The sequence below is a fragment of the Pseudomonas sp. E315 genome (assembly GCF_055406205.1).
Genome location: NZ_JBUZPJ010000002.1, coordinates 401,636 through 449,185 on the forward strand (window position 1 = coordinate 401,636; position 47,550 = coordinate 449,185).

General features: G+C 53.8%; 54 protein-coding genes and 4 tRNA genes (1 of these 58 running past the window's edge). 3 read left to right on the forward strand and 55 right to left on the reverse strand.

Annotated features, from left to right (window positions below):
* Positions 1-167: the 3' end of an OmpW/AlkL family protein gene (locus ACZRJQ_RS05130; RefSeq protein WP_463977320.1), read on the forward strand. The gene continues 532 nt to the left of window position 1, outside the view; the window shows 167 of its 699 coding nt (coding positions 533-699); its start codon lies off the left edge, out of view; it ends in the stop codon at positions 165-167.
* A 63-nt stretch (positions 168-230) separates the two neighbouring features.
* Here the strand turns inward: ACZRJQ_RS05130 and ACZRJQ_RS05135 are convergent, their stop codons facing one another.
* The 4 genes from ACZRJQ_RS05135 to ACZRJQ_RS05150 form a co-directional block, all read right to left on the reverse strand.
* Positions 231-1,160, reverse strand: coding sequence for an NAD-dependent epimerase/dehydratase family protein (locus ACZRJQ_RS05135; RefSeq protein WP_463977321.1), 930 nt, complete (start codon positions 1,158-1,160; stop codon positions 231-233).
* Positions 1,153-2,037 (reverse strand): sugar nucleotide-binding protein, encoded by an 885-nt coding sequence (locus ACZRJQ_RS05140; RefSeq protein WP_463977322.1) that lies wholly within the window; start codon positions 2,035-2,037, stop codon positions 1,153-1,155. The genes ACZRJQ_RS05135 and ACZRJQ_RS05140 overlap by 8 nt, the downstream gene beginning before the upstream one ends.
* 147 nt (positions 2,038-2,184) lie before the next feature.
* Positions 2,185-4,296 carry a mechanosensitive ion channel family protein gene (locus tag ACZRJQ_RS05145; protein WP_463977323.1) on the reverse strand — a complete coding sequence of 704 codons (2,112 nt, stop codon included), beginning with the start codon at positions 4,294-4,296 and terminating at the stop codon, positions 2,185-2,187.
* Positions 4,297-4,473: 177 nt separating this feature from the next.
* The gene (locus ACZRJQ_RS05150; RefSeq protein ID WP_463977324.1) at positions 4,474-5,379 is read right to left on the reverse strand and encodes a LysR family transcriptional regulator; all 906 of its coding nucleotides are present in this window, start codon (positions 5,377-5,379) and stop codon (positions 4,474-4,476) included.
* A gap of 111 nt (positions 5,380-5,490) precedes the next feature.
* On the opposite strand from ACZRJQ_RS05150, the gene ACZRJQ_RS05155 reads away from it, so the two are divergent.
* Positions 5,491-6,681 (forward strand): MFS transporter, encoded by a 1,191-nt coding sequence (locus ACZRJQ_RS05155; RefSeq protein ID WP_463977325.1) that lies wholly within the window; start codon positions 5,491-5,493, stop codon positions 6,679-6,681.
* Positions 6,682-6,776: 95 nt separating this feature from the next.
* Here ACZRJQ_RS05155 and ACZRJQ_RS05160 read toward each other — a convergent pair whose 3' ends face one another.
* The gene (locus ACZRJQ_RS05160) at positions 6,777-7,310 is read right to left on the reverse strand and encodes a single-stranded DNA-binding protein (RefSeq protein ID WP_463977326.1); all 534 of its coding nucleotides are present in this window, start codon (positions 7,308-7,310) and stop codon (positions 6,777-6,779) included.
* A 9-nt stretch (positions 7,311-7,319) separates the two neighbouring features.
* The gene (locus tag ACZRJQ_RS05165; protein WP_463977327.1) at positions 7,320-8,711 is read right to left on the reverse strand and encodes an MFS transporter; all 1,392 of its coding nucleotides are present in this window, start codon (positions 8,709-8,711) and stop codon (positions 7,320-7,322) included.
* Positions 8,712-8,908: 197 nt separating this feature from the next.
* Here ACZRJQ_RS05165 and uvrA point away from each other — a divergent pair, with 197 nt between their 5' ends.
* A complete protein-coding gene (uvrA, locus tag ACZRJQ_RS05170; RefSeq protein ID WP_463977328.1) occupies positions 8,909-11,743 on the forward strand; it encodes an excinuclease ABC subunit UvrA in 2,835 nt (944 codons plus the stop codon).
* Positions 11,744-11,839: 96 nt separating this feature from the next.
* Here uvrA and bfr read toward each other — a convergent pair whose 3' ends face one another.
* The 49 genes from bfr to birA all read right to left on the reverse strand — a co-directional run bounded on the left by bfr (position 11,840) and on the right by birA (position 47,258).
* Positions 11,840-12,304 (reverse strand): bacterioferritin, encoded by a 465-nt coding sequence (gene bfr, locus ACZRJQ_RS05175; RefSeq protein ID WP_463977329.1) that lies wholly within the window; start codon positions 12,302-12,304, stop codon positions 11,840-11,842.
* Between the two features lie 155 nt (positions 12,305-12,459).
* A complete protein-coding gene (locus ACZRJQ_RS05180; RefSeq protein ID WP_463977330.1) occupies positions 12,460-13,908 on the reverse strand; it encodes a catalase in 1,449 nt (482 codons plus the stop codon).
* Between the two features lie 173 nt (positions 13,909-14,081).
* Positions 14,082-14,468, reverse strand: a complete 387-nt coding sequence (gene rplQ, locus ACZRJQ_RS05185; protein WP_016779185.1) for a 50S ribosomal protein L17 — start codon at positions 14,466-14,468, stop codon at positions 14,082-14,084.
* 42 nt (positions 14,469-14,510) lie between these two features.
* Positions 14,511-15,512 (reverse strand): DNA-directed RNA polymerase subunit alpha, encoded by a 1,002-nt coding sequence (locus ACZRJQ_RS05190; RefSeq protein WP_003176403.1) that lies wholly within the window; start codon positions 15,510-15,512, stop codon positions 14,511-14,513.
* Positions 15,513-15,534: 22 nt separating this feature from the next.
* The gene (gene rpsD / locus ACZRJQ_RS05195; RefSeq protein ID WP_003444359.1) at positions 15,535-16,155 is read right to left on the reverse strand and encodes a 30S ribosomal protein S4; all 621 of its coding nucleotides are present in this window, start codon (positions 16,153-16,155) and stop codon (positions 15,535-15,537) included.
* Positions 16,156-16,173: 18 nt separating this feature from the next.
* The gene (gene rpsK, locus ACZRJQ_RS05200) at positions 16,174-16,563 is read right to left on the reverse strand and encodes a 30S ribosomal protein S11 (protein WP_007924177.1); all 390 of its coding nucleotides are present in this window, start codon (positions 16,561-16,563) and stop codon (positions 16,174-16,176) included.
* 30 nt (positions 16,564-16,593) lie between these two features.
* Complete coding sequence (rpsM, locus tag ACZRJQ_RS05205; protein WP_016779184.1) at positions 16,594-16,950, reverse strand: 30S ribosomal protein S13; 357 nt, start codon at positions 16,948-16,950, stop codon at positions 16,594-16,596.
* Between the two features lie 129 nt (positions 16,951-17,079).
* The gene (gene rpmJ / locus ACZRJQ_RS05210) at positions 17,080-17,196 is read right to left on the reverse strand and encodes a 50S ribosomal protein L36 (RefSeq protein ID WP_002555468.1); all 117 of its coding nucleotides are present in this window, start codon (positions 17,194-17,196) and stop codon (positions 17,080-17,082) included.
* A 28-nt stretch (positions 17,197-17,224) separates the two neighbouring features.
* Complete coding sequence (secY, locus tag ACZRJQ_RS05215; protein ID WP_003444361.1) at positions 17,225-18,553, reverse strand: preprotein translocase subunit SecY; 1,329 nt, start codon at positions 18,551-18,553, stop codon at positions 17,225-17,227.
* Positions 18,554-18,991 carry a 50S ribosomal protein L15 gene (rplO, locus tag ACZRJQ_RS05220; protein WP_016779182.1) on the reverse strand — a complete coding sequence of 146 codons (438 nt, stop codon included), beginning with the start codon at positions 18,989-18,991 and terminating at the stop codon, positions 18,554-18,556. It lies immediately after the preceding gene.
* Positions 18,992-18,994: 3 nt separating this feature from the next.
* A complete protein-coding gene (gene rpmD, locus ACZRJQ_RS05225; protein WP_003444363.1) occupies positions 18,995-19,171 on the reverse strand; it encodes a 50S ribosomal protein L30 in 177 nt (58 codons plus the stop codon).
* A 2-nt stretch (positions 19,172-19,173) separates the two neighbouring features.
* Positions 19,174-19,674 (reverse strand): 30S ribosomal protein S5, encoded by a 501-nt coding sequence (gene rpsE, locus ACZRJQ_RS05230; protein WP_003186035.1) that lies wholly within the window; start codon positions 19,672-19,674, stop codon positions 19,174-19,176.
* Positions 19,675-19,677: 3 nt separating this feature from the next.
* Positions 19,678-20,028, reverse strand: a complete 351-nt coding sequence (rplR, locus tag ACZRJQ_RS05235) for a 50S ribosomal protein L18 (RefSeq protein ID WP_463977331.1) — start codon at positions 20,026-20,028, stop codon at positions 19,678-19,680.
* A 10-nt stretch (positions 20,029-20,038) separates the two neighbouring features.
* Positions 20,039-20,572, reverse strand: a complete 534-nt coding sequence (gene rplF / locus ACZRJQ_RS05240; protein ID WP_003444365.1) for a 50S ribosomal protein L6 — start codon at positions 20,570-20,572, stop codon at positions 20,039-20,041.
* A 12-nt stretch (positions 20,573-20,584) separates the two neighbouring features.
* Positions 20,585-20,977, reverse strand: coding sequence for a 30S ribosomal protein S8 (gene rpsH / locus ACZRJQ_RS05245; protein WP_463977332.1), 393 nt, complete (start codon positions 20,975-20,977; stop codon positions 20,585-20,587).
* 212 nt (positions 20,978-21,189) lie between these two features.
* Entirely contained in the window at positions 21,190-21,495 is a 306-nt protein-coding gene (rpsN, locus tag ACZRJQ_RS05250; protein WP_019409906.1) for a 30S ribosomal protein S14, read from the reverse strand.
* Positions 21,496-21,508: 13 nt separating this feature from the next.
* Positions 21,509-22,048, reverse strand: coding sequence for a 50S ribosomal protein L5 (rplE, locus tag ACZRJQ_RS05255; protein ID WP_153379984.1), 540 nt, complete (start codon positions 22,046-22,048; stop codon positions 21,509-21,511).
* 22 nt (positions 22,049-22,070) lie between these two features.
* A complete protein-coding gene (rplX, locus tag ACZRJQ_RS05260; RefSeq protein WP_003444369.1) occupies positions 22,071-22,385 on the reverse strand; it encodes a 50S ribosomal protein L24 in 315 nt (104 codons plus the stop codon).
* Positions 22,386-22,396: 11 nt separating this feature from the next.
* Positions 22,397-22,765, reverse strand: a complete 369-nt coding sequence (gene rplN / locus ACZRJQ_RS05265) for a 50S ribosomal protein L14 (protein WP_002555479.1) — start codon at positions 22,763-22,765, stop codon at positions 22,397-22,399.
* Positions 22,766-22,788: 23 nt separating this feature from the next.
* Entirely contained in the window at positions 22,789-23,055 is a 267-nt protein-coding gene (gene rpsQ, locus ACZRJQ_RS05270) for a 30S ribosomal protein S17 (RefSeq protein WP_003194644.1), read from the reverse strand.
* Between the two features lie 2 nt (positions 23,056-23,057).
* Positions 23,058-23,249, reverse strand: coding sequence for a 50S ribosomal protein L29 (gene rpmC / locus ACZRJQ_RS05275; RefSeq protein ID WP_003444371.1), 192 nt, complete (start codon positions 23,247-23,249; stop codon positions 23,058-23,060).
* The gene (gene rplP, locus ACZRJQ_RS05280) at positions 23,249-23,662 is read right to left on the reverse strand and encodes a 50S ribosomal protein L16 (RefSeq protein ID WP_019409905.1); all 414 of its coding nucleotides are present in this window, start codon (positions 23,660-23,662) and stop codon (positions 23,249-23,251) included. Before rplP ends, rpmC begins: the two co-directional genes overlap by 1 nt.
* 12 nt (positions 23,663-23,674) lie before the next feature.
* The gene (gene rpsC / locus ACZRJQ_RS05285) at positions 23,675-24,361 is read right to left on the reverse strand and encodes a 30S ribosomal protein S3 (protein ID WP_003176422.1); all 687 of its coding nucleotides are present in this window, start codon (positions 24,359-24,361) and stop codon (positions 23,675-23,677) included.
* A gap of 13 nt (positions 24,362-24,374) precedes the next feature.
* Positions 24,375-24,707 (reverse strand): 50S ribosomal protein L22, encoded by a 333-nt coding sequence (gene rplV, locus ACZRJQ_RS05290; RefSeq protein ID WP_003444373.1) that lies wholly within the window; start codon positions 24,705-24,707, stop codon positions 24,375-24,377.
* Between the two features lie 13 nt (positions 24,708-24,720).
* Positions 24,721-24,996: a 30S ribosomal protein S19 gene (gene rpsS, locus ACZRJQ_RS05295; protein ID WP_003232420.1), complete on the reverse strand. Its 276-nt coding sequence runs from the start codon at positions 24,994-24,996 to the stop codon at positions 24,721-24,723.
* A 16-nt stretch (positions 24,997-25,012) separates the two neighbouring features.
* Entirely contained in the window at positions 25,013-25,837 is an 825-nt protein-coding gene (rplB, locus tag ACZRJQ_RS05300; protein WP_463977333.1) for a 50S ribosomal protein L2, read from the reverse strand.
* Between the two features lie 14 nt (positions 25,838-25,851).
* The gene (rplW, locus tag ACZRJQ_RS05305) at positions 25,852-26,151 is read right to left on the reverse strand and encodes a 50S ribosomal protein L23 (RefSeq protein ID WP_003444375.1); all 300 of its coding nucleotides are present in this window, start codon (positions 26,149-26,151) and stop codon (positions 25,852-25,854) included.
* Positions 26,148-26,750, reverse strand: coding sequence for a 50S ribosomal protein L4 (rplD, locus tag ACZRJQ_RS05310; protein WP_047277894.1), 603 nt, complete (start codon positions 26,748-26,750; stop codon positions 26,148-26,150). The genes rplW and rplD overlap by 4 nt, the downstream gene beginning before the upstream one ends.
* A gap of 12 nt (positions 26,751-26,762) precedes the next feature.
* On the reverse strand, positions 26,763-27,398 hold the full coding sequence (rplC, locus tag ACZRJQ_RS05315) for a 50S ribosomal protein L3 (RefSeq protein ID WP_003444377.1): 636 nt from the start codon (positions 27,396-27,398) through the stop codon (positions 26,763-26,765).
* An 81-nt stretch (positions 27,399-27,479) separates the two neighbouring features.
* Complete coding sequence (gene rpsJ / locus ACZRJQ_RS05320; RefSeq protein ID WP_003186070.1) at positions 27,480-27,791, reverse strand: 30S ribosomal protein S10; 312 nt, start codon at positions 27,789-27,791, stop codon at positions 27,480-27,482.
* A 143-nt stretch (positions 27,792-27,934) separates the two neighbouring features.
* Complete coding sequence (gene tuf, locus ACZRJQ_RS05325) at positions 27,935-29,128, reverse strand: elongation factor Tu (protein WP_042561351.1); 1,194 nt, start codon at positions 29,126-29,128, stop codon at positions 27,935-27,937.
* A gap of 35 nt (positions 29,129-29,163) precedes the next feature.
* Complete coding sequence (gene fusA / locus ACZRJQ_RS05330; protein ID WP_463977334.1) at positions 29,164-31,266, reverse strand: elongation factor G; 2,103 nt, start codon at positions 31,264-31,266, stop codon at positions 29,164-29,166.
* Between the two features lie 30 nt (positions 31,267-31,296).
* The gene (gene rpsG, locus ACZRJQ_RS05335) at positions 31,297-31,767 is read right to left on the reverse strand and encodes a 30S ribosomal protein S7 (RefSeq protein WP_019824369.1); all 471 of its coding nucleotides are present in this window, start codon (positions 31,765-31,767) and stop codon (positions 31,297-31,299) included.
* A gap of 123 nt (positions 31,768-31,890) precedes the next feature.
* Complete coding sequence (rpsL, locus tag ACZRJQ_RS05340; protein ID WP_002555494.1) at positions 31,891-32,262, reverse strand: 30S ribosomal protein S12; 372 nt, start codon at positions 32,260-32,262, stop codon at positions 31,891-31,893.
* 216 nt (positions 32,263-32,478) lie between these two features.
* Positions 32,479-36,678, reverse strand: coding sequence for a DNA-directed RNA polymerase subunit beta' (gene rpoC, locus ACZRJQ_RS05345; protein WP_463977335.1), 4,200 nt, complete (start codon positions 36,676-36,678; stop codon positions 32,479-32,481).
* Positions 36,679-36,742: 64 nt separating this feature from the next.
* Complete coding sequence (gene rpoB / locus ACZRJQ_RS05350; RefSeq protein ID WP_463977336.1) at positions 36,743-40,816, reverse strand: DNA-directed RNA polymerase subunit beta; 4,074 nt, start codon at positions 40,814-40,816, stop codon at positions 36,743-36,745.
* Positions 40,817-41,035: 219 nt separating this feature from the next.
* The gene (gene rplL, locus ACZRJQ_RS05355; RefSeq protein ID WP_463977337.1) at positions 41,036-41,401 is read right to left on the reverse strand and encodes a 50S ribosomal protein L7/L12; all 366 of its coding nucleotides are present in this window, start codon (positions 41,399-41,401) and stop codon (positions 41,036-41,038) included.
* Between the two features lie 80 nt (positions 41,402-41,481).
* A complete protein-coding gene (rplJ, locus tag ACZRJQ_RS05360) occupies positions 41,482-41,982 on the reverse strand; it encodes a 50S ribosomal protein L10 (protein WP_048373856.1) in 501 nt (166 codons plus the stop codon).
* A 194-nt stretch (positions 41,983-42,176) separates the two neighbouring features.
* The gene (gene rplA, locus ACZRJQ_RS05365) at positions 42,177-42,872 is read right to left on the reverse strand and encodes a 50S ribosomal protein L1 (protein WP_003444394.1); all 696 of its coding nucleotides are present in this window, start codon (positions 42,870-42,872) and stop codon (positions 42,177-42,179) included.
* Positions 42,872-43,303, reverse strand: coding sequence for a 50S ribosomal protein L11 (rplK, locus tag ACZRJQ_RS05370; protein WP_463977338.1), 432 nt, complete (start codon positions 43,301-43,303; stop codon positions 42,872-42,874). The genes rplA and rplK overlap by 1 nt, the downstream gene beginning before the upstream one ends.
* A gap of 120 nt (positions 43,304-43,423) precedes the next feature.
* Positions 43,424-43,957 carry a transcription termination/antitermination protein NusG gene (nusG, locus tag ACZRJQ_RS05375; protein WP_026014126.1) on the reverse strand — a complete coding sequence of 178 codons (534 nt, stop codon included), beginning with the start codon at positions 43,955-43,957 and terminating at the stop codon, positions 43,424-43,426.
* Positions 43,958-43,966: 9 nt separating this feature from the next.
* On the reverse strand, positions 43,967-44,335 hold the full coding sequence (gene secE, locus ACZRJQ_RS05380) for a preprotein translocase subunit SecE (RefSeq protein WP_463977339.1): 369 nt from the start codon (positions 44,333-44,335) through the stop codon (positions 43,967-43,969).
* Positions 44,336-44,381: 46 nt separating this feature from the next.
* A tRNA-Trp gene (locus ACZRJQ_RS05385) sits at positions 44,382-44,457 on the reverse strand.
* Between the two features lie 242 nt (positions 44,458-44,699).
* Positions 44,700-44,775: transfer RNA gene (locus ACZRJQ_RS05390), tRNA-Thr, on the reverse strand.
* A 26-nt stretch (positions 44,776-44,801) separates the two neighbouring features.
* Positions 44,802-44,875 (reverse strand) — tRNA-Gly (locus tag ACZRJQ_RS05395).
* 23 nt (positions 44,876-44,898) lie between these two features.
* Positions 44,899-44,983: transfer RNA gene (locus ACZRJQ_RS05400), tRNA-Tyr, on the reverse strand.
* A 110-nt stretch (positions 44,984-45,093) separates the two neighbouring features.
* The gene (locus ACZRJQ_RS05405; protein ID WP_463977340.1) at positions 45,094-45,570 is read right to left on the reverse strand and encodes a hypothetical protein; all 477 of its coding nucleotides are present in this window, start codon (positions 45,568-45,570) and stop codon (positions 45,094-45,096) included.
* Between the two features lie 7 nt (positions 45,571-45,577).
* A complete protein-coding gene (locus ACZRJQ_RS05410) occupies positions 45,578-46,321 on the reverse strand; it encodes a pantothenate kinase (protein ID WP_463977341.1) in 744 nt (247 codons plus the stop codon).
* The gene (gene birA / locus ACZRJQ_RS05415) at positions 46,311-47,258 is read right to left on the reverse strand and encodes a bifunctional biotin--[acetyl-CoA-carboxylase] ligase/biotin operon repressor BirA (RefSeq protein WP_463977342.1); all 948 of its coding nucleotides are present in this window, start codon (positions 47,256-47,258) and stop codon (positions 46,311-46,313) included. The genes ACZRJQ_RS05410 and birA overlap by 11 nt, the downstream gene beginning before the upstream one ends.
* Between the last annotated feature and the right edge of the window lie 292 nt (positions 47,259-47,550).

Consider the following 47,550-nt stretch of genomic DNA (forward strand, 5'->3'; position numbering starts at 1 on the left):
ACTACATGCTGACTGACAACATCATGATCAACGCCCAAGCGCGTTACATCGACATCGATACCCGCGCGACCGTGAATAACAATCTGGTCGGCACTGGCACCCGCGCCAAGGTTAACGTTGATGTAGACCCGTGGGTTTACATGGTAGGTCTGGGTTACAAGTTCTAAGTCACCCGCCCTAAAAGAAAAGGCGCCTTTCGAGGCGCCTTTCTTCGTTTTGAGCCTGCGGCTTTAGCGCCCCAACAGTTGGGCAAGCCCCACATTCATGGGCGTGGTTTCACCCAAGCTAAAGCGCTGCAACAAGCGCGTATTGTCAGCACGAGAATGGCGAATGTCGCCCGAGCGAGCCGGGCCATAGCTGATGGGTGGCAGTTCGCCTACCACGTCGCTCAATGCTTCGAGCATTTGCTTGAGGGTCGTGGCTTTGTTCAAACCCACATTTACCGCCCCCTCTTCAACCTGCTTGGCTTCAACGGCTTGAAGCAAAATGTTCACCAGATCACCGACGTATACGAAGTCTCGGGTCTGTTCGCCATCACCAAAAATGGTAATCGGCAGGCCCTTGAGTGCTCGCTCACAGAAGATGCTGATCACACCGGAGTACGGCGAGGACGGATCCTGGCGTGGGCCAAAGATATTGAAAAAGCGGAACACCACAGGTTCAAGACCATGCTGGCGACGGTAGAAGTCCAGGTAATACTCACTGGACAACTTGTCTGAGGCATAAGGCGTCAAAGGCGCTTTAGGGGTGTCTTCGACAATCGACTCGCCTTCACCGTTATTGCCATACACCGCAGCGCTTGAGGCGAAGACAACGCGCTTAACGCCTGTTAAGCGCATCGCTTCACAGACGTTGAGCGTGCCCACGAAGTTGCTTTGGTGAGTACGCACCGGGTCGTCTACCGATGCTTGAACCGAGGCCACAGCAGCCAAATGCACAACGGCGTGGCAACCGGCCATGACGTGGGCAACCAATGCCGCATCCGCGACATCGCCTTGAACCAGTTCGACCTTGGGATTATCCAAAGGCAGATTGCTGCGCTTGCCCGTCGACAGGTCGTCCAGCACTCGCACGGCGTACCCTTTTGCCAACAAGGCGTCCACCAGATTGGAGCCAATAAAACCTGCACCTCCGGTCACTAAAATGGGGGCATCAACCATGACGATAAAACCTGTCCAATAAGATCGGGAGCCCTGCACGCCAAGCGCGAGGTTTGATCCCGAAGGTGTGTAGAATTTTTTTGCACGCCAGCACCGCGTGCTGAGGCTCTTCTGCCGCATCAGGCCGCGCAGCATGGGCTTGCGGGGTGGGCGCTTCGATTGCCAGCGGATGCAATTGACGCGCTTCGGTGAGGATCGCTTGCCCCAGCGCCAGCGGCGTCGTGGCCTCATGCCCGGCGTAGTGATAAGTGCCCCACAGCGGGGCCGCGCAATCGAGTTGTTTAAGCACCGAAATGATTACCCGTGCGGCGTCATCTACCGGCGTCGGGTTGCCCCGTCGATCATCGGCCATCAGCAATTGGCCGGGCTTTTCAGCCTGAGCCAAAAACCGCCCAAGGGCACCATCGGGGCTGTCATCGAGCAGCCAGCCAAAACGCAGTAGCACGTGTTGTGGACAAATCGCCCGCACACTTTGCTCCATTCGCCACAACGCCTGACCACGTAACCCAAGCGGGATGGGCTCGTCTTTTTCGCTGTAGGCCGTTGCACGCGAGCCATCAAAAACGCGATAGCTGGAAGGTTGTAACAACGTAATGCTGTGGTGCTGGCACAGTTCGGCCAGACGCTCGACCGCGCGCTCTTGACCAGCCAAGCGGGTCTCGCTCACTGACAGCGCCTGAAACCAGTCGAAGTAGTACGCAAGGTTGATGACGGCATCCGGGCGGGTGTCGTCGAGCAGTTGCGTCAAGCTCGCAGCGTCCCAACCGTCTTGCGGTGGACGTGGGGCGAGGAAGTTAATGTCTTCCTCGGCACCCAGGCGAATCAGCGCCTGCCCGAGAGCATTTCCGCCGCCCAATAACATAAGGCGCATTCGCATAGAGTGTGCAGACTCAGTCTATTCAGAACGGTGATGTATACCAGAAACCAACTCTGGAAGCTGTTGGTCGTGATCAAGACTCCCGCATTTTGCGGGTTTCCAAGGCTGTCGTCACTGACAAACTGTGCGCCGGACATACCGGGCGCCTCAAGAACGCAGCGGCGCATCGGTCAGTACGACACTTGGACGTTGCGCGACAGCAGGCTGCTCGCCCGTTTCATTCGGCTCACGGGCGGGCATCATGACGAGCTGTGGATAATGTTGCGCGAAATGTACGTCCTCAGACTTATCCACAAGCTTTTTAAGTCGATCGTTAAATGCACGACTGATGGTGTTTTGCACACCGGACATGGTGCGGAACTGTGCTGTCACCGTTACGCCATCCAGGTTCATGCTGTCGACGCCAAAAATGGTCAGCGCGCCTTGCAGGTTGAGGCTGAGCAAAGGGTCGTCACTTATCTGGTTTCCGGCCTCGCGAATCAACGCAATCGCCTTGTCCATGTCGGTGTTGTAGGTGAACTGTACCGAGAAGTACGCGTACGCAAACTGACGTGAATGGTTGATCACCGCCTTGATTTGCCCGAACGGCACCGAGTGTACAAACCCACGGCTGTCGCGCAGGCGCAAGGTGCGGATGGTTAACCCTTCGACAGTGCCCGCGTGATTGGCGTCAACCACCACCCAGTCACCGACTGAAATGGTGTCTTCAATAATGATGAATAGCCCGGTAATGACGTCTTGCACCAACTGCTGTGAACCAAAGCCAATGGCCAAACCCACCACCCCGGCCCCTGCCAGAAACGGTGCGACGTTGACCCCCAAATTCGCCATGGTGGTAATGGTGCAGACCACGACCAAGATCACTTTTATGGCATTACGCATCAGCGGCAGGATGGTTTTGATTCGTGTGCTGGGTTCGCGAGTACCGCGCCGATTGGGGGCGGGCGTCAAGGCTTGTTCAATGGCGGTGTCGAGCACTACCCACGCCAGCCAGGTCACCAACAGGATCAGCAGAATGTGCCCCAGCGAATCACTGATGACTTGACCGGTGCGGCTATCAGAGGCGAACGCCAACAACGAAAAGCCCCAAATTTGCGCCAGTAACTCAATAAAAGTCACCGCCAGGGCAATGCGCAGCAGTGCATAAACAACACTGAGCAAGCGCTCTTTATAAGCACCCGAAGTGCGAAGCCGCGTGCGAAACGAATGGTGCAAAATGGTGCTCAAAAAAACCGTACCTATCAGCAACCCCGACGTCAGCAACGCACTGCGTAGGGCTCGCTCACTGCCCTCGCCCACGCCGACCAGGTTGAGCGCCGAAACCATCAGCATCAGCAAAATGGGCCAATACCAAAGCGCCGAGAAGATCCGCAGCGACTCTTGCAACGCAGGCTGCCCCAAACGTTGCGCCAAGGCCCGGTTACGAATCAAATGCGCCACGGGGCGACGCAAGCGCACAGATAGATAAGCGAACACGCTGCACGCCACCAGCCCAGCCAGCACCGACACACAGCTGGCAATATTGCCGCCAATAGTCTGAGCAATGAACGGGCTGCTCATGGCATCACTCAGGGCTGCAGAAAAGCCAATAACAAATAACGAATGCACGCAATGTTGGCGAATAATTTGCACCGCACGGCGCTTGTGCCCGGTCTCAAACATCGCATTCAGCGATAGCACCAAGGCTGCGCAAAATACCCCACCGCTGCTGGCATACGCCAGACTGAGCGCCAGCGAGCGGCCAATCGAATCTTGCATAAAACGGCTGGCATACAACGCCAGCGGCAAGGCCACCAAAGCCGGAAGCAGGTACGGCACTGCATAACCAATCAGCGCTTGCACACGCGGCCGTGCCCGAACGATACGGTTGGCCCCCGCATACCGCGCTATCAGTTGGCCAATCAGCATCAGCCCGGCAAACGCACCCGCCCAGACAACCGACAGCAACAAAAAGTCGCCCATTCCACTACGCGAGGGCTCAGTCGCCACCTGCTCAGCCAACACCCCGGCCTCATCGGCAGCCCGCTCAGTGCGCAAGCGCCAGCTATCGAGCAGATGCACACTCAGGCCGAGTTTGCCTTGCACCTCGTCCATACTGGCGCCCAAAGCGCCGAGCAACCCTCCGTCAACCAACACTGGCGGTTTGCCGTTGGACTCTTCGGCTTTAATAACGGAAGCCAGAGTCGGTGCCGCCTGAAGGATGCCATTGCCAGAGAGCAACAGGATGATGAGCATGATGGTGGTTTTGAAATTAAACAAAATCAGGGGTTCCTTCTGGGCATCTGTTCTGTGCTGACCAAAAAAGAACAACCGGGTTCGATTTTTAGCACTCACCTCAGTTTGGCTGAGGTACAGCGTAGCCAACTGTCAGAAGACGTCGACTTCATTGCTCATAAACCCTGTGATCCACCCTACAAGCTGAACCTGACTGATTCGCTAAGGCGCTAATGCTGCCCCGAGCGCCTCAAGTAATACGCTGACTTTAGGCTGTGACTGCCGACGCTTGAGCCAAACCAGATTCATCGGCAAGCCATCGGTAGCCAAATGCGGCAACACCTCCACCAATGCCCCGGTTTCAAGGGTTTGTGTGATCAACCATGTGGGCAGCTGCGCGATCCCATGACCGGCCAAAACAGCGGCGGTCTGACCTTCGCCATCTCCTACCGCAATGCGGGCAGGCATGACACGACGCTCGGTGCCACCGTCCGCTCCGGCAAAGTGCCACGGGTTGACCCCGCCATCACTGCGGCCATACACCACACAACTGTGATGTTCGAGGTCGCGTTCGGTCTTGGGTTCGCCGTGTTTCATCAAGTACTGAGCAGAAGCGCAAAAAATCAAGCGCTCGGCCCCCAGATAGCGGCGCCCCAAAGCTTGGGACCATATATCCGAGCCGCCAATGCGCACCACAATGTCGATGTCCTCTTCGACCGGGTCTACGAACCGATCAGAAAAAGAAATATGCGGCATCAGTAACGCGTGCTCTTCAACGCACCGAAGAATGACCCCCAACGCATGCAAACGCCCGTAGGCGGCAGGCAAATCGATACGCACTTGACCAACGGGCTCAACGCTTTGGGCATGGAGTGCTATTTCCGCTTCTTCCAACTCGCCCAGCACGTTGGTGCATGTTCGATAAAACTTAACCCCGGCATCCGTGAGCGCCAGCCGCCGGGTCGTACGGTTGAACAGCTGGGTGTTGAGTCGAGCTTCTAGCCGGGCAATCCCTTTGCTGATTGCGGAGCGGGTCACGTTCAAACGCTCGGCAGCGGCCGTGAAGCTGCCGGTCTGCGCAACGCACACAAATACATCCAGGCCTTTCAAGCGCTCAGAAGAAAACATCCTGCCCACCATTGGTGATTTAAATTCATAACATTGCGTAATTTATAGCCTCAATATGAATTTAATTCTCCAATAAGCTTGCCCGCTGTTTTTTTAAATTGAGCCACGTACATGCCCTCCTCCTTATCAACCGCACCAAGCATCCATAGCGACGACCATTCTCGGTCTGGTTTACAAATCACTCTCATGGCGATTGCCGCGTTTGTGATTGTGACAACTGAGTTTTTGATCATTGGGTTGCTGCCAGCGCTGGCCAGAGAATTGAACATTTCCATCGCAATTGCTGGCCAGTTGGTGACGTTGTTTGCTTTTACCGTAATGCTTTTTGGGCCTGTGCTGACAGCGCGACTGGCCCACATTGAGCGCCGAAAACTGTTCACCTTCATCTTGCTGGTGTTTGCAGCGTCTAATGTGCTCGCAGCGCTGACACCTAATGTATGGGTGCTGGCAGTCGCGCGGTTTATTCCTGCGCTGCTGCTGCCCGTGTTCTGGGGTACCGCCAGCGAAACCGCAGGGCAACTGGCCGGGCCGCAAAAAGCAGGCAAAGCGGTCGCCAACGTCTACATGGGTATTTCGGCAGCATTAGTCTTTGGGATTCCGCTGGGCACGCTTGCTGCAGACAGCATGGGCTGGCGCGGCAGTTTCTGGATGCTGGCAGCATTGTGCTTGCTGACCGGCCTTTTGATGCGAACCTATATGCCAACCTTGCCCAGCGCACCAAAGCGCACCACCGCAGAAAAGCAAACCCAGATATTCAAAGACCCGCGCTTTTTAGCTCACATTGCCTTGTCGACGCTGGCCTTTACCGCGATGTTTACCGCCTACACCTATTTGGCTGACACCTTAGAGCGCTTGGCAGGCATTGATGCCGGCCATGTCGGATGGTGGCTTATGGGCTTTGGTGCGATCGGAATGCTAGGCAACCATTTTGCAGGTGGCTTGGTTGACCGCAGCCCGCTGGGCGCGACAGTGCTGTTTTTGTTGCTCTTGTCTGCCGGTATGCTCGCGGCCACGCCACTTGCAACCCACCATAGCGGGTTAATCGTGGCTCTGATGGTATGGGGCATCGCTTACACCGCGCTGTTCCCGGTGTGTCAGGTTCGAGTGATGCGCGCCGGTGCCAAAGCCCAAGCACTGGCGGCCACTATGAACATCTCAGCTGCCAATGCGGGGATCGGACTGGGCGCCATTGTCGGCGGCTTGGGTGTACGCCATTTCGGACTGGAATCGCTCGGCGTTATTTCGGCTGTGATTGCCGCACTTGCCATCTTGATCGCACTGTTACTGATGCGCCGTCAGTAAATCTGCGTCAAACAAAAGGCCCGGCGCTGAATCAGCGCCGGGCCTTTGTTGGTCTTGAGTAAGCGGGCCCTAGGGCTGCTCTAGCCAAGGGCTCCTCAGAACGGGATATCGTCATCAAAGCTGTCGAAATCCGGAGCAGGTTGTGGTGCCTGCTGTTGCGGCGCTGGACGCGACTCGCGTTGTGGCTGCTGTTGTTGCTGTTGCGGCGCAGGGCGTTGAGCCTGCTGACGCGGAGCGGACTGCTGGTAGTTGTTACCGCCACCCTGGTTTTGTTGGTCGCCCTGTGGACGGCCACCCAGCAACTGCATGGTGCCTTGCATGTCGACCACGATTTCTGTGGTGTAACGCTTGATGCCGTCTTTTTCCCACTCACGGGTTTGCAGCTTGCCTTCGATGTAAACCTGCGAGCCTTTACGCAGGTATTCACCCGCGATTTCAGCCACTTTGCCGAACATCGAAACACGGTGCCATTCGGTCTTCTCGACTTTTTGGCCCGTTTGCTTGTCAGTCCACTGTTCGCTGGTTGCCAGACTCAGGTTGGTCACAGCATTACCGTTAGGCAAGTAGCGAACTTCGGGATCCTGGCCGCACGTGCCGACCAATATAACTTTGTTAACCCCACGGGCCATAACGTTCTCCTAGGCTTCGCACGTCGGCGCTGGGTTAACCAACTGCTCGAGTGTCGCGCGATCCAATAGTTCGGTGTCCAATTTGATATAAATGGCGGCCTCTTCAGCCACCACCACTGCATCAGTTACTCCAGCGACAGCCATCAATCGCTCGGTCAGGCCAGCTTCGCGAAGCGCCTCAGGCGATAACGGCAAGCGCAGGCTTGTCACATACGGAGGTTCGCGCATGGTAACAGCAAAGACTAGCCAGAGTGCAGCCAGACCTGCGCATCCAAGGAACACAACCGACAAACCGCCATGCTGAAATAACCAGCCGCCGAGTATGCCGCCCAGTGCTGAACCAAGGAATTGGCTCGTGGAGTAAACCCCCATCGCCGTGCCTTTACCGCCCGCCGGTGACACCTTGCTGATCAATGAAGGCAGTGACGCCTCCAACAAGTTGAACGCAGTAAAGAACACCACCGTGCCGATGACCAAAGCCCGCAAGCTGTCGCCGAACTGCCAGAAGAATAGCTCAGTGAGCATCAACGTCACGACGGCACCGAGTAAAACTCGTTTCATTTTGCGTTTTTTCTCGCCATAGATGATGAACGGGATCATGGCGAAAAATGAAATCAGCAAGGCGGTGAGGTACACCCACCAGTGTTGTTCCTTGGGCAAACCGGCCTTTTCGACCAGCGCCAGCGGCAACGCAATAAAGCTCGACATCAACATGGCGTGCAACACAAAAATGCCGAGGTCGAGTCGCAACAGATCGGGATGGCGCAGGGTCGGCAGCAACGCCTGCTTGGCAACGCCCGACTCGCGATGCTGCAAGGTGCCCGTTGAGCGCGGCACCATGAACATGACGATCACGATGCCCACCAGCGCCATTGCGCCGGTGGCTAAAAACAGGCCTGACAAGCCAAACGCACGGGTCAGCAACGGCCCGACCACCATTGCAACCGCAAATGACAAACCAATGGTCATACCAATCATGGCCATAGCTTTGGTGCGGTGCTGTTCGCGGGTAAGGTCAGAGAGCAGCGCCATAACAGCAGCAGAAATCGCGCCAGCACCTTGTAAGACTCGCCCTGCAATCACGCCCCAAATCGAATCCGAGTTAGCCGCCAATACGCTACCCAAGGCGAAGACAATCAGCCCGAGGTAGATAACCGGACGCCGACCAATACGGTCAGAAATAACCCCAAAAGGGATCTGAAAAATGGCCTGAGTCAGGCCATAAGCGCCTATCGCCAAGCCAATCAAGGCCGGGGTAGCGCCTGCCAGGTCCATGCCATAGGTCGCCAAAACCGGCAACACCATGAACATGCCAAGCATACGGAAGGCAAACACAAGGGCCAGACCGCTTGCTGCGCGGGTCTCGCTACCACTCATGCGTTCGCTATGGGGATCGTGCATGGAAAAACCTCGTGTGAACCGGCGGCGATTCTACCAGTCCCATCGAGTAACAGCACACACACGAGAGAGACGCGACGCTTTGTCACGTAAAAGTTATAAAGGCTGCTTAATGACATCGTGCCATTAAGGGCCTGCACAGCTTTCACGCAGATCCGTATACTCATTCGTTTACGTTATGCCCGCCAAGCGAGGCCGCAGTGGACAAGATCCTGATACGTGGGGCACGAACCCACAACCTGAAGAACATCGACCTGACCCTGCCACGGGACAAACTGATCGTCATCACCGGACTGTCTGGCTCCGGCAAATCATCTCTGGCGTTTGACACTCTATATGCCGAAGGCCAGCGCCGTTATGTCGAGTCGTTGTCGGCTTATGCGCGCCAGTTCCTGTCGATGATGGAAAAGCCTGACGTCGATACCATCGAAGGTCTGTCGCCTGCCATTTCTATCGAGCAGAAATCGACGTCGCATAACCCGCGATCCACCGTCGGCACCATTACTGAAATTTACGACTACCTGCGCCTGCTTTACGCCCGCGTGGGTATCCCTCGTTGCCCGGATCACGACATCCCACTGGAAGCCCAAACCGTCAGCCAAATGGTTGACCTGGTGCTGGCACAGCCCGAAGGCAGCAAGTTGATGTTGCTGGCCCCAGTGATTCGCGAACGCAAGGGCGAGCACCTTTCGGTATTCGAGGAATTGCGCGCTCAGGGCTTCGTGCGGGCCAGAGTCGACGGCAAGCTCTGCGAGCTGGACGAGTTGCCCAAGCTCGATAAACAGAAGAAACACACCATCGACGTGGTGGTAGATCGGTTTAAAGTGCGTGCCGACTTGCAGCAACGCTTGGCTGAATCTTTCGAGACGGCACTGAAGCTGGCCGATGGCATTGCATTAGTTGCCCCGATGGATGATGAGCCCGGCGAAGAGATGATCTTCTCGGCACGTTTTGCCTGCCCTATTTGCGGCCATGCAATTAGCGAACTTGAGCCCAAGCTCTTTTCCTTCAATAACCCGGCGGGCGCCTGCCCTACGTGTGATGGTTTGGGGGTTAAGCAGTTTTTCGATATCAAACGTCTGGTCAATGGCGAACTGACGCTAGCGGAGGGCGCCATTCGTGGTTGGGACAGGCGTAACGTCTATTACTTCCAGATGCTCGGGGCGCTGGCCAAACATTACGACTTCAGCCTTGAAGTGCCGTTTGCAGAACTGCCGGCAGACAAGCAAAAAGTCATTTTGTATGGCAGTGGCGCGCAAAACGTAGACTTCCGCTACCTCAATGACCGCGGTGACATCGTTAAACGTGCGCACCCGTTTGAAGGCATCGTGCCGAACCTTGAGCGTCGCTACCGCGAAACCGAATCGGCCACTGTGCGCGAAGAGCTGGCCAAGTTCCTCAGCACTCAGGCTTGCCCTGATTGCCGCGGCACTCGCTTGCGCCGTGAAGCTCGTCACGTTTGGGTCGGCGAGAAAACCTTGCCCGCCGTGACCAATATGCCGATTGGCGATGCCACGGAATATTTCAGCACACTCAGCCTGACCGGCCGCCGTGGTGAAATCGCAGACAAAATCCTTAAGGAAATCCGCGAGCGGCTGCAGTTTTTGGTGAACGTGGGCCTGGACTATCTATCGCTGGACCGCAGCGCCGATACGCTGTCTGGCGGTGAAGCTCAACGTATCCGTCTGGCCAGCCAAATCGGCGCCGGTTTGGTCGGTGTGTTGTACATCCTCGACGAGCCCTCTATTGGCTTGCATCAGCGCGATAACGATCGTCTGCTCGGAACGCTCAAACACCTGCGCGATATTGGCAATACTGTGATCGTGGTTGAACACGATGAGGACGCTATTCGCTTGGCCGACTATGTCGTGGACATTGGCCCTGGGGCTGGCGTTCATGGTGGCCATATTGTGGCTGAAGGCACACCCGCGCAGGTGATGGCTCACCCAGACTCGCTGACGGGCAAGTACTTGTCGGGCCGGGTGAAAATCGCTGTGCCCGCCCAGCGCACGCCGCGCAACAAAAAACTGACGTTGTCGCTCAAGGGCGCACGCGGCAACAATCTGCGCAATGTGGATCTGGAAATCCCGATTGGTCTGCTGACCTGCGTGACAGGTGTTTCGGGGTCAGGCAAATCAACGCTCATCAACAACACGCTCTATCCGCTCAGTGCCACGGCCTTGAATGGCGCAACCACCCTCGAAGCGTCGGCACACGACAGCATCAAAGGGCTGGAGCACCTAGACAAGGTTGTGGACATTGACCAAAGCCCGATTGGTCGAACCCCGCGCTCTAACCCAGCCACTTACACCGGTTTGTTTACGCCTATCCGCGAACTGTTTTCCGGTGTGCCAGAGTCCCGTTCACGGGGTTATGGGCCTGGGCGTTTTTCCTTCAACGTGAAGGGCGGACGCTGCGAGGCGTGTCAGGGCGATGGTTTGATCAAGGTGGAAATGCACTTTTTGCCAGACATCTATGTGCCTTGTGATGTGTGCAAGAGCAAGCGCTATAACCGCGAAACCCTTGAGATCAAATACAAGGGCAAGAGCATCCATGAAGTGCTCGAGATGACCATCGAAGAAGCCCGAGTGTTCTTCGATGCAGTCCCTGCCTTGGCGCGTAAGCTCCAAACGCTGATGGACGTAGGCTTGTCGTACATCAAGCTCGGACAGTCTGCCACCACGCTGTCAGGCGGTGAGGCACAACGGGTGAAGCTGTCCCGCGAGCTGTCCAAACGCGACACCGGCAAAACCTTGTATATCCTCGATGAGCCTACAACCGGTTTGCACTTTGCCGATATCCAGCAATTGCTGGATGTGCTGCATCGACTGCGCGACCACGGTAATACCGTGGTCGTGATCGAGCACAACCTGGACGTGATCAAGACCGCAGACTGGCTGGTGGATCTTGGGCCGGAAGGCGGTTCCAAGGGTGGGCAGATCATTGCTACCGGCACACCAGAGGATGTGGCCGAGATGAAGCAATCACATACTGGCTTCTACCTGAAGCCACTGTTGATTCGCGACAAGGCTTAAATCGCGGCACGAAAAAGCCCCTGCCATCGTGAGATGGCAGGGGCTTTTTACGAGCGCAAATCGAGCTCTTGTGGGAGCTGGCTTGCCTGCCTGAAATCAGAATTGCGACTGCAGGTAGTTTTGCAAGCCAATCGATTTGATCAGACCGAGCTGTTTTTCGAGCCAGTAGGTGTGATCTTCTTCGGTATCAGCTAACTGGATACGCAGCATGTCGCGGCTGACGTAGTCCTTGTGCAGCTCACAAAGCTCGATGCCTTTGCACAGCGCCGCTCGTACTTTGTACTCAAGACGCAAATCGGCGGCGAACATCTCTGGCACGGTTGTACCCACATCCAGATCATCCGGGCGCATGCGCGGCGTGCCTTCGAGCATAAGAATCCGGCGCATCAACGCATCAGCGTGTTGTGCCTCTTCTTCCATTTCGTGATTGATGCGCTCGTATAGTTTGGTAAAACCCCAGTCCTCGTACATACGAGAATGGACAAAATATTGGTCACGTGCAGCCAGCTCGCCGGTCAGCAACGTGTTGAGGTAATCGATTACGTCCGGGTGCCCTAGCATCGGCCCACATCTCCCTGCTTGAAAGGCTGTAGTTTGAACCAAGCGGACTGAGAGGTCACGGCGAAATCGCAAGAAAAACCTGATTTTGCGTAGAAAACAGCGCTAAAAGACGCAAAAACCGCCCATTTGCGGGCGGTTCTGCTTCTCACTTAGAGTTAGTTAATCTGTACACCCAGTGCTTTGGCAACGCCCTCTCCATAAGCAGGGTCTGCTTTATAGAAATGTGGCAACTGACGCTGCACAACATCTTGCGATACGTCTTTCATCGTGCCGGCAATGTTATCGATCAGCAGAGCTTTCTGCTCATCGCTCATCAGACGGAACAAAGCGCCCGCATGGCTGTAGTAGTCAGTGTCTTCACGATGATCGTAACGATCAGCAGCGCCACTTAGAGCCAAAGGGGGCTCAGCGTATTGAGGCGCCTGTTTCGGTGCGTCTGCGTAGCTGTTGGGCTCGTAGTTGGGCGCAGCACCGCCATTGTTGCCATAAGCCATTGAGCCATCACGCTGATAGGTATGAACTGGAACCCGTGGCGAGTTAATAGGCAAATGCTGGTGGTTGGTGCCCACACGATAGCGGTGCGCATCGGCGTAGGCGAATACACGACCTTGCAGCATCCGATCAGGGGACAGCCCAACACCCGGAATCATGTTGCTTGGACCAAAGGCTGCCTGTTCCACTTCCGCAAAGTAGTTAAGCGGGTTGCGATTAAGTTCCAGCTCGCCGATTTCAATCAGCGGAAACTCTTTTTGCGACCACGTTTTGGTCACATCAAACGGGTTTTCGTAATGGGCGGCAGCTTGCGCTTCGGTCATGACCTGCATGCAGACACGCCATTTCGGGAAATCGCCGCGCTCGATAGCACCAAACAGATCACGTTGTGCGTAGTCCGGATCAGTACCCGCTAGACGCGCAGCCTCAGCAGGCGGCAGGTTCTTGATGCCTTGTTTGGTCTTGTAGTGCCACTTGACCCAATGACGCTCCCCCTTGGCATTGATCAGGCTATAAGTATGGCTACCGAAGCCGTGCATGTGACGGTAGCCATCCGGAATACCGCGATCAGAAAACAGGATGGTGACCTGATGCAACGCTTCGGGCGAATGCGACCAGAAGTCCCACATCATCTGTGCGCTTTTAAGGTTGCTTTGCGGCAGACGTTTTTGGGTGTGGATAAAGTCTGGGAACTTCAGCGGGTCGCGGATAAAGAAGACTGGGGTGTTGTTACCCACGATGTCCCAGTTGCCTTCCTCGGTATAGAACTTGATTGCAAAACCACGAGGGTCACGCTCAGTGTCCGCTGAACCGCGCTCACCGCCCACCGTGGAGAAACGCATGAAGGTTGGGGTTTGCTTTCCAATGGTGTCAAACAGCTTGGCGCTGCTGTACTCAGAGATATCGCGGGTTACGGTAAAAGTACCGTGCGCCCCCGAACCTTTGGCATGAACACGACGCTCAGGAATATTTTCACGATTGAAGTGGGCAAGCTTCTCGATCAGATGAAAATCGTCGAGTAACAGTGGGCCCCGAGGGCCGGCAGAACGAGAATTCTGGTTATCAGCAACTGGAGCGCCGCTGGCGGTGGTAAGCGTTTTGGTCTGGCTCATCTGTGTGCTTCCTCAGTCAATCTATGTACTGCCGGCTAATCGGCTGAGGAGGAGTATTGACCACGTACTTAATATGGGCAAATTCATTAATTAATCAGTAGCCATAGAAAAGCACAATCGAATGGACACAAAAAACCGGGCACTAGGCCCGGTTCTTTGTAGAGACTGACGTCTTACTCAGCGGATACAGCTTCACCGCCAACTGGACGATCAACCAACTCGACGTACGCCATAGGCGCGTTGTCGCCAGCGCGGAAACCGCACTTGAGGATGCGCAGGTAGCCACCCTCACGAGTTGCATAACGCTTGCCCAGATCGTTGAACAGCTTACCAACCATAGCTTTCGAACGAGTACGGTCGAAAGCCAGACGGCGGTTAGCAACAGAATCAATCTTGGCCAGAGTAATCAGCGGCTCAGCAACGCGACGCAATTCTTTGGCTTTCGGCAGAGTCGTTTTGATCAGCTCGTGCTCGAACAACGACACTGCCATGTTTTGAAACATAGCCTTGCGGTGCGAGCTAGTGCGGCTCAGGTGACGACCACTTTTACGATGACGCATGGTTCATTCCTTACCAAACACAACGTTCGGTGATTACGACGATCAGGCAGTCGCCTTGTCGTCCTTCTTAAGACTTGCAGGCGGCCAGTTGTCGAGGCGCATGCCGAGGGACAGACCACGGGAGGCCAGAACGTCCTTGATTTCAGTCAAGGATTTCTTGCCCAGGTTCGGAGTCTTCAACAGTTCTACTTCGGTGCGCTGAATCAGGTCACCGATGTAGTAAATGTTCTCCGCCTTAAGGCAGTTGGCCGAACGCACGGTCAGTTCCAGATCGTCAACCGGACGAAGCAGGATCGGATCGATCTCGTCTTCCTGTTCGATAACCACTGGCTCGCTGTCACCTTTGAGGTCGACGAATGCAGCCAACTGCTGTTGCAGGATGGTTGCAGCACGACGAATTGCCTCTTCAGGATCCAGGGTACCGTTGGTCTCCAGATCAATAACCAGCTTGTCCAGGTTAGTACGCTGCTCGACACGGGCGTTTTCCACCACGTATGCAATACGGCGAACCGGGCTGAACGAAGAGTCAAGCTGCAAGCGACCAATGCTGCGGCTTTCGTCTTCATCGCTCTGACGCGAGTCTGCTGGTTCATAACCACGACCACGAGCTACGGTGAGCTTCATGTTCAAGGCGCCGTTAGACGCCAGGTTGGCGATTACGTGATCGGGATTAACGATCTCGACATCATGATCCAGCTGAATATCGGCAGCGGTAACCACCCCCGAACCCTTCTTCGACAAGGTCAGCGTAACTTCGTCACGGCCGTGCAGCTTGATAGCCAGACCTTTAAGGTTCAACAGGATTTCAATTACGTCTTCCTGTACACCTTCGATGGCGCTGTACTCGTGGAGCACACCATCAATCTCGGCCTCGACTACTGCACAGCCTGGCATTGAGGACAACAGGATGCGTCGCAGCGCGTTGCCCAGGGTGTGGCCAAAACCACGCTCGAGAGGCTCGAGAGTGATTTTAGCGCGGGTTGGACTGACAACTTGCACATCAATATGGCGAGGTGTCAGGAACTCATTTACCGAAATCTGCATGGATGCACCTATTTTCTAGCCCTTACTTGGAGTAGAGCTCGACAATCAGGCTTTCGTTGATGTCGGCGGACAGATCACTGCGAGCAGGAACGTTCTTGAAAACGCCCGACTTCTTCTCAGTGTCTACTTCTACCCATTCTACGCGGCCACGTTGGGCACACAGATCGAGAGCTTGGACAATGCGAAGCTGGTTCTTTGCTTTCTCGCGGATAGCGACCACGTCACCAGCACGAACCTGGTAGGACGGAACGTTAACGGTTTGACCGTTTACGCTGATCGACTTGTGCGATACCAACTGACGAGATTCGGCACGAGTAGAACCGAAACCCATACGGTATACGACGTTATCCAGGCGGCATTCGAGCAGTTGCAGCAGGTTTTCACCGGTTGCACCTTTTTTGCCAGCAGCTTGTTTGTAGTAGCCGCTGAACTGACGCTCGAGAACGCCGTAGATACGACGGACCTTCTGCTTTTCACGCAGTTGGGTGCCGTAGTCGGATTGGCGACCGCGGCGTTGGCCGTGGATGCCTGGAGCAGCTTCAATATTGCACTTCGATTCGATAGCGCGCACACCACTCTTCAGGAAGAGATCGGTGCCTTCACGACGTGCCAGTTTGCATTTTGGACCAATGTAACGAGCCATTCTTTACAGTCTCCTGGATTACACGCGGCGCTTCTTCGGCGGACGGCACCCGTTGTGCGGGATTGGCGTCACGTCGGTGATGCTGGCGATCTTATAGCCACAGCCGTTCAAAGCACGGACAGCGGACTCACGACCTGGACCTGGGCCCTTAACGTTAACGTCAAGGTTTTTCAGGCCATATTCCAGCGCAGCTTGACCAGCACGTTCAGCAGCTACTTGAGCAGCGAACGGAGTGGACTTGCGAGAACCGCGGAAACCCGAACCACCGGAGGTAGCCCAAGAAAGCGCATTACCCTGACGGTCGGTGATGGTCACGATGGTGTTGTTGAAAGACGCGTGGATGTGGGCGATGCCATCAACCACTGTCTTTTTAATTTTTTTACGAGGACGAGCAGCAGGTTTTGCCATGACTAAATTCCTGTCGATTCGCTGGTGCGATTACTTGCGGATCGGCTTACGCGGACCTTTGCGAGTACGCGCGTTGGTCTTGGTACGCTGACCGCGCACTGGAAGACCACGACGATGGCGCAGACCGCGGTAGCAGCCCAAGTCCATCAAGCGTTTGATTTTCATGTTGACTTCACGACGCAGGTCACCTTCAGTGGTGAACTTTGCCACTTCGCCACGCAGCAACTCAATCTGCTCGTCGCTCAGATCCTTGATCTTAGCGGCTGGGTTTACACCAGCATCCGCACAGATTTTCTGTGAGGTAGTGCGACCAACACCATAGATGTAGGTCAGCGAGATAACAGTGTGCTTGTTATCTGGAATGTTAACGCCTGCAATACGGGCCATTCAGTGGGACTCCAATTGACAGCTACCTACGCCCCGGAAGCCAAGAAATAGGGCGCGAGATAATATCGCTGTAATAACAAATAATCAACCCAGCAGCGCACTAGCTGCTGGGCTTCAAACAGATCACACTCAGCCTTGGCGCTGTTTGTGACGTGGTTCCGCGCTGCAAATTACCCGAACAACACCTTCGCGGCGAATAATCTTGCAGTTACGGCACAGCTTTTTCACCGATGCACGAACTTTCATCACCAACTCCTCTAACCTTATGGGTACTTCAGCGAAGCATGCCGCTGCCGTAGCCCTTCAGGTTGGCTTTCTTCATCAGGGATTCGTACTGGTGCGAAACGAGGTGCGATTGTACTTGGGACATGAAGTCCATAACAACCACGACAACGATCAGCAACGAGGTCCCGCCAAGGTAGAACGGAACGTTTGCCGCAACCACCAGAAACTGGGGCAACAGACACACGGCCGTCATATAAAGAGCACCGAACAGAGTCAAGCGAGTCAAAACGCCATCAATATAGCGCGCAGACTGCTCACCCGGACGGATACCCGGAATAAAGGCACCGGACTTCTTCAGGTTTTCCGCTACGTCTTTCGGATTGAACATCAACGCCGTATAGAAGAAGCAGAAGAAAATAATCCCTGCACTAAACAGCAGAATATTCAACGGCTGACCAGGAGCGATCGACTGCGAGATGTCCTGCAACCAGCCCATACCTTCAGACTGACCGAACCAGGCACCCAGCGAAGCCGGGAACAGCAAAATGCTGCTCGCAAAAATAGCCGGGATAACGCCGGCCATATTCACTTTCAGCGGCAAGTGGCTAGTCTGCGCAGCAAACACCTTACGGCCCTGCTGACGCTTGGCGTAGTGAACAGCAATACGACGCTGACCACGCTCAATGAACACCACAAAACCGATAATCGCTACTGCCAGCAAACCGATAGCAACCAGGGCGAAAATATTGATATCACCCTGACGCGCAGACTCGAAAGACTGCCCAATTGCTCTCGGAAGACCGGCGACGATACCCGAAAAAATCAACATCGAGATACCGTTGCCAACTCCGCGCTCAGTAATCTGCTCACCCAGCCACATCATGAACATTGCACCCGCCACAAAAGTGGTTACTGCAACGAAATGGAAGCCTAAGTCACCAGTGAACGCGACGCCCTGCCCCGCCAAGCCAATGGACATGCCAATAGCTTGAACAAGAGCAAGAGCGACAGTGAGGTAGCGGGTGTACTGGCTTATCTTACGACGACCAGCTTCACCTTCCTTCTTCAACTGCTCCAGCTGTGGGCTGACAGCGGACATAAGCTGCATGATGATCGATGCCGAAATGTACGGCATGATCCCCAGCGCAAAAATACTCATCCGCTCCAGCGCACCGCCGGAAAACATGTTGAACAAGCTAAGAATGGTCCCCTCATTCTGTCGAAACAGGTCCGCTAGCCGGTCCGGGTTGATGCCTGGAACTGGGATGTGTGCGCCTATTCGGTAGACGATAATCGCCAAGAATAGAAAACGCAGACGAGCCCAGAGCTCGGACAACCCGCCTTTGCTGAGCGCTGAGAGAGCACCTTGCTTAGCCATTTATTCCTCGAACTTGCCGCCAGCTGCTTCGATAGCCGAACGCGCACCTTTGGTGGCGCCGATTCCCTTGCCGATTGTGACAGCGCGAGTAACTTCACCGGACAGCATGATTTTCACACGCAGTACGTTGACGTTGATCACGTTGGCATCTTTCAGGGTCTGCACAGTAACGATGTCGCCTTCCACTTTAGCCAGCTCGGACAAACGCACTTCTGCGCGATCCATAGCTTTCAGGGAAACGAAACCGAACTTAGGCAGACGACGATGCAGCGGCTGTTGACCGCCTTCAAAGCCTGGAGCAATAGTGCCACCGGAGCGGGAAGTCTGACCTTTGTGACCACGGCCACCAGTCTTACCCAAACCACTACCGATACCACGGCCCGGACGATGCTTTTCGCGACGGGAACCCGGCGCTGGACTCAGATCATTGAGTTTCATCGATTAACCCTCGACACGCAGCATGTAGTAAGCCTTGTTGATCATCCCGCGATTCTCGGGAGTATCAAGTACTTCTACAGTGTGACCGATGCGACGCAGACCCAGACCCTTAATGCACAGTTTGTGATTAGGGATGCGGCCGGTCATGCTTTTGATCAGCGTTACTTTAACGGTAGCCATGATCAGAAGATCTCCTTAACGCTTTTGCCACGCTTAGCGGCAATAGACTCAGGAGACTGCATAGCTTTCAAACCTTTAAAAGTGGCGTGAACCACGTTTACCGGGTTAGTCGAGCCGTAGCACTTAGCCAGAACGTTCTGAACACCAGCAACCTCGAGGACAGCACGCATAGCGCCGCCAGCGATGATACCGGTACCTTCAGAAGCAGGCTGCATGTAAACCTTAGAAGCGCCGTGGGCGGACTTCATGGCGTACTGCAGAGTTGTGCCGTTCAGGTCAACTTGAATCATGTTACGGCGAGCAGCTTCCATTGCCTTCTGGATCGCAGCAGGCACTTCACGTGACTTGCCACGGCCGAAGCCAACGCGCCCCTTACCATCACCAACCACGGTCAACGCGGTGAAGGTGAAGATACGGCCGCCTTTAACGGTTTTGGCTACGCGGTTAACTTGAACCAGCTTCTCAATGTAGCCTTCGTCGCGCTTTTGGTCGTTATTTGACATAACTTAGAACTCCAGCCCAGCTTCACGAGCAGCCTCAGCCAGCGCTTTCACGCGGCCGTGGTACTTGAAGCCAGAGCGGTCGAAAGCCACCTGCGAGACGCCAGCGGCTTTTGCACGCGTAGCGACCAGCTGGCCAACCTTTGTGGCCGCGTCGATGTTGCCAGTAGCAGCATCACGCAGTTCTGTGTCCAAAGTCGAGGCGCTTGCCAAGACTTTGCTGCCGTCGGCCGAGATGACCTGGGCGTATATGTGCTGCGACGAGCGGAACACGCAGAGACGCACGACTTCTAGTTCGTGCATTTTCAGACGTGCTTTGCGAGCGCGACGCAGGCGAGTAACTTTTTTGTCGGTCATTTGCTATGCCCTACTTCTTCTTGGCTTCTTTACGACGGACGACTTCGTCCGCGTAACGTACACCCTTACCTTTATAAGGCTCTGGCGGACGGAAACCGCGGATCTCAGCGGCCACCTGACCTACCAGCTGCTTATCAATACCCCGGATCAGGATATCGGTTTGGCTAGGAGTCTCAGCGGTGATGCCTTCCGGCAGTTCGTAATCCACTGGGTGCGAGAAGCCAAGAGCCAAGTTCAGCACTGTGCCTTTTGCTTGCGCTTTGTAACCAACACCGACCAGCTGGAGCTTACGCTCGAAGCCTTGGCTTACGCCTTGGACCATGTTGTTTACCAACGCACGAGTGGTACCAGCCATTGCGCGAGTTTGTTGATCGCCATTGCGAGCAGCGAAACGCAGCTCACCAGCTTCTTCAACAATCTCAACGGACGAATGGATGTTCAGTTCTAGAGTGCCCTTGGCACCCTTCACCGAAAGCTGTTGGCCGGCGAATTTTACTTCGACACCAGCTGGCAGCTTAACGGGGTTCTTAGCGACGCGTGACATGCTTATCCCCCCTTAGAACACAGTGCAAAGAACTTCGCCGCCGACACCGGCAGCGCGCGCAGCACGATCCGTCATCACACCTTTACTGGTGGAGACGATAGACACACCAAGACCGCCACGAACTTTCGGCAACTCTTCGGATGACTTGTACTGACGCAGGCCTGGACGGCTAACGCGCTTCACTTCTTCGATAACCGAACGGCCTTCGAAGTATTTCAGCTCGATAGACAGCAGTGGTTTGATTTCGCTGCTGATCTGATAATCCGCGATGTAACCTTCGTCTTTAAGAACTTTGGCTACAGCTACCTTCAACGTGGAAGATGGCATGCTTACGACGGACTTTTCAGCCATCTGGGCATTACGGATTCGAGTTAGCATGTCCGCTAACGGGTCCTGCATACTCATGGGCTAGACGCTCCTGTTACAAAAATAATTAGCCTCGCGGCTACAACTGTCGCCGAGTGACTCAATGCTTAAAAAGCACGGGCTCAGGCGAGCCGGTCATTCTAGACACACGCCAGAAATGAATCAAGCCCCAATGGGGGCTTGATTCATATTCAACGTTACCGACTGTCAGGATCTTGCGAGCCTGACATCGACAACTTTGCCTGTGCGCCTTACCAGCTGGCTTTAACCAGACCTGGTACGTCGCCGCGCATTGCTGCTTCACGCAATTTGTTACGGCCAAGGCCGAACTTGCGGTAAACACCATGCGGACGACCAGTCAGACGGCAGCGGTTACGCATGCGCGCAGCGCTTGCATCACGTGGCTGCTTCTGCAGAGCTACTTGAGCTTCCCAACGCGCTTCTGGACTTGCGTTCAGATCTACGATGATAGCTTTAAGCTCAGCACGCTTCTTGGCGAACTTGGCAACCGTGAGCTGACGCTTCAGCTCGCGGTTTTTCATGCTCATCTTGGCCATTTTCCTACTCCAATCAGTTGCGGAACGGGAATTTGAAAGCACGCAGCAATGCGCGACCTTCATCATCTGTCCGAGCAGTGGTGGTCAGGGTAATGTCCAGACCGCGAAGGGCATCGATCTTGTCGTAGTCGATTTCCGGGAAGATGATCTGCTCTTTCACGCCCATGCTGTAGTTACCACGACCATCGAAGGACTTGGCATTCAGGCCGCGGAAGTCGCGGACCCGAGGCAGGGAGATCGACAGCAGACGATCCAGGAATTCGTACATACGCTCACGGCGCAGAGTAACTTTAACGCCGATCGGCCAGCCTTCGCGAACTTTGAAGCCTGCGATGGACTTGCGAGCGTAGGTCACAACGCACTTTTGACCCGTGATCTTTTCCAAATCAGCTACAGCGTGCTCGATGACTTTTTTGTCACCGATCGCTTCGCCCAAACCCATGTTCAGGGTGATTTTGGTAACGCGCGGAACTTCCATCACGTTCGAAAGCTTAAGTTCTTCCTTAAGTTTCGGAGCGATTTCCTTCCGGTAAATCTCTTTTAGTCGTGCCATGGTCTTATCTACCTAGCAGTGTTCAAGCATCAACCGCTTTTTGGGTCGACTTGAAGACACGAATTTTCTTGCCTTCTTCTACTTTGAAACCAACGCGGTCAGCCTTGTTGGTTTCGCCGTTGAAGATGGCGACGTTAGAAGCGTCCAGTGGAGCTTCTTTTTCGACGATACCGCCTTGCACGCCCGACATAGGGTTAGGCTTGGTATGACGCTTAACCAGGTTCAGACCGCCAATAACCAAACGGTTGTTAGCGAGAACCTTAAGCACCTTACCGCGCTTACCTTTGTCTTTGCCGGCGATCACGATGATCTCGTCGTCACGACGAATCTTTTGCATGTCGGATCTCCTTACAGCACTTCTGGGGCGAGCGAGACGATCTTCATGAACTTCTCAGTACGAAGTTCACGCGTCACTGGCCCAAAGATACGGGTGCCGATCGGCTCTTGCTTGTTGTTCAGAAGAACAGCAGCGTTGCCATCAAAGCGGATAATGGAGCCATCAGCACGACGTACGCCGTGACGAGTGCGGACTACAACAGCAGTCATCACTTGGCCTTTTTTCACTTTACCGCGAGGAATTGCTTCCTTAACGGTAACTTTGATGATGTCACCGATACCAGCGTAACGACGATGGGAGCCACCCAGCACCTTGATGCACATAACGCGGCGTGCGCCGCTGTTATCGGCCACATCGAGCATGGATTGAGTCTGAATCATATAATTTCTCCGACCCCTAGTCCTTAGACTTCCACAGCGCGTTCGAGAACATCAACCAGAGCCCAAGACTTAGTCTTGGCCATCGGACGAGTTTCACGAATAGTGACTTTGTCGCCGATGTGGCACTGATTGGTTTCGTCGTGCGCGTGCAGCTTAGTCGAACGCTTAACGTATTTACCGTAGATCGGGTGCTTAACGCGACGCTCAATCAGAACGGTGATGGTTTTGTCCATCTTGTCGCTGACAACACGGCCAGTCAGCGTACGGACAGTTTTTTCGGCTTCAGCCATGATTACTTACCTGCCTGCTGTTTGAGCACAGTCTTCACGCGAGCGATGTCACGCTTAACTTGCGAGAGCAGATGCGACTGCCCCAACTGGCCAGTTGCTTTCTGCATGCGCAGATTGAACTGGTCGCGCAGCAAGCCGAGCAGTTGCTCGTTCAGCTGCTGTGCGGATTTTTCACGAAGTTCATTCGCTTTCATCACATCACCGTCCGTTTAACAAAGGAGGTGGCGAGCGGCAGCTTTGCAGCAGCCAGGGCGAAAGCCTCACGCGCCAGCTCTTCAGAAACACCCTCGATCTCATACAGGACTTTGCCTGGCTGGATCTGGGCAACCCAATATTCCACGTTACCCTTACCTTTACCCATACGAACTTCTAGGGGCTTTTTGGAGATAGGCTTGTCCGGGAATACACGGATCCAGATCTTACCGCCACGTTTTACGTGACGGGTCAGTGCACGACGCGCTGATTCGATCTGACGAGCGGTGAGGCGACCACGAGCAACAGACTTCAGCGCGTACTCGCCGAAGCTGACTTTGCTACCGCGCAACGCCAAGCCACGGTTGTGGCCTGTCATTTGCTTGCGGAACTTCGTACGCTTAGGTTGTAACATTTTGCGTACCCCTTACTTAGCAGCTTTTTTACGAGGCGCTGGTGCTTGTGGCTTCAGCTCTTCTTGGCGACCACCAATTACTTCGCCTTTGAAGATCCAAACCTTTACACCGATCACACCATAAGTGGTGTGAGCTTCGTAGTTGGCATAGTCGATGTCGGCACGCAGGGTGTGCAATGGCACACGACCTTCGCGATACCATTCAGTACGTGCGATTTCAGCACCGCCGAGACGACCGCTCACTTGGATTTTGATGCCTTTGGCACCAATGCGCATAGCGTTCTGTACAGCGCGCTTCATAGCGCGACGGAACATTACGCGACGCTCCAGCTGCTGAGCTACGCTCTGCGCAACCAGCATACCGTCGAGTTCCGGCTTGCGGATCTCTTCGATATTGATGTGCACAGGCACACCCATTTGCTTGGTCAGGTCCTGACGCAGCTTCTCAACATCTTCACCTTTCTTCCCGATAACAATACCTGGACGAGCGGTGTGGATGGTGATGCGTGCAGTTTGGGCCGGACGATGGATATCGATACGGCTTACGGACGCGCTTTTTAGTTTGTCTTGGAGGTATTCACGCACCTTCAGATCAGCGAACAAGTAGTCCGCATAAGTCCGACCGTCTGCGTACCAGACGGAGGTGTGCTCCTTGACGATTCCCAGGCGAATGCCAATGGGATGTACTTTCTGACCCATCTCTTCGACTCCGTTACTTGTCAGCAACCTTGACAGTGATATGGCAAGACCGCTTGACGATGCGATCAGCGCGGCCTTTGGCACGCGGCATGATGCGCTTCAGCGAACGCCCTTCGTTGACGAAAACGGTGGCGACTTTCAAGTCGTCAACGTCTGCGCCTTCGTTATGCTCGGCGTTGGCTACGGCCGACTCCAGCACTTTCTTGATGATCTCGGCGGCTTTCTTGTTGCTGAAAGCCAACAGGTTGAGCGCTTCGCCCACCTTCTTCCCGCGGATCTGGTCGGCGACCAAGCGGGCTTTCTGGGCGGAGATTCGAGCGCCCGACAACTTAGCGGCTACTTCCATCGTTCCTTACCCCTTAACGCTTGGCTTTCTTGTCTGCCACGTGCCCACGATAAGTGCGGGTACCGGCAAACTCGCCTAGTTTATGGCCAACCATGTCTTCGTTCACAAGAACTGGGACATGAAGACGACCGTTATGCACAGCGATGGTCAGACCGACCATTTGTGGCAGGATCATCGAACGACGCGACCAGGTTTTCACCGGTTTGCGATCGTTCTTTTCCGCCGCCACTTCGATCTTCTTCAGTAGGTGAAGATCAATAAAAGGACCTTTTTTCAGAGAACGTGGCACTGTCGTATCCCTCTATTTACTTGCGACGACGGACGATCATTTTGTCGGTACGCTTATTACCACGAGTCTTCGCGCCCTTAGTCGGGAAGCCCCATGGCGATACCGGATGACGACCACCAGAGGTACGACCTTCACCACCACCATGTGGGTGGTCAACCGGGTTCATGGCAACACCACGAACGGTTGGGCGAACGCCACGCCAGCGTTTGGCACCAGCTTTACCCAGCGAACGCAGGCTATGCTCGGAGTTCGAGACCTCGCCAAGCGTTGCACGGCATTCAGCCAATACTTTACGCATTTCACCAGAGCGCAGACGCAGGGTCACGTAGACACCTTCGCGAGCTACCAGCTGAGCCGAAGCACCAGCGGAGCGAGCAATTTGCGCGCCTTTACCTGGCTTCAGTTCGATGCCGTGTACGGTGCTACCAACTGGAATGCTACGCAGCTGCAACTGGTTGCCCGGCTTGATCGGCGCCAGAGCACCCGAGATCAGCTGGTCGCCAGCGCTCACGCCTTTAGGCGCGATGATGTAACGGCGTTCGCCGTCTGCGTACAGCATAAGAGCAATGTGAGCAGTACGGTTTGGATCGTATTCGATACGCTCAACAGTGGCTGGAATGCCATCTTTGTCGTTGCGACGGAAGTCGACCATACGGTAATGCTGCTTATGACCACCACCAATGTGACGCGTGGTAATACGGCCATTGTTGTTACGACCACCAGACTTCGATTTTTTCTCGAGCAGCGGTGCGTGAGGAGCGCCTTTATGCAGCTCCTGGTTGACCACCTTGACCACATGACGGCGGCCAGGGGAAGTCGGTTTGCATTTAACGATTGCCATGATGCACCCCTTCCTTACTCAGCACTGCTGCTGAAATCGAGATCTTGGCCTGGCTGAAGGGAGATTACTGCCTTCTTCCAGTCATTACGCTTGCCCACGCCGCGAGCGGTGCGCTTGCTCTTACCCAGAACGTTCAGGGTAGTAACACGCTCAACTTTCACGCTGAACAGGCTTTCGACGGCCTTCTTGATTTCCAGCTTGGTTGCATCAGTAGCAACCTTGAAAACGAACTGGCCTTTCTTGTCTGCCAGAACCGTAGCCTTCTCGGAAACGTGCGGGCCAAGCAGAACTTTAAATACGCGTTCCTGGTTCATCCCAGCAGCTCCTCGAATTTCTTCACGGCCGACACGGTGATCAACACCTTGTCGTATGCGATCAGACTAACTGGATCGGAACCCTGCACGTCACGTACATCAACGTGTGGCAGGTTACGAGCAGCCAGGTACAGGTTCTGATCAACAACTTCAGACACGATCAGGACATCAGTCAGACCCATGCCATTCAGTTTGTTCAGCAGATCTTTGGTTTTCGGCGCTTCAACAGCGAAGTCCTGAACCACGACCAGACGATCAGTACGCACCAGCTCAGCAAGGATGGAACGCATTGCTGCGCGATACATCTTCTTGTTCAGCTTCTGAGAGTGATCTTGTGGACGAGCTGCGAAAGTAGTACCACCGCCACGCCAGATTGGGCTACGGATAGTACCAGCACGAGCACGGCCAGTACCTTTCTGACGCCAAGGGCGCTTACCGCCACCACGAACGTCGGAACGGGTCTTTTGCTGCTTGCTACCTTGACGGCCGCCAGCCATGTAGGCCACGACTGCTTGGTGAACCAGCGTCTCGTTGAACTCGCCGCCGAATGTCAGTTCGGAAACTTCGATCGCCTGAGCGTCATTTACATTTAATTGCATGTCAGCTTCCCCTTAACCGCGAGCCTTGGCCGCCGGACGTACAACCAGGTTGCCGCCAGTAGCGCCAGGAACAGCACCCTTGACCAACAACAGATTGCGTTCAGCGTCGACGCGCACTACTTCGAGGGACTGCACGGTCACGCGCTCAGCGCCCATATGACCGGACATTTTTTTGCCCTTGAATACACGACCAGGAGTCTGGCACTGGCCAATAGAGCCCGGGACGCGGTGGGAAACGGAGTTACCGTGAGTGTTATCTTGGCCACGGAAATTCCAACGCTTGATCGTACCCTGGAAGCCTTTACCTTTGGACTGACCGGTCACATCGACCATCTGACCTGCGGTGAAGATTTCAGCGTTGATCAGATCGCCTGCTTGGTACTCGCCTTCTTCAAGGCGGAATTCCATTACGGTACGACCGGCTGCAACGTTTGCTTTAGCGAAGTGACCCGCCTGAGCAGCAGTTACACGCGAAGCGCGACGCTCGCCGACAGTGACTTGCACTGCACGATAGCCATCGGTTTCTTCAGTTTTGAACTGGGTGACGCGATTCGGCTCGATCTCAATGACCGTGACCGGAATGGAGACACCTTCTTCGGTGAAAATACGGGTCATACCGCATTTACGACCGACTACACCAATAGTCATGTTGTAAACCTCATGAGTGTACGGGGCTTTCACCCGCTATGGCCGCCCATTTCAGAGCGTTACACGACTAAGACCCAAGTCTTAGCCGAGGCTGATCTGCACTTCCACACCGGCCGCAAGATCAAGCTTCATAAGTGCATCAACGGTTTTATCCGTTGGCTGGACGATGTCCAGTACGCGCTTATGAGTACGGATCTCGTACTGGTCACGCGCGTCTTTGTTGACGTGCGGAGAGACCAGAACGGTGAACCGCTCTTTACGGGTAGGCAGTGGAATTGGACCACGCACTTGAGCACCAGTACGTTTCGCGGTTTCCACGATTTCCTGGGTTGATTGGTCGATCAGGCGATGGTCAAAAGCCTTCAACCTGATACGGATTTGCTGATTTTGCATTGGATTTCAGACTCCAGATTGCTATTCCCACCGAGCGCAATACGCCCGTTAAAAGGAGGCGCAATTCTATAGACGACCCCAGTAGGTGTCAACTCAATAAAAAAAGCCCCCGCTGAGCGGGGGCCTTTTTAAGCGATCAACGATTACTCGATGATTTTGGCTACAACACCAGCGCCTACAGTACGACCGCCTTCACGGATTGCGAAACGCAGACCGTCTTCCATTGCGATAGTTTTGATCAGGGTAACAACCATTTTGATGTTGTCGCCCGGCATTACCATCTCAACGCCTTCCGGCAGTTCGCAGTTACCAGTTACGTCAGTTGTACGGAAGTAGAACTGAGGACGGTAGCCTTTGAAGAACGGAGTATGACGGCCGCCTTCTTCCTTGCTCAAAACATAAACTTCAGCTTCGAACTTGGTGTGCGGCTTAACCGAACCTGGCTTAACCAGAACCTGGCCACGCTCAACGTCGTCACGCTTGGTACCACGCAGCAGAACGCCGCAGTTCTCGCCCGCACGACCTTCGTCAAGCAGCTTGCGGAACATTTCAACGCCGGTGCAAGTGGTAACAGTTGTGTCACGCAGACCAACGATTTCCAGTGGATCTTGAACGCGAACGATACCGCGCTCGATACGACCAGTCACAACAGTACCGCGACCAGAGATCGAGAACACGTCTTCGATTGGCATCAGGAACGGCTTGTCGACAACACGAACTGGATCTGGAATGTAGGTATCCAGAGTTTCAACCAGCTTACGAACGGCAGTGGTGCCCATTTCGTTGTCGTCTTTGCCTTCCAGCGCCATACGAGCCGAACCGATGATGATCGGAGTATCGTCGCCTGGGAAGTCGTAAGTCGACAGCAGGTCACGGACTTCCATCTCAACCAGTTCCAACAGCTCAGCGTCGTCTACCAGGTCAGCCTTGTTCAGGAAAACCACGATGTACGGAACGCCAACCTGACGGGACAACAGGATGTGCTCACGGGTTTGTGGCATCGGACCATCAGCGGCCGAACAAACCAGGATAGCGCCATCCATCTGAGCAGCACCGGTGATCATGTTCTTCACATAGTCAGCGTGACCTGGGCAGTCAACGTGAGCGTAGTGACGGATCAGCGAGTTGTATTCAACGTGCGCAGTGTTGATCGTGATACCACGAGCTTTTTCTTCTGGCGCGCTGTCGATTTTATCGAAGTCAACGATTGCCGAACCGAAAACTTCGGAGCAAACACGAGTCAGAGCTGCGGTCAGTGTGGTTTTACCATGGTCAACGTGACCGATAGTGCCAACGTTGACGTGCGGTAGGGAACGATCAAATTTTTCTTTAGCCACGACAATTAACTCCTTGCCTAAAGGACTGAACTAAATCAGCCTTGTTTTTTAGTAACAGCTTCGACGATGTGCGACGGCGCTGTATCGTATTTTTTGAATTCCATAGAGTAGCTTGCGCGACCCTGAGACATGGAACGAACGTCGGTCGCATAACCGAACATTTCACCCAACGGCACTTCGGCACGAATTACTTTGCCGGAGACCGTATCTTCCATACCCTGGATCATGCCGCGACGACGGTTCAAGTCGCCCATCACGTCACCCATATAGTCTTCTGGTGTAACAACCTCTACCGCCATGATCGGCTCAAGCAGCTCACCACCACCTTTGGTAGCCAGTTGCTTGGTCGCCATGGAAGCAGCCACCTTAAACGCCATCTCGTTGGAGTCGACGTCGTGGTAAGAACCATCAAACACGGTAGCCTTCAGGCCGATCAGCGGATAGCCGGCAACAACACCGTTCTTCATCTGCTCTTCGATACCCTTCTGGATAGCCGGGATGTATTCCTTAGGAACCACACCACCTACCACTTCGTTCACGAACTGCAGACCTTCCTGACCTTCATCAGCAGGTGCAAAACGAATCCAGCAGTGACCAAACTGACCACGACCACCGGACTGACGAACGAACTTGCCTTCGATCTCACAGCTCTTCGTGATGCGCTCACGATACGAAACCTGAGGCTTACCGATGTTGGCTTCAACGTTGAACTCACGCTTCATCCGGTCAACCAGGATGTCGAGGTGCAATTCGCCCATGCCAGAGATGATCGTTTGACCTGTCTCTTCATCAGTTTTTACACGGAAAGATGGATCTTCCTGAGCAAGTTTGCCCAGTGCGATACCCATTTTTTCCTGGTCGTCCTTGGTCTTAGGCTCTACCGCAACCGAAATAACCGGCTCCGGAAATTCCATACGAACAAGAATGATTGGCTTGTCAGCAGCGCAAAGGGTATCACCAGTGGTGACGTCCTTCATGCCGATCAAGGCAGCGATGTCGCCGGAGCGAACTTCCTTGATCTCTTCGCGGCTGTTTGCGTGCATTTGCACCATACGGCCAACGCGCTCTTTCTTGCCTTTAACCGAGTTGATGACGCCGTCGCCGGAGCTCAACACGCCCGAGTAAACGCGGACGAAGGTCAAAGTACCCACGAATGGGTCAGTAGCGATCTTGAACGCCAGAGCCGAGAACGGCTCGCTGTCATCTGCATGACGCTCCATCTCGATATTCTCATCATCCGGATCGGAACCCTTGATGGCAGGAATATCAGTTGGTGCAGGCAGGAAGTCGATCACAGCATCGAGAACCAGGGGAACACCCTTGTTCTTGAAGGAAGAACCGCAAACAGCCAAAACAATTTCGCCCGCGATAGTACGCTGACGCAGAGCTGCTTTGATTTCCGCGATGGTGAGCTCTTCACCCTCGAGGTACTTGTTCATCAGTTCTTCACTGGCTTCAGCCGCAGCCTCAACCATATGGCTGCGCCACTCGTCAGCCAATTCCAGCATTTCAGCAGGAATAGCTTCACGGCGAGCAGTCATACCCTTGTCAGCGTCATCCCAGTAAACAGCTTCCATGTTGATCAGATCAATCTGACCCTGGAAGTTATCTTCTGAACCGATAGCCAACTGGATAGGCACCGGGGTGTGACCCAGACGCTTTTTAATCTGACCTACTACACGCAGGAAGTCAGCGCCAGCACGGTCCATCTTGTTTACATAAACAAGACGTGGAACGCCGTATTTGTTGGCTTGACGCCATACGGTTTCCGACTGAGGCTCAACACCCGAGGTGCCGCAGAACACAACAACCGCGCCATCGAGCACACGCAGGGAACGCTCAACTTCAATTGTGAAGTCAACGTGGCCCGGGGTATCAATCACGTTAAAACGGTAGTTGTCGTACTGTTTGGCAGAACCCTGCCAAAAAGTAGTGATGGCAGCAGAAGTAATGGTAATACCACGCTCCTGCTCCTGCACCATCCAGTCGGTGGTCGCGGCGCCATCATGCACCTCGCCCATCTTGTGGCTTTTGCCGGTGTAAAACAGTACCCGCTCAGTAGTCGTGGTTTTACCCGCGTCTACGTGCGCACAGATACCAATGTTACGGTAGCGGTTAATCGGTGTAGTACGAGCCATAAAGCCCTCGCAAAGTGAGTAGCGCTGAAATTAGAAGCGGTAGTGCGAGAAAGCTTTGTTAGCTTCAGCCATACGGTGCACGTCTTCACGCTTCTTAACTGCCGCGCCTTTGCCTTCAGCAGCGTCCAACAGTTCGCCAGCTAAGCGCAGAGCCATAGACTTTTCGCCGCGCTTGCGGGCGAAGTCTACCAACCAGCGCATTGCCAGGGCGTTACGACGGGACGGACGAACTTCGACCGGAACCTGGTAAGTAGCACCGCCTACACGGCGCGACTTCACTTCGACCAGCGGAGCGATGGCGTCGAGAGCTTTCTCGAAGATTTCCAGGGGATCGCTGTTCTTGCGTTCTTTAACCTTTTCCAGCGCGCCATAAACGATACGCTCGGCAACGGCTTTTTTGCCGCTTTCCATCACGTGGTTCATGAACTTGGCCAGAATTTGGCTTCCGTATTTTGGATCGTCAAGCACATCGCGCTTGGCTGCTACGCGTCTTCTTGGCATGGATAAGCCCTCAAACGGTCTTCAGGTTAGCTCGGAACCATGACACCCAGAGGATGCACGCCCGACCTTACTCTTATCGACTCAGAAAAAAAGAAATCTGCATTAATTACAAGCGACCGAAAACTACTTCGGCTTCTTGGTACCGTACTTCGAACGACCTTGGTTACGACCTTTAACGCCGGAAGTATCCAAAGAGCCGCGAACGGTGTGATAACGAACACCTGGCAAGTCTTTTACGCGACCACCACGAATCAGTACCACGCTGTGCTCTTGCAGGTTGTGACCTTCACCACCGATGTACGAGGAAACCTCGAAACCGTTGGTCAGGCGCACACGGCATACTTTACGCAGTGCCGAGTTAGGTTTTTTCGGCGTAGTTGTATACACACGGGTGCATACGCCACGACGTTGCGGGCAGTTTTGCAGCGCAGGTACGTCGGATTTCTCGACGATACGCTTACGCGGCTGACGTACCAGCTGGTTGATAGTTGCCATCTACTAGCTCCACTGTTGTCTTGCGACGCTATTGTCTTGCAAGAAAAGCAAAATGGCAGGAACGAATTCCCGCCAAATTTAGGGGTACAAGAGTCTAAAGAGGATCTTGCCCCCAGTCAAGGCAAGGCCCCGAGAGTTCCACCCATCAAAGCCAGACAAAATGTCTCGATTCGATGAACGGACCTGCCAGGGCCCACCTATCATTTAAAGCAGAACTCAGTTACCGCTTGAGTTCAGCGCTTCGGTCAGTGCAGCTTCCACTTCACTGGCGCTTACGCGCAATGGCTTGTCAGCATCACGGCGGCGCTTACGCTCGCTGTGATAAGCCAAACCAGTACCTGCCGGGATCAAACGACCCACGACAACGTTTTCTTTCAGGCCGCGCAAGTAGTCGCGCTTGCCCGTTACCGCTGCTTCGGTCAGTACACGGGTTGTCTCTTGGAAAGAGGCCGCGGAGATGAACGACTCAGTCGACAACGACGCCTTGGTGATGCCCAAGAGAACGCGAGTGAATTTGGAGACGAATTTGTCTTCATTACCCAGACGCTCGTTCTCGGTCAACACCTGCGTCAACTCCATCTGGTCGCCCTTGATGAAGGTGGAATCGCCAGACTCGGCAATTTCAACTTTACGCAGCATCTGACGCAGAATGGTCTCGATGTGCTTATCGTTGATTTTTACGCCTTGCAGACGGTAAACGTCTTGAATTTCGTTAACGATGTACTTGGCCAACGCACTCACACCCAGCAAACGCAGGATGTCGTGTGGATCGCTCGGACCGTCGGAGATTACTTCACCGCGGTTCACTTGCTCGCCTTCGAAGACGTTCAGGTGACGCCACTTTGGAATCAGCTCTTCGTACGGATCGGTGCCGTCGTTCGGAGTAATAACCAGACGGCGCTTGCCTTTGGTTTCTTTACCGAACGCGATCGTGCCGCTGACCTCAGCCAAAATCGAGGCTTCTTTCGGACGACGCGCTTCGAACAAGTCAGCAACGCGTGGCAGACCACCGGTGATGTCTCGTGTTTTCGAAGTTTCTTGCGGAATACGAGCGATAACGTCACCGATCGCGATTTCCGCACCATCCGCTACACCGACCAAGGCGTTCGCTGGCAGGAAGTACTGGGCCGGTACGTCTGTACCAGGCAACAGCAGATCCTTACCATCAACACCCACCATCTTAACGGCTGGACGAATGTCCTTACCGGCAGCTGGACGGTCTTTGGCATCAAGCACTTCAATGTTGGTCATACCGGTCAATTCGTCAGTCTGACGCTTGATCGTGATGCCCTCTTCCATGCCCACGTAGGTCACGGTACCTTTCATTTCAGTAACGATTGGGTGAGTGTGCGGATCCCACTTGGCTACGATAGAGCCAGCGTCAACCTTGTCACCTTCTTTAACCGAAATCACGGCACCGTACGGCAGCTTGTAACGCTCGCGCTCACGACCGAAGTCATCGGCGATTGCCAACTCACCGGAACGAGATACTGCAACCAGGCAGCCATCCACTCGCTCAACGTGCTTCAGGTTGTGCAGACGGACAGTACCGCCATTTTTCACCTGAACGCTGTCAGCAGCAGAGGTTCGGCTTGCCGCACCACCGATGTGGAACGTACGCATTGTCAGCTGTGTACCCGGCTCACCGATGGACTGTGCAGCGATAACGCCAACAGCTTCACCAATGTTGACCTGGTGACCACGAGCCAAATCGCGACCGTAGCACTTGGCGCAAATACCAAAGCGTGTTTCACAGCTGATTGGCGAACGTACGATAACTTCGTCGATGCTGTTCAGCTCGATGAACTCAACCCACTTCTCGTCAACCAAGGTGCCAGCTGGAACGATTACTTCATCAGTGCCCGGCTTGAAGACGTCACGGGCGATTACTCGACCCAGTACGCGCTCACCCAACGGCTCAACAACGTCGCCGCCTTCAATGTGCGGAGTCATCAGCAGACCGTGTTCGGTACCGCAGTCAACTTCAGTCACAACCAGATCTTGGGCAACGTCTACCAGACGACGAGTCAGATAACCGGAGTTAGCTGTCTTCAAGGCGGTATCCGCAAGACCCTTACGAGCACCGTGAGTGGAGATGAAGTACTGAAGTACGCTCAAACCTTCACGGAAGTTCGCAGTAATCGGCGTTTCAATGATGGAGCCATCTGGCTTGGCCATCAGACCACGCATACCGGCCAGCTGACGGATCTGCGCAGCAGAACCTCGAGCGCCCGAGTCGGCCATCATGTACATCGAGTTGAACGACTCTTGCTCAACTTCAACGCCGTGACGGTCAATAACCTTCTCTTTCGAGAGGTTAGACATCATTGCCTTGGAAACTTCATCGTTAGCTTTCGACCAAAGGTCGATTACTTTGTTGTACTTCTCGCCCTGTGTTACCAGGCCCGAGGCGTACTGACTTTCGATCTCTTTCACTTCATCGGTTGCAGCCGCGATGATGCGAGCTTTTTCATCAGGGATAACGAAGTCGTTAACACCAATGGAAACGCCGGAGATGGTCGAATAAGCAAAACCGGTGTACATCAACTGGTCAGCGAAAATAACAGTCTCTTTCAAACCAACCACGCGATAGCACTGGTTGATCAGTTTGGAGATTGCCTTTTTCTTCATCGGCAGGTTGACGACGTCGTACGACAGACCTTTTGGCACAACCTGGAACAACAGTGCACGGCCGACAGTAGTGTCGACGATACGGGTGTTGCTCACGCTGCCGCCGTCACGGTCATTGACGGTTTCGTTGATCCGCACTTTAACCTTGGCATGCAGTGCGGCTTCGCCTGCACGGAACACACGGTCAACTTCTTGCAGATCCGCGAATACACGACCTTCGCCTTTGGCGTTGATCGCTTCACGCGTCATGTAGTACAGACCCAATACAACGTCCTGCGACGGAACGATGATTGGCTCACCGTTGGCCGGCGAAAGAATGTTGTTGGTCGACATCATCAACGCACGCGCTTCCAACTGGGCTTCCAGTGTCAGCGGTACGTGCACGGCCATTTGGTCGCCGTCGAAGTCAGCGTTGTACGCAGCACAGACCAGCGGGTGCAGCTGAATAGCTTTACCTTCGATCAGTACCGGTTCAAACGCCTGGATACCCAAACGGTGAAGGGTCGGTGCACGGTTGAGGAGAACCGGGTGTTCGCGAATAACTTCGGCGAGAACGTCCCAAACCTCTGGCAGCTCGCGCTCAACCATTTTCTTGGCTGCTTTGATGGTGGTCGCGAGACCGCGCATTTCAAGCTTGCCGAAGATGAATGGCTTGAACAGCTCGAGAGCCATTTTTTTCGGTAGACCGCACTGGTGCAGACGCAGGGTCGGGCCAACAGTAATTACCGAACGACCCGAGTAGTCAACACGCTTACCGAGCAAGTTCTGACGGAAACGACCTTGCTTACCCTTGATCATGTCAGCCAAGGATTTCAGAGGACGCTTGTTGGAACCCGTGATAGCGCGACCACGACGGCCGTTGTCTAGCAAGGCGTCAACTGCTTCTTGCAACATACGCTTTTCGTTGCGCACGATGATGTCCGGAGCGGACAGATCGAGCAGACGCTTCAAGCGGTTGTTACGGTTGATCACTCGACGATACAGATCGTTGAGGTCGGAAGTGGCGAAACGACCACCGTCCAACGGAACCAAAGGACGTAGATCTGGCGGCAGAACCGGCAGAACGGTCAGTACCATCCACTCAGGAAGGTTGCCGGAGCCCAGGAAGGCTTCCATCAACTTCAAGCGCTTGGACAGCTTCTTGATTTTGGTTTCGGAGTTGGTTTGCGGAATTTCTTCGCGCAGACGACCAATCTCGTGCTCCAGATCGATAGCGTGCAGCAGTTCACGGACAGCTTCAGCACCCATGCGGGCATCAAAGTCGTCGCCGAACTCTTCCAGCGCTTCGAAGTACTGCTCGTCGTTCAGTAACTGACCTTTTTCAAGGGTAGTCATGCCTGGGTCGATCACAACGTAGCTCTCGAAGTAGAGAACGCGTTCGATATCACGCAGGGTCATGTCCATCAGCAAGCCGATGCGGGACGGCAGCGATTTCAGAAACCAGATGTGAGCTACTGGCGAGGCCAGCTCGATGTGAGCCATGCGCTCGCGACGGACCTTGGCCAGCGCGACTTCAACGCCACACTTTTCACAGATCACACCGCGGTGCTTCAAGCGCTTGTACTTACCGCACAGGCACTCGTAATCCTTAACCGGGCCAAAAATTTTGGCGCAGAACAGGCCATCACGCTCAGGCTTGAACGTACGGTAGTTGATGGTTTCCGGCTTTTTAACTTCACCGAACGACCACGAACGGATCATCTCAGGCGATGCCAATCCAATACGGATAGCATCGAACTCTTCGACTTGACCCTGGTTTTTCAGCAAATTCAGTAGGTCTTTCAAGGCCTTTCCTCCTGGCGGAGCAGAGAGCGGGCTTTACAGCACCGCTCTCGATTCGCGTCACGTGTTATTCGGTTTCCAGATCGATATCGATGCCGAGGGAACGAATTTCTTTGATCAGCACGTTGAAGGACTCGGGCATGCCCGGCTCCATACGGTGATCGCCGTCCACGATGTTTTTGTACATCTTGGTACGACCGTTCACATCGTCCGACTTCACTGTGAGCATTTCTTGCAGAGTGTATGCCGCGCCGTAGGCTTCCAGCGCCCAGACCTCCATCTCCCCGAAACGCTGACCACCGAACTGCGCCTTACCACCCAGCGGCTGCTGGGTAACCAGGCTGTAAGAACCGGTAGAACGAGCGTGCATCTTGTCGTCTACCAAGTGGTTCAGCTTCAACATGTACATATAGCCAACGGTAACCGGACGCTCAAACTGGTTGCCGGTACGACCATCAGTCAGCACCATCTGGCCGCTGTCTGGCAGGTCTGCCAAACGTAGCATTGCCTTGATTTCGCTTTCCTTGGCACCGTCGAATACCGGGGTAGCCATCGGTACACCGCCACGAAGGTTCTTCGCCAGATCCAGGATTTCCTGGTCAGAGAAGTCATCTAGGCTTTCTTGACGACCGCCAATTTCGTTGTAGATCTCATGCAAGAACTTACGCAGATCAGCGACCTTGCGTTGCTCTTCAATCATGAGGTTGATCTTCTCGCCCAAACCTTTGGCTGCAAGGCCCAAGTGGGTTTCAAGAATCTGACCAACGTTCATACGCGAAGGTACGCCCAACGGGTTGAGGACTACGTCAACCGGAGTGCCATTGGCATCGTACGGCATGTCTTCAACCGGCATGATCACAGAGACCACACCTTTGTTACCGTGACGACCAGCCATCTTGTCACCCGGCTGGATGCGACGACGGATTGCCAGGTAAACCTTGACGATTTTCAACACACCTGGAGCCAGGTCATCGCCCTGCTGCAGTTTGCGCTTCTTGTCTTCGAACTTGTCGTCCAGCAGACGACGGCGATCGATGATGTAAGCCTGAGCCTTTTCAAGCTGCTCGTTCAGAGCATCTTCAGCCATGCGCAGCTTGAACCACTGACCATGCTCAAGGCCGTCCAGGATTTCATTAGTGATTTCCTGACCTTTCTTCAGACCAGCTCCACCTTCGGCCACACGACCAACCAAGGCAGAACGCAGACGTTCAAAAGTTGCGCCTTCAACGATGCGGAACTCTTCGTTCAGATCCTTGCGGATCTCGTCCAGCTGAGTTTTCTCAATCGACAGAGCACGAGCATCACGCTCAACACCGTCGCGAGTGAAAACCTGAACATCAATAACAGTACCTTTGGTACCAGTCGGTACACGCAAGGAAGTGTCTTTAACGTCGCTGGCTTTTTCACCGAAGATTGCACGCAACAGCTTCTCTTCTGGAGTCAGCTGAGTCTCGCCTTTCGGAGTGACCTTACCGACCAGAATGTCGCCAGCACCAACTTCAGCACCTACGTAAACGATACCGGCTTCGTCCAGTTTGTTCAGTGCAGCTTCACCCACGTTAGGGATGTCTGCAGTGATCTCTTCAGGCCCAAGCTTGGTGTCACGCGCCACACAGGTCAGTTCCTGGATGTGGATCGTGGTAAAGCGGTCTTCTTGAACAACTCGTTCCGACAAGCAGATGGAGTCTTCGAAGTTGTAACCGTTCCAGGCCATGAACGCGATGCGCATGTTTTGACCCAGAGCCAGCTCACCCATATCGGTGGACGGACCATCAGCCATGATGTCGCTACGCTGAACACGATCACCTTTACGAACCAGCGGGCGCTGGTTGATGCAGGTGTTCTGGTTGGAGCGGGTGTATTTGGTCAGGTTGTAGATGTCGACACCGGCTTCGCCAGTTTCTACTTCGTCATCAGCTACGCGAACCACGATACGACTTGCATCAACAGAGTCGATAACGCCACCACGACGAGCCACGACGCAAACGCCGGAGTCACGAGCTACGTTACGCTCCATACCAGTACCAACCAGCGGCTTATCAGCGCGCAAGGTAGGTACAGCTTGACGCTGCATGTTCGAACCCATCAACGCACGGTTGGCGTCATCGTGTTCAAGAAACGGGATCAGCGACGCTGCAACCGACACAACCTGCTTCGGCGAAACGTCCATCAAGGTGACGTCTTCCGGCGCCTTAACGGTGAACTCGTTCAAGTGACGAACAGCTACCAGTTCGTCGATCAGCACTTTCTTGTCGTTCATCGTGGCCGAAGCCTGAGCGATCACGTGATCAGCTTCTTCGATGGCAGACAGGAATACGATCTCATCGGTAACCAACGCGTCTTTCACAACTCGGTACGGGCTTTCAAGGAAGCCGTACTGGTTGGTGCGCGCATAGGCAGCCAAGGAGTTGATCAGACCAATGTTTGGACCTTCTGGCGTTTCAATCGGGCATACACGACCGTAGTGAGTCGGGTGTACGTCACGAACTTCAAAGCCAGCACGCTCACGCGTCAAACCGCCCGGGCCCAGTGCAGAAACACGGCGCTTGTGGGTGATCTCGGAGAGAGGGTTGTTCTGGTCCATAAACTGAGACAGCTGGCTAGAACCGAAGAACTCTTTCACCGCAGCAGCCACTGGCTTGGCGTTGATCAAGTCTTGCGGCATCAGGCCTTCGCTTTCAGCCATCGACAGACGCTCTTTGACTGCACGTTCAACACGTACCAAGCCAACGCGGAACTGGTTTTCAGCCATTTCGCCTACACAGCGAACACGACGGTTACCCAGGTGGTCGATGTCATCGACGATGCCTTTGCCGTTACGGATGTCGACCAGAGTCTTCAGCACTGCAACGATGTCTTCTTTGCACAATACGCCCGAACCTTCGATTTCGGTACGACCGATTCGACGGTTGAACTTCATCCGGCCGACCGCAGACAGGTCATAGCGCTCTGGGCTGAAGAACAGGTTGTTGAACAGAGTTTCAGCAGCGTCTTTGGTTGGCGGCTCGCCTGGACGCATCATGCGATAGATCTCGACCAGCGCTTCCAATTGGTTGCTGGTGGAGTCGATCTTCAGAGTGTCGGAGACGAACGGACCGCAGTCGATATCGTTGGTGTACAACGTTTCGATACGAACAACTTGGCTCTTGGCAACTTTGGCCAAGATTTCAGTTGTCAGCTCGGTATTGCACTCTGCAATGATTTCGCCGGTAGCCGGATGCACGATAGCCTTGGCCGTTGTGCGACCCAGGACATAGTCCAGAGGCATAACGAGCTCTTTGACACCGGCTTTTTCCAGCTGGTTGATGTGGCGAGCAGTAATACGACGCCCTTGCTCGACAATCACCTTACCTTTGTCATCGGTAATATCGATGACTGCGATCTCACCGCGCAGGCGATGAGGTACCAGCTCCAGGCTGATGCTTTCGCCTTGAACGTGGAATACGTTCGTGGTGTAAAACGCGTCCAGCACTTGCTCAGTCGTATAACCCAGCGCGCGCAGCAATACCGATGCAGGCAGCTTGCGACGACGGTCGATACGTACGAACACGCAGTCCTTCGGATCGAACTCGAAGTCCAACCACGAACCACGGTAAGGAATGATACGCGCGGAATAAAGCAGCTTACCGGAGCTGTGCGTCTTGCCGCGGTCGTGGTCAAAGAACACGCCCGGGGAACGGTGCAGCTGGGAAACAATTACACGCTCAGTACCGTTAATTACAAAGGTACCGTTTTCAGTCATCAGGGGGATTTCACCCATGTAGACTTCTTGCTCTTTGATGTCCTTGATCGCTTTGTTCGACGATTCTTTGTCGAAAATGATCAAACGAACTTTTACCCGCAAAGGTACGGCGTACGTTACGCCACGCAACACGCATTCTTTGACATCAAATGCCGGCTCGCCCAAGCGATAACCGACGTACTCCAGCGCAGCATTGCCGGAGTAGCTGATGATCGGGAAAACGGATTTGAAGGCCGCATGCAGGCCCACGTCGCGGAACTGATCTTTAGTCGCTCCCGCCTGCAAGAATTCACGATACGAATCCAGCTGGATTGCCAAGAGATACGGCACATCCATGACGTCCGGCAACTTGCTAAAGTCCTTGCGGATACGTTTTTTCTCAGTATATGAGTAAGCCATCAGCGTTCCCCAGCTTGGTCACCTGCTTGTTTGGCCTCTCCCGACGGGAGCAGCCAGAAAATCGTGCAAACCCCTTGGTTTGCTCCACCGCACAGGGTGGTTACAGCACGTTAGAGACTGCGACCTAGTCGGCAGCCAATAACGGAAAAAGGCCGGTGGCAAGAGCCACCAGCCATCAGCCTCAGCTTAACGCTTGGGCTGGAGACGCAAGGTCGATGCTTACTTCAGCTCGACTTTAGCGCCTGCTTCTTCCAAGGTAGCCTTGGCTTTGTCAGCTGCTTCTTTAGCAACAGCTTCCAGAACCATTGCTGGAGCGCCGTCAACTACTGCTTTAGCTTCTTTCAAGCCCAGACCAGTCAGTTCACGAACAGCCTTGATCACGTTAACTTTCTTCTCGCCAGCTTCCAGCAGCATGACGTTGAATTCAGTTTGCTCTTCAACGACAGCAGCGGCAGCAGCAGGACCAGCAGAAGCAGCAGCAGCAGAAACGCCGAATGCTTCTTCCATTGCCTTGATCAGCTCAACGATTTCCAGAACGGATTTCGAACCGATTGCGTCGATGATTTCTTGAGTAGTCAGAGACATGACTATAAATTCCTGTATTGGGGTGACAGCCTAGGCGGCTATCGAAATAAACAATAAACGCTGAAAGGAGTCGCTCAGCCTTAGGCTGCAGCAGCTTCTTTCTGGTCGCGAAGTGCCGCCAGAGTACGAGCCAATTTGCTGGTAGCGCCTTGAATCACGCTCATCAGCTGAGAAATTGCTTCGTCACGGGTCGGCAGACTTGCCAGTACGTCGATCTGATTAGCTGCGAGGTACTTGCCCTCGAACGCAGCTGCCTTGATCTCGAACTTATCCTGACCTTTAGCGAACTCTTTGAACAAACGGGCAGCAGCACCCGGATGTTCGTTAGAGAATGCAATCAAGGTCGGGCCTGTGAACACGTCGTTGAGAACACTGTATTCAGTGTCAGCAACAGCGCGCTTGAGCAGGGTGTTACGTACAACGCGTACGTAAACGCCAGCTTCACGAGCCTCTTTACGGAGTCCGGTCATAGCGCCTACTGTCACACCGCGGGCATCAGCCACAACAGCGGACAGGGCAACTTTGGCAGCCTCGTTGACTTCAGCGACGATGGCCTTCTTGTCTTCGAGTTTAATTGCCACGGGTTTAACTCCTGCTTGTTACCGTTTCATCCAACCGAAGTCGGATGTCGTTTTGGTGTCTGATTCGGTAAGGAACCGGGAGCACCATCTGCGTAGGCTTGAGGTTTAAGACTTACGTCGCCTACGGTCTTGGATAGCCCCCGCCAGGCAGGGACCCCAATTTTTCATTGGCACAATATCTGCACCAATTTGTTTTACGCGTCCAAAGAACCTTGGTCGATGACCAAGCCTGGGCCCATAGTGGTGCTCAGGGTAACGCGCTTAACATAAATACCTTTCGAAGAAGCTGGTTTGATACGCTTCAGATCAGCGATCAGGGCTTCAACGTTTTCCTTCAGCTTCACGGCGTCGAAACCGATCTTGCCAACGGAAGTGTGAATGATACCGTTTTTGTCAGTGCGATAACGGACCTGACCAGCTTTTGCGTTCTTAACTGCAGTAGCTACGTCGGGAGTTACAGTACCAACCTTAGGGTTAGGCATCAGACCACGTGGACCGAGGATCTGACCCAACTGACCTACAACACGCATTGCGTCCGGGGATGCAATAACTACGTCATAGTTCAGGTCGCCGCCTTTCATTTCGGCAGCCAAGTCGTCCATACCAACGCGATCAGCGCCGGCTGCCAACGCTGCCTCAGCAGCTGGGCCCTGAGTAAACACAGCTACACGTACAGTCTTACCAGTGCCATGCGGCAGCACAGTAGCGCTACGAACTACCTGGTCAGATTTACGTGGGTCTACGCCCAAGTTAACAGCGATGTCAAAAGACTCGCTGAACTTAACAGTGGACAGCTCAGCCAGCAAAGCAGCAGCGTCTACAAAGTTGTAAGACTTGCCAGCTTCGATTTTACCGGCGATTGCTTTTTGACGCTTAGTCAGCTTAGCCATTACACACCCTCCACGTTAAGGCCCATGCTACGAGCAGAACCGGCGATGGTACGCACGGCTGCTTCCATATCAGCTGCAGTCAGATCCGCGTTTTTGGTTTTCGCGATCTCTTCCAGCTGAGCACGGGTAACAGTGCCAACCTTAACGGTGTTTGGACGAGCGGAACCGCTAGTCAAACCAGCTGCTTTCTTCAGCAGAACTGCAGCAGGAGTCGACTTGGTTTCGAATGTGAAGCTACGGTCGCTGTAAACAGTGATGATCACTGGAGTCGGCAGGCCTGGCTCAATACCCTGAGTACGGGCGTTGAAAGCCTTGCAGAATTCCATGATATTCACACCGTGTTGACCCAGTGCTGGACCAACAGGTGGGCTTGGGTTGGCCTGAGCGGCCTTCACTTGCAGCTTGATGTAAGCGGTAATTTTCTTGGCCATGAGGCACTCCAATTACGGGTTCAGACGCCTAAATTAAAAGGCTCCCCGGTTACTTGCGTGTTTATCCCAGTGACGACAAAACCCCACAGCCTAAGCCATGGGGTTGGGATGCGTGCTCAGCTAGACCTTCTCGACCTGACTGAACTCTAGCTCCACCGGAGTAGAGCGACCGAAAATGAGCACAGCCACTTGGATGCGACTCTTTTCGTAGTTAACTTCTTCAACCGTGCCGTTAAAATCAGCAAACGGCCCGTCAGTGACACGAACAACTTCACCCGGCTCGAACAATGTCTTCGGCTTAGGCTTATCGCTACCGTCAGCAACACGACGCAGAATTGCTTCTGCCTCTTTATCAGTAATGGGTGCTGGCTTGTCAGCAGTGCCGCCAATGAAGCCCATGACGCGAGGCGTATCCTTGACTAAGTGCCAAGTACCTTCGCTCATGTCCATTTGGACTAACACATAACCAGGGAAGAACTTACGCTCACTTTTGCGTTTCTGGCCATTACGCATCTCAACCACTTCTTCAGTGGGAACCAGAATTTCGCCGAAGCCATCTTCCATGCCTGCCAGCTTAATACGCTCAATCAAAGAGCGCATAACATGCTTTTCGTAACCCGAATAAGCATGCACTACGTACCAACGCTTAGCCACGGGACACCCTTAGCCAACAATCAAGGAAACAAGCCAACCGAGCAGGGAGTCTAAACCCCACAACAGCAACGCCATAACAAGAACAACAGCCACAACAATCAGCGTGGTCTGCGTAGTTTCTTGGCGAGTAGGCCATACGACTTTACGAATCTCAGTACGAGCTTCCTTTACCAGCACAGCAAACGACTTGCCTTTTGCTGTCTGCAAGCCTACATAGGCAGCGACAGCAGCAATTACAAGAAGCGCAATGACACGATACAGGATCGGCGAACCAGAATAGTACTGATTCCCAACAACGCCAACCACCACAAGAACAGCTACTGCTAGCCACTTAAGGAGATCGAAGCGAGAGCCTTGAACTTCAGCCTTGGGAGTCATCAAAGAGGATCCTGTGAAAAGAAAGCCAGGCCGCAATGAGCGAATCTGGCAGGTCAGGAGGGAATCGAACCCCCAACCTACGGTTTTGGAGACCGTCGCTCTGCCAATTGAGCTACTGACCTAAAACATTATCGAGCCGCGAATTATGCACACCCGAGAGATACTTTTCAACAAACAATGCAATTACTTTGATTACCAAGCCTAAAAACTCGACAACCTTGCAGGCAGCAGAATGCGAGCCACCAACAACAGCAATCACAACCTGGAGCAGCAAGACAAACCATCCGCCTTACCAGCAAACACTCCAATAGACCCTTAAGCCTACTAAAACAAAGGCAGATACTTTCATATCTGCCTTGTTATATGGAGCTCTTGAGCGGATTTGAACCGCTGACCTCACCCTTACCAAGGGTGTGCTCTACCAACTGAGCTACAAGAGCACAAGCACTTACAAAATCAACACAAATGGAGCGGGTGGCGGGAATCGAACCCGCATCATCAGCTTGGAAGGCTGAGGTTCTACCACTAAACTACACCCGCACATCATGCAGATTTTCAAAATATGGTGGAGGGGGAAGGATTCGAACCTTCGAAGTCGTAGACGTCAGATTTACAGTCTGATCCCTTTGGCCGCTCGGGAACCCCTCCTGAGCTGAGCGGGATTCTACAGCATCCCAACTCTTTGTCAATCGCTTTATTCAATTAAATCATGAGGTTAGCTAATCAACATACTCCAAGCCAACCATCGTTTCAGATGTTCACTGTGGAGCGGGCGCAATTCTATGCAAACTTTCCGATGGTTGCAAGCCCTGACAACGCATTGTTGCGTATTTAACACCATTAAATTTATTGGCAAGACTCTGTAAGGCCACTTCAGCAACCTTGCCCCGACTATCAGAAGCTATTAGAAGTACGTTACCCGCCAAGCCTACCGACTCACCAGTGACCTCAGCCGACCGTAGCCCCATCAACCCGAGCTCCTGCTTAACCGTCAGCAATGCTTCGCTAGTCAAAATTCCTGTGAGATACAAACATCCGCCTTCATTTTCAGAGACATTGTTATTCAATATTAGCGATTGAGCAGTATCGGACTCGCTCAGAAGACGAATATCTTGCTGACTTCCCTTGTACAACGACAGAGAAATAATTTCTTTACCCCTAAGAGGAGTGCCTTGCAGGTGCCATACGCAGTAAAAAATATTTAACACAATCAATAATAGGAGCAACCAGCGCATAGAAACCTCAGACAAAGGGGCAGGCTAATGCCAAACCGACAAACACAAGGTCTTGCACCAACCGGGCATCAGGCACCACAGGCCTCACCAGATTCGCATCCCCCCCCGTGAGGTAGATCGTATAGTCTTGCCCCCAATACTCGCGCGCTAGCTCAATCTGGGTAAGTACAAACCCACGCATCATCAGCAAACATCCACGCTCTACAGCCTGAACAGTAGTTCGACCCGGGGTTAACTCAAACAAGGCCTGCTCCGCCGACAAGCTGTCATACCTGATGCGCCTGGTATGAGTGCGCAACTGATCTCGCATCAAAGGTAAACCAGGGCAAATGAACCCCCCCAGATGCCTACCATCAGAGTTTACAAAGTCAGCCGTCACGGCAGTGCCAAAGTCCAAGATCAAACAAGCCCCTTTAGCCAGTTCAAATCCACCCACAAGAGCCAGCCAACGATCAAGCCCTAAGCGATCAAACGCCTCATAACCATTACTGACACCACCAACCGATTTAGATGGCTTGGCACATACAACCTGTACCCTAAATGCAGTCTCAATCGCCCGAACCAAGCCCGAGGTCTCATCATCCGTACGGACACTAACTAATCGACACCGAGTGATAACAGCATTTTGGCAGCCAGAAACAGCATCTATGAGTGCCGCATCAGCATCAACAATCCCGCCACTAACGACGCGCCCATCATCCAACACTCGCCACTTTATGAAGCTATTGCCACAATCCAACTCAAGAATCATGGCGCAACCTCAAGCTTAACTCGCCACCGCTAAACACTTTTTCCACACCATCTACATTCATGCGCAATGCGCCGTGCTCGTCTACGCCCAAGACTTTGCCAACCACTTCATGCACACCTGCAATCAAAGAGACTTCACGATCTTGCCATAGATGATTCAACTCCCACTCTGCCTTGATTGCCGAAAAACCGGAAACCTCATGGAGTTGTAGTAACTTGCGCAAACTTTGACCCAGAATCAAGGTCAGTTCGTTACGACTCATCGCCCGCCCAGCCTCTAAATATGCAGAGGTCCATGCTTGATCAACCGCACTAGAACTCTTCATGTTCACGTTTATGCCAATTCCCAAAACGACGTGACACATATCTGCCGGATCACCCACAAGCTCGAGTAAAATACCGGCGATTTTTTTGTCGCCCACAAGCACATCATTTGGCCATTTAAGACCACCACCCGAGACACCTGCATCCCGAAGCGAGCCCAACACAGCTAAACCTACCACCAAGCTAAGCCCTTCGAGCTGACGCATCCCGCCTGTTACCGGCAAAACAAGACTGTAGTAAATATTCTCGGCGAATGGGCTGACCCACTTTCGCCCTCTACGCCCTCGGCCTGCAGTTTGACGCTCAGCCAACACCACAAATGGCGCTGCGACTCCTTGGTCGACCATACGCAGCGCCTCTGCATTGGTTGAGTCTAGCGAATGGTGAATGTAAAACGGCCACACACAATCTCTCAGCAGCTCAGGCTCGAGCAACTCTAGCGGTGATGACAATTGATAACCCCGCCCACGCACCTTATGGATGGACAGATCCAAATCTTCTTCTAAATTCTGAAGCTGCTTCCACACCGCACTCCGACTTATGCCTAGCGCGGCACCGAGCGCTTGGCCTGAATGGAAACGGCCATCTTTGAGAAGTTTTAACAAGGTCAGCATGCAAGTATCGCCTCACAATGAGGCACGCATAATAGCTATGAGCGAGGCTATTGCATAGAAATCTGAGCGGCAGCTTATACGCAAATATAAGTACGATGAAAGATGGGAATGGAGACGGATACCAAAACACCCTTTAACTGAGTGACATACTCGAGCTTTTTTCTTGCCCCAAAAACAAACCCCCTGTCTGCGCGAGCAGACAGGGGGTTTGGAATTTAATCTTGACGATGACCTACTCTCACATGGGGAAACCCCACACTACCATCGGCGATGCATCGTTTCACTACTGAGT

What these genes read in the sequence shown, in the direction of transcription:
- rpsQ (WP_003194644.1), bottom strand. Translation starts at nt 23,055, where the DNA reads ATGGCTGAAGCCGAAAAAACTGTCCGTACGCTGACTGGCCGTGTTGTC.
- rpsM (WP_016779184.1), bottom strand. Translation starts at nt 16,950, where the DNA reads ATGGCCCGTATTGCAGGCGTTAACATTCCAGATAACAAGCACACTGTT.
- rplR (WP_463977331.1), bottom strand. Translation starts at nt 20,028, where the DNA reads ATGACCGACAAAAAAGTTACTCGCCTGCGTCGCGCTCGCAAAGCACGT.
- rpsE (WP_003186035.1), bottom strand. Translation starts at nt 19,674, where the DNA reads ATGTCAAATAACGACCAAAAGCGCGACGAAGGCTACATTGAGAAGCTG.
- rplD (WP_047277894.1), bottom strand. Translation starts at nt 26,750, where the DNA reads ATGCAATTAAATGTAAATGACGCTCAGGCGATCGAAGTTTCCGAACTG.
- birA (WP_463977342.1), bottom strand. Translation starts at nt 47,258, where the DNA reads ATGCTGACCTTGTTAAAACTTCTCAAAGATGGCCGTTTCCATTCAGGC.
- ACZRJQ_RS05405 (WP_463977340.1), bottom strand. Translation starts at nt 45,570, where the DNA reads ATGCGCTGGTTGCTCCTATTATTGATTGTGTTAAATATTTTTTACTGC.
- rplO (WP_016779182.1), bottom strand. Translation starts at nt 18,991, where the DNA reads ATGAAACTCAATGATCTGAGTCCAGCGCCGGGTTCCCGTCGCGAAAAG.
- ACZRJQ_RS05155 (WP_463977325.1), top strand. Translation starts at nt 5,491, where the DNA reads ATGCCCTCCTCCTTATCAACCGCACCAAGCATCCATAGCGACGACCAT.
- ACZRJQ_RS05140 (WP_463977322.1), bottom strand. Translation starts at nt 2,037, where the DNA reads ATGCGAATGCGCCTTATGTTATTGGGCGGCGGAAATGCTCTCGGGCAG.
- rplX (WP_003444369.1), bottom strand. Translation starts at nt 22,385, where the DNA reads ATGCAAAAGATTCGTCGTGACGACGAGATCATCGTGATCGCCGGCAAA.
- rplV (WP_003444373.1), bottom strand. Translation starts at nt 24,707, where the DNA reads ATGGAAGTAGCCGCTAAGTTGTCGGGCGCTCGAATCTCCGCCCAGAAA.
- rplK (WP_463977338.1), bottom strand. Translation starts at nt 43,303, where the DNA reads ATGGCCAAGAAAATTACCGCTTACATCAAGCTGCAAGTGAAGGCCGCT.
- ACZRJQ_RS05160 (WP_463977326.1), bottom strand. Translation starts at nt 7,310, where the DNA reads ATGGCCCGTGGGGTTAACAAAGTTATATTGGTCGGCACGTGCGGCCAG.
- rplA (WP_003444394.1), bottom strand. Translation starts at nt 42,872, where the DNA reads ATGGCTAAGCTGACTAAGCGTCAAAAAGCAATCGCCGGTAAAATCGAA.
- rplC (WP_003444377.1), bottom strand. Translation starts at nt 27,398, where the DNA reads ATGACTATTGGTGTAGTCGGTCGTAAATGCGGTATGACCCGTATTTTC.
- ACZRJQ_RS05190 (WP_003176403.1), bottom strand. Translation starts at nt 15,512, where the DNA reads ATGCAGATTTCGGTAAATGAGTTCCTGACACCTCGCCATATTGATGTG.
- ACZRJQ_RS05150 (WP_463977324.1), bottom strand. Translation starts at nt 5,379, where the DNA reads ATGTTTTCTTCTGAGCGCTTGAAAGGCCTGGATGTATTTGTGTGCGTT.
- ACZRJQ_RS05165 (WP_463977327.1), bottom strand. Translation starts at nt 8,711, where the DNA reads ATGCACGATCCCCATAGCGAACGCATGAGTGGTAGCGAGACCCGCGCA.
- rplP (WP_019409905.1), bottom strand. Translation starts at nt 23,662, where the DNA reads ATGTTACAACCTAAGCGTACGAAGTTCCGCAAGCAAATGACAGGCCAC.
- rpmD (WP_003444363.1), bottom strand. Translation starts at nt 19,171, where the DNA reads ATGGCTACCGTTAAAGTAACGCTGATCAAAAGCATGACCGGCCGCATC.
- rpsD (WP_003444359.1), bottom strand. Translation starts at nt 16,155, where the DNA reads ATGGCTCGTTACATTGGTCCAAAATGCAAACTGGCACGTCGTGAAGGC.
- ACZRJQ_RS05410 (WP_463977341.1), bottom strand. Translation starts at nt 46,321, where the DNA reads ATGATTCTTGAGTTGGATTGTGGCAATAGCTTCATAAAGTGGCGAGTG.
- rpsG (WP_019824369.1), bottom strand. Translation starts at nt 31,767, where the DNA reads ATGCCAAGAAGACGCGTAGCAGCCAAGCGCGATGTGCTTGACGATCCA.
- rpsK (WP_007924177.1), bottom strand. Translation starts at nt 16,563, where the DNA reads ATGGCAAAACCTGCTGCTCGTCCTCGTAAAAAAATTAAAAAGACAGTG.
- secE (WP_463977339.1), bottom strand. Translation starts at nt 44,335, where the DNA reads ATGACTCCCAAGGCTGAAGTTCAAGGCTCTCGCTTCGATCTCCTTAAG.
- secY (WP_003444361.1), bottom strand. Translation starts at nt 18,553, where the DNA reads ATGGCTAAGCAAGGTGCTCTCTCAGCGCTCAGCAAAGGCGGGTTGTCC.
- bfr (WP_463977329.1), bottom strand. Translation starts at nt 12,304, where the DNA reads ATGCTAGGGCACCCGGACGTAATCGATTACCTCAACACGTTGCTGACC.
- ACZRJQ_RS05180 (WP_463977330.1), bottom strand. Translation starts at nt 13,908, where the DNA reads ATGAGCCAGACCAAAACGCTTACCACCGCCAGCGGCGCTCCAGTTGCT.
- rplL (WP_463977337.1), bottom strand. Translation starts at nt 41,401, where the DNA reads ATGTCTCTGACTACTCAAGAAATCATCGACGCAATCGGTTCGAAATCC.
- rplQ (WP_016779185.1), bottom strand. Translation starts at nt 14,468, where the DNA reads ATGCGTCATCGTAAAAGTGGTCGTCACCTGAGCCGCACTAGCTCGCAC.
- rpsJ (WP_003186070.1), bottom strand. Translation starts at nt 27,791, where the DNA reads ATGCAAAATCAGCAAATCCGTATCAGGTTGAAGGCTTTTGACCATCGC.
- rpmJ (WP_002555468.1), bottom strand. Translation starts at nt 17,196, where the DNA reads ATGAAAGTTCGTGCATCGGTGAAAAAGCTGTGCCGTAACTGCAAGATT.
- rplE (WP_153379984.1), bottom strand. Translation starts at nt 22,048, where the DNA reads ATGGCACGACTAAAAGAGATTTACCGGAAGGAAATCGCTCCGAAACTT.
- rpoB (WP_463977336.1), bottom strand. Translation starts at nt 40,816, where the DNA reads ATGGCTTACTCATATACTGAGAAAAAACGTATCCGCAAGGACTTTAGC.
- rplB (WP_463977333.1), bottom strand. Translation starts at nt 25,837, where the DNA reads ATGGCAATCGTTAAATGCAAACCGACTTCCCCTGGCCGCCGTCATGTG.
- rplN (WP_002555479.1), bottom strand. Translation starts at nt 22,765, where the DNA reads ATGATTCAGACTCAATCCATGCTCGATGTGGCCGATAACAGCGGCGCA.
- rpsC (WP_003176422.1), bottom strand. Translation starts at nt 24,361, where the DNA reads ATGGGTCAGAAAGTACATCCCATTGGCATTCGCCTGGGAATCGTCAAG.
- rpsH (WP_463977332.1), bottom strand. Translation starts at nt 20,977, where the DNA reads ATGAGTATGCAGGACCCGTTAGCGGACATGCTAACTCGAATCCGTAAT.
- rplF (WP_003444365.1), bottom strand. Translation starts at nt 20,572, where the DNA reads ATGTCACGCGTCGCTAAGAACCCCGTTAAGCTGCCAGCTGGTGTCGAA.
- rpsL (WP_002555494.1), bottom strand. Translation starts at nt 32,262, where the DNA reads ATGGCAACTATCAACCAGCTGGTACGTCAGCCGCGTAAGCGTATCGTC.
- fusA (WP_463977334.1), bottom strand. Translation starts at nt 31,266, where the DNA reads ATGGCTCGTACTACACCGATTAACCGCTACCGTAACATTGGTATCTGT.
- rpsN (WP_019409906.1), bottom strand. Translation starts at nt 21,495, where the DNA reads ATGGCCAAGATGAGCATGAAAAACCGCGAGCTGAAGCGTCAGCTCACG.
- rpmC (WP_003444371.1), bottom strand. Translation starts at nt 23,249, where the DNA reads ATGAAAGCGAATGAACTTCGTGAAAAATCCGCACAGCAGCTGAACGAG.
- rplW (WP_003444375.1), bottom strand. Translation starts at nt 26,151, where the DNA reads ATGAACCAGGAACGCGTATTTAAAGTTCTGCTTGGCCCGCACGTTTCC.
- ACZRJQ_RS05135 (WP_463977321.1), bottom strand. Translation starts at nt 1,160, where the DNA reads ATGGTTGATGCCCCCATTTTAGTGACCGGAGGTGCAGGTTTTATTGGC.